This is a genomic window from Bradyrhizobium sp. UFLA05-112, from assembly GCF_053572325.1.
In genome coordinates this window covers 74,955-126,523 of record NZ_JBANBK010000016.1, presented here as the reverse complement: position 1 = coordinate 126,523, position 51,569 = coordinate 74,955, and the positions used below count along the sequence as shown (strand labels likewise).

General features: G+C 64.3%; 45 protein-coding genes (1 of these 45 only partly in view). 13 read left to right on the top strand and 32 right to left on the bottom strand.

Annotated features, from left to right (window positions below; all coding sequences use genetic code 11):
• Window positions 1–216: 216 nt before the first annotated feature.
• The 8 genes from SO180_RS12460 to SO180_RS12425 form a co-directional block, all read right to left on the bottom strand.
• On the bottom strand, window positions 217–666 hold the full coding sequence (locus SO180_RS12460) for a c-type cytochrome (RefSeq protein ID WP_449379111.1): 450 nt from the start codon (window positions 664–666) through the stop codon (window positions 217–219).
• Between the two features lie 180 nt (window positions 667–846).
• Window positions 847–3,156, bottom strand: coding sequence for a xanthine dehydrogenase family protein molybdopterin-binding subunit (locus SO180_RS12455; RefSeq protein ID WP_449379110.1), 2,310 nt, complete (start codon window positions 3,154–3,156; stop codon window positions 847–849).
• A 145-nt stretch (window positions 3,157–3,301) separates the two neighbouring features.
• Window positions 3,302–3,646, bottom strand: a complete 345-nt coding sequence (locus SO180_RS12450) for a DUF1127 domain-containing protein (RefSeq protein WP_449379109.1) — start codon at window positions 3,644–3,646, stop codon at window positions 3,302–3,304.
• A 309-nt stretch (window positions 3,647–3,955) separates the two neighbouring features.
• The gene (murJ, locus tag SO180_RS12445; RefSeq protein ID WP_449379108.1) at window positions 3,956–5,482 is read right to left on the bottom strand and encodes a murein biosynthesis integral membrane protein MurJ; all 1,527 of its coding nucleotides are present in this window, start codon (window positions 5,480–5,482) and stop codon (window positions 3,956–3,958) included.
• Window positions 5,483–5,698: 216 nt separating this feature from the next.
• Window positions 5,699–6,850 (bottom strand): DegT/DnrJ/EryC1/StrS family aminotransferase, encoded by a 1,152-nt coding sequence (locus SO180_RS12440; RefSeq protein WP_449379118.1) that lies wholly within the window; start codon window positions 6,848–6,850, stop codon window positions 5,699–5,701.
• 51 nt (window positions 6,851–6,901) lie between these two features.
• Complete coding sequence (locus tag SO180_RS12435) at window positions 6,902–7,906, bottom strand: Gfo/Idh/MocA family oxidoreductase (protein WP_449379107.1); 1,005 nt, start codon at window positions 7,904–7,906, stop codon at window positions 6,902–6,904.
• Window positions 7,907–8,088: 182 nt separating this feature from the next.
• On the bottom strand, window positions 8,089–9,501 hold the full coding sequence (locus SO180_RS12430) for a mannose-1-phosphate guanylyltransferase/mannose-6-phosphate isomerase (protein WP_449379106.1): 1,413 nt from the start codon (window positions 9,499–9,501) through the stop codon (window positions 8,089–8,091).
• 7 nt (window positions 9,502–9,508) lie between these two features.
• Window positions 9,509–10,498 carry an NAD-dependent epimerase gene (locus tag SO180_RS12425; protein WP_449379117.1) on the bottom strand — a complete coding sequence of 330 codons (990 nt, stop codon included), beginning with the start codon at window positions 10,496–10,498 and terminating at the stop codon, window positions 9,509–9,511.
• A gap of 212 nt (window positions 10,499–10,710) precedes the next feature.
• Between SO180_RS12425 and SO180_RS12420 the strand changes: the two genes are divergently transcribed.
• Window positions 10,711–11,670, top strand: coding sequence for a lysylphosphatidylglycerol synthase transmembrane domain-containing protein (locus tag SO180_RS12420; protein WP_449379105.1), 960 nt, complete (start codon window positions 10,711–10,713; stop codon window positions 11,668–11,670).
• Window positions 11,671–11,705: 35 nt separating this feature from the next.
• The gene (locus SO180_RS12415) at window positions 11,706–12,701 is read left to right on the top strand and encodes an MraY family glycosyltransferase (protein WP_449379116.1); all 996 of its coding nucleotides are present in this window, start codon (window positions 11,706–11,708) and stop codon (window positions 12,699–12,701) included.
• Between the two features lie 18 nt (window positions 12,702–12,719).
• On the opposite strand, the gene SO180_RS12410 is transcribed toward SO180_RS12415, so the two are convergent.
• The 6 genes from SO180_RS12410 to rfaD form a co-directional block, all read right to left on the bottom strand.
• On the bottom strand, window positions 12,720–13,667 hold the full coding sequence (locus SO180_RS12410) for an NAD-dependent epimerase/dehydratase family protein (protein WP_449379104.1): 948 nt from the start codon (window positions 13,665–13,667) through the stop codon (window positions 12,720–12,722).
• Window positions 13,664–14,884, bottom strand: a complete 1,221-nt coding sequence (locus SO180_RS12405; RefSeq protein WP_449379103.1) for a glycosyltransferase family 4 protein — start codon at window positions 14,882–14,884, stop codon at window positions 13,664–13,666. The genes SO180_RS12410 and SO180_RS12405 overlap by 4 nt, the downstream gene beginning before the upstream one ends.
• Before the next feature lie 2 nt (window positions 14,885–14,886).
• Window positions 14,887–16,797, bottom strand: coding sequence for an SDR family NAD(P)-dependent oxidoreductase (locus SO180_RS12400; RefSeq protein WP_449379102.1), 1,911 nt, complete (start codon window positions 16,795–16,797; stop codon window positions 14,887–14,889).
• 84 nt (window positions 16,798–16,881) lie between these two features.
• Window positions 16,882–18,168, bottom strand: coding sequence for an O-antigen ligase family protein (locus SO180_RS12395; RefSeq protein WP_449379101.1), 1,287 nt, complete (start codon window positions 18,166–18,168; stop codon window positions 16,882–16,884).
• Window positions 18,165–19,637: a D-glycero-beta-D-manno-heptose-7-phosphate kinase gene (rfaE1, locus tag SO180_RS12390; RefSeq protein ID WP_449379115.1), complete on the bottom strand. Its 1,473-nt coding sequence runs from the start codon at window positions 19,635–19,637 to the stop codon at window positions 18,165–18,167. The genes SO180_RS12395 and rfaE1 overlap by 4 nt, the downstream gene beginning before the upstream one ends.
• A gap of 25 nt (window positions 19,638–19,662) precedes the next feature.
• Window positions 19,663–20,643, bottom strand: coding sequence for an ADP-glyceromanno-heptose 6-epimerase (gene rfaD / locus SO180_RS12385; protein ID WP_449379100.1), 981 nt, complete (start codon window positions 20,641–20,643; stop codon window positions 19,663–19,665).
• A gap of 210 nt (window positions 20,644–20,853) precedes the next feature.
• Between rfaD and waaF the strand changes: the two genes are divergently transcribed.
• Complete coding sequence (waaF, locus tag SO180_RS12380) at window positions 20,854–21,924, top strand: lipopolysaccharide heptosyltransferase II (RefSeq protein WP_449379099.1); 1,071 nt, start codon at window positions 20,854–20,856, stop codon at window positions 21,922–21,924.
• Window positions 21,925–22,069: 145 nt separating this feature from the next.
• Here waaF and SO180_RS12375 read toward each other — a convergent pair whose 3' ends face one another.
• Together SO180_RS12375 and SO180_RS12370 are read right to left on the bottom strand one after the other, a co-directional pair.
• Window positions 22,070–22,372: a hypothetical protein gene (locus SO180_RS12375; protein WP_449379098.1), complete on the bottom strand. Its 303-nt coding sequence runs from the start codon at window positions 22,370–22,372 to the stop codon at window positions 22,070–22,072.
• A gap of 252 nt (window positions 22,373–22,624) precedes the next feature.
• Complete coding sequence (locus SO180_RS12370; protein ID WP_449379097.1) at window positions 22,625–23,662, bottom strand: glycosyltransferase family 4 protein; 1,038 nt, start codon at window positions 23,660–23,662, stop codon at window positions 22,625–22,627.
• 127 nt (window positions 23,663–23,789) lie between these two features.
• Between SO180_RS12370 and galE the strand changes: the two genes are divergently transcribed.
• From galE to SO180_RS12345, 5 genes are all read left to right on the top strand, one after another.
• Window positions 23,790–24,803 (top strand): UDP-glucose 4-epimerase GalE, encoded by a 1,014-nt coding sequence (gene galE, locus SO180_RS12365; protein WP_449379096.1) that lies wholly within the window; start codon window positions 23,790–23,792, stop codon window positions 24,801–24,803.
• 117 nt (window positions 24,804–24,920) lie between these two features.
• Window positions 24,921–26,729, top strand: a complete 1,809-nt coding sequence (locus SO180_RS12360; RefSeq protein ID WP_449379095.1) for an ABC transporter ATP-binding protein — start codon at window positions 24,921–24,923, stop codon at window positions 26,727–26,729.
• 35 nt (window positions 26,730–26,764) lie between these two features.
• The gene (locus tag SO180_RS12355; RefSeq protein ID WP_449379094.1) at window positions 26,765–27,466 is read left to right on the top strand and encodes a fumarylacetoacetate hydrolase family protein; all 702 of its coding nucleotides are present in this window, start codon (window positions 26,765–26,767) and stop codon (window positions 27,464–27,466) included.
• A 249-nt stretch (window positions 27,467–27,715) separates the two neighbouring features.
• Entirely contained in the window at window positions 27,716–28,528 is an 813-nt protein-coding gene (locus tag SO180_RS12350; RefSeq protein WP_449379093.1) for an amino acid kinase family protein, read from the top strand.
• A gap of 13 nt (window positions 28,529–28,541) precedes the next feature.
• Window positions 28,542–29,369 (top strand): amino acid kinase family protein, encoded by an 828-nt coding sequence (locus tag SO180_RS12345; protein WP_449379092.1) that lies wholly within the window; start codon window positions 28,542–28,544, stop codon window positions 29,367–29,369.
• 99 nt (window positions 29,370–29,468) lie between these two features.
• Here SO180_RS12345 and SO180_RS12340 read toward each other — a convergent pair whose 3' ends face one another.
• The 4 genes from SO180_RS12340 to SO180_RS12325 all read right to left on the bottom strand — a co-directional run bounded on the left by SO180_RS12340 (window position 29,469) and on the right by SO180_RS12325 (window position 32,923).
• Window positions 29,469–30,398, bottom strand: coding sequence for an aspartyl/asparaginyl beta-hydroxylase domain-containing protein (locus tag SO180_RS12340; RefSeq protein WP_449379091.1), 930 nt, complete (start codon window positions 30,396–30,398; stop codon window positions 29,469–29,471).
• 120 nt (window positions 30,399–30,518) lie between these two features.
• The gene (locus SO180_RS12335; protein ID WP_449379090.1) at window positions 30,519–30,674 is read right to left on the bottom strand and encodes a hypothetical protein; all 156 of its coding nucleotides are present in this window, start codon (window positions 30,672–30,674) and stop codon (window positions 30,519–30,521) included.
• 140 nt (window positions 30,675–30,814) lie between these two features.
• Window positions 30,815–31,864, bottom strand: a complete 1,050-nt coding sequence (locus tag SO180_RS12330) for an alpha/beta fold hydrolase (RefSeq protein ID WP_449379089.1) — start codon at window positions 31,862–31,864, stop codon at window positions 30,815–30,817.
• 135 nt (window positions 31,865–31,999) lie between these two features.
• A complete protein-coding gene (locus SO180_RS12325) occupies window positions 32,000–32,923 on the bottom strand; it encodes a LysR family transcriptional regulator (protein ID WP_449379088.1) in 924 nt (307 codons plus the stop codon).
• A 213-nt stretch (window positions 32,924–33,136) separates the two neighbouring features.
• On the opposite strand from SO180_RS12325, the gene SO180_RS12320 reads away from it, so the two are divergent.
• From SO180_RS12320 to SO180_RS12310, 3 genes are all read left to right on the top strand, one after another.
• Entirely contained in the window at window positions 33,137–33,847 is a 711-nt protein-coding gene (locus tag SO180_RS12320) for an SDR family NAD(P)-dependent oxidoreductase (protein WP_449379087.1), read from the top strand.
• A 19-nt stretch (window positions 33,848–33,866) separates the two neighbouring features.
• Complete coding sequence (locus tag SO180_RS12315) at window positions 33,867–34,043, top strand: tautomerase family protein (RefSeq protein ID WP_449379114.1); 177 nt, start codon at window positions 33,867–33,869, stop codon at window positions 34,041–34,043.
• A 92-nt stretch (window positions 34,044–34,135) separates the two neighbouring features.
• Entirely contained in the window at window positions 34,136–35,365 is a 1,230-nt protein-coding gene (locus SO180_RS12310) for a YbfB/YjiJ family MFS transporter (protein ID WP_449379086.1), read from the top strand.
• Window positions 35,366–35,383: 18 nt separating this feature from the next.
• Here SO180_RS12310 and SO180_RS12305 read toward each other — a convergent pair whose 3' ends face one another.
• The 5 genes from SO180_RS12305 to SO180_RS12285 all read right to left on the bottom strand — a co-directional run bounded on the left by SO180_RS12305 (window position 35,384) and on the right by SO180_RS12285 (window position 42,267).
• On the bottom strand, window positions 35,384–36,844 hold the full coding sequence (locus SO180_RS12305; protein ID WP_449379085.1) for a flavin-containing monooxygenase: 1,461 nt from the start codon (window positions 36,842–36,844) through the stop codon (window positions 35,384–35,386).
• A 161-nt stretch (window positions 36,845–37,005) separates the two neighbouring features.
• Entirely contained in the window at window positions 37,006–38,427 is a 1,422-nt protein-coding gene (ahcY, locus tag SO180_RS12300) for an adenosylhomocysteinase (protein ID WP_449379084.1), read from the bottom strand.
• 123 nt (window positions 38,428–38,550) lie between these two features.
• The gene (metK, locus tag SO180_RS12295) at window positions 38,551–39,747 is read right to left on the bottom strand and encodes a methionine adenosyltransferase (protein ID WP_449379083.1); all 1,197 of its coding nucleotides are present in this window, start codon (window positions 39,745–39,747) and stop codon (window positions 38,551–38,553) included.
• Between the two features lie 60 nt (window positions 39,748–39,807).
• A complete protein-coding gene (locus tag SO180_RS12290) occupies window positions 39,808–41,163 on the bottom strand; it encodes a hypothetical protein (RefSeq protein ID WP_449379082.1) in 1,356 nt (451 codons plus the stop codon).
• Window positions 41,164–41,271: 108 nt separating this feature from the next.
• On the bottom strand, window positions 41,272–42,267 hold the full coding sequence (locus SO180_RS12285) for an ABC transporter substrate-binding protein (RefSeq protein WP_449379081.1): 996 nt from the start codon (window positions 42,265–42,267) through the stop codon (window positions 41,272–41,274).
• A gap of 196 nt (window positions 42,268–42,463) precedes the next feature.
• Between SO180_RS12285 and SO180_RS12280 the strand changes: the two genes are divergently transcribed.
• Window positions 42,464–44,173: a caspase family protein gene (locus SO180_RS12280; RefSeq protein ID WP_449379080.1), complete on the top strand. Its 1,710-nt coding sequence runs from the start codon at window positions 42,464–42,466 to the stop codon at window positions 44,171–44,173.
• A gap of 204 nt (window positions 44,174–44,377) precedes the next feature.
• On the opposite strand, the gene SO180_RS12275 is transcribed toward SO180_RS12280, so the two are convergent.
• The 6 genes from SO180_RS12275 to SO180_RS12250 all read right to left on the bottom strand — a co-directional run bounded on the left by SO180_RS12275 (window position 44,378) and on the right by SO180_RS12250 (window position 50,297).
• Complete coding sequence (locus tag SO180_RS12275; protein WP_449379079.1) at window positions 44,378–45,496, bottom strand: cobalamin-independent methionine synthase II family protein; 1,119 nt, start codon at window positions 45,494–45,496, stop codon at window positions 44,378–44,380.
• 78 nt (window positions 45,497–45,574) lie between these two features.
• Window positions 45,575–46,291: an ABC transporter ATP-binding protein gene (locus SO180_RS12270; protein ID WP_449379078.1), complete on the bottom strand. Its 717-nt coding sequence runs from the start codon at window positions 46,289–46,291 to the stop codon at window positions 45,575–45,577.
• Window positions 46,284–47,039 carry an ABC transporter ATP-binding protein gene (locus SO180_RS12265; protein WP_449379077.1) on the bottom strand — a complete coding sequence of 252 codons (756 nt, stop codon included), beginning with the start codon at window positions 47,037–47,039 and terminating at the stop codon, window positions 46,284–46,286. The genes SO180_RS12270 and SO180_RS12265 overlap by 8 nt, the downstream gene beginning before the upstream one ends.
• Window positions 47,036–48,064, bottom strand: a complete 1,029-nt coding sequence (locus tag SO180_RS12260) for a branched-chain amino acid ABC transporter permease (RefSeq protein WP_449379076.1) — start codon at window positions 48,062–48,064, stop codon at window positions 47,036–47,038. Before SO180_RS12260 ends, SO180_RS12265 begins: the two co-directional genes overlap by 4 nt.
• Window positions 48,065–48,073: 9 nt before the next feature.
• A complete protein-coding gene (locus SO180_RS12255; RefSeq protein ID WP_449379075.1) occupies window positions 48,074–48,943 on the bottom strand; it encodes a branched-chain amino acid ABC transporter permease in 870 nt (289 codons plus the stop codon).
• A 175-nt stretch (window positions 48,944–49,118) separates the two neighbouring features.
• Window positions 49,119–50,297 carry an ABC transporter substrate-binding protein gene (locus SO180_RS12250; RefSeq protein WP_449379074.1) on the bottom strand — a complete coding sequence of 393 codons (1,179 nt, stop codon included), beginning with the start codon at window positions 50,295–50,297 and terminating at the stop codon, window positions 49,119–49,121.
• A 531-nt stretch (window positions 50,298–50,828) separates the two neighbouring features.
• On the opposite strand from SO180_RS12250, the gene SO180_RS12245 reads away from it, so the two are divergent.
• Complete coding sequence (locus SO180_RS12245; RefSeq protein WP_449379073.1) at window positions 50,829–51,113, top strand: hypothetical protein; 285 nt, start codon at window positions 50,829–50,831, stop codon at window positions 51,111–51,113.
• 76 nt (window positions 51,114–51,189) lie between these two features.
• Here the strand turns inward: SO180_RS12245 and purU are convergent, their stop codons facing one another.
• Window positions 51,190–51,569, bottom strand: the 3' end of a protein-coding gene (gene purU / locus SO180_RS12240) for a formyltetrahydrofolate deformylase (protein WP_449379072.1). Its footprint extends 484 nt past the window's final position; 380 of the gene's 864 nt are visible here — the last part of the coding sequence; its start codon lies off the right edge, out of view; the stop codon is at window positions 51,190–51,192.

The following is a 51,569-nucleotide window of genomic DNA, read 5'->3' as shown; positions in this document are numbered from 1 at the left end:
TTCGAACAAGGAGATGATCTGAAATGATCTAACAACCACTCATCCTTGACCAAGCCCATACAAGTATTCCAGAGACGCCAGACGTTCCTTACACCGCCGCGGCGTACTGGATCGCCCGCTTTCGCTTTCGCGGGCGATGACAGCGCAGATGTGATGCGCGCATGCCACGATTCGGTGATCGCGAAGAGAGCTGCCGGAGCGGCAACGCCCGCCCCGCTACTTCAACTTCACGCGATAGGTTTCGTGGCAGTCGGTGCAGCGATCATTCATGCTGGTGTAAGCGGCCTTCAGGCTCGCGAGGTCCTTGACCTTGCCCTTGACGTCCGCGATCGCCTTCTGCACCGGCGGAATCTTGGAGTCGAAATCAGCCTTGTTTTGCCAGACTTTTGGCGACGCGCCGTAGGTCGCGTTCACGACGTCCTGCTTGGGATTGACCTCGAAGGTCTTGGCGATCTTGGCGACATCGGTCTCGAGGTTGGCAATCGCCTCGTCGACGGCCTTCTGGTTGTAGGGGATCTCGCCTTTGGTCATCTTCAGGATGACGCCATACATGCTCTTGGCCTGCGAGCGCATCAGATTGTCCTGCTGAACGGCAATCTCCTGCTGCGCCATCACGGCGCCCGCACCCAGCAACAAGGTGCCCACGACAATAATCGTCCGTTTCATCTGGTATTTCTCCGGGCTCGCAGACGTTTCAAGAGCATGATCCGGGAAAAGTGTGACGCGGTTTTCCGAAAAAGATCATGCTCAAACACTCAGAACCACGCTCCGCATTGCGGGAGGCACGGCCCATCCCTGAATAGAACCCCGCCGCGGGGTTTTATTCCCGCATGCGGAGATCACGTATCAAAGGCTGTGACGGCGATGGTGCTCGGTGATCGCGATCCACACCCGCTCCGGCGTTGCCGGCATGTCGATGTGGTCGATCTTGTATTCGCGCCAGAGGCCATCGACGATGGCATTGACGACCGCGGGGCACGAGCCGATCGCACCGGCTTCGCCCGCACCCTTCACCCCCAGCGGATTGGTCTTGCAGGGAACGTTGTGGGTCTCGAACACGAAGGCCGGACCATCGGCCGCGCGCGGCAGCGCGTAGTCCATGTAGGTGCCGGTGACGAGCTGGCCGTCACCCGCGCCATAGACCACCTGCTCCATCAGCGCCTGGCCGATGCCCTGCATGGCGCCGCCATGCACCTGGCCGGCGAGCAGCAGCGGATTGAGCGTCTTGCCGAAATCGTCGACGATCACGTAGTTGACGATCTTGATCACGCCGGTGGCCGGGTCGATCTCGACCTCCGCCAGATGCGTGCCGTTCGGATAAGTGCCGTCGGCGCTGGCAAAGGTCGCGCTGCCGTTCATCTTCGATGGGTCGGCGCCGGGGCGCTTGGCGAGATCGGCAAAGGAGATTGAGCGGTCGGTGCCGGCGATACGGATTGCGCCGCCCGAGATCTCGAGGTCGCCGGCGCTTGCCTCCAGCGCCTGCGCCGCGATCTCCTTCAGCTTGTTGCCGAGCTCCCCCGTGGCACGTTCCACGCAGACGCCGCCTGTCGGGATCGAGGCCGAGCCGCCGGTGCCGAGGCCGGTCGCGATCTCGTCGGTGTCACCCTGGCGGATATGCACGCGCTCCGGCGGCAGGCCGAACTGCTCGGCAACGATCTGGGCGTAAGCCGTCTGGTGCCCCTGCCCGCTCGACTGCGTGCCGATCAGGACGGTGACGTCGCCGTTGGGGTCGAGCCTGACATTGGCGGTCTCCTCCCCCATCACGCCGCAGATCTCGACGTAGCTCGCCAAGCCAATGCCGCGGACCAGGCCCTGCTTCTTGGCCGCCTTGGCGCGCTTTGGAAACTCCTTCCACTCCGCGATCTCCATCGCGCGCTTCAGATGCGCGGCGAAGTCGCCGGAATCGTAGATCTTGCCCGTCGCGGTCTTGTAAGGCAGCGCCTTCGGCTGGATGAAGTTCTTGCGGCGGATGGCGTCCGGCGTCATGTCAAGTTTTCGCGCGCACGCGTCCACAAGGCGCTCGATGACGTAAGCGGCCTCGGGACGGCCCGCGCCGCGATAGGCATCGACCGGCACACTGTGGGTGAACACCGTGCGCACCCGGCAGTGGAAGGCCTGGATGTCGTAGAGGCCCGGCAGCATGCCGGCGCCACCATGCGGGATATAGGGCCCGAAGGTCGACAGATAGGCGCCCATGTCGCCCATCAGGTCGCAATCCATGGCGAGGAATTTGCCGTCCTCGGCCAGCGCCATCTTGGCGGTGGTGACGTTGTCGCGGCCCTGCGCGTCGCCCATGAAATGCTCGGAGCGGTCGGCCGCCCATTTCACGGCCTTCTTCAGCTTTCGCGCCGCGACCGCCATCAACGCGTATTCGCGGTACGGAAACAGCTTCGTGCCGAAGCCGCCGCCCACATCCGGGCAGATCACCCGCATCTTGTCAGTCGGGATGTTGAGCACGTTCTGGCAGAGGATGTCGCGCAGGCGGTGGCTCCCCTGGCTGCCGACCGTCAGCGTCAGATGGTCGCGCTTGGCGTCGTATTCGCAGACCGCTGCACGCGTCTCCATGAAGCTCGCGACCACGCGCGGATTGACGATGGAGATTTCGGCGACCGCATGCGCTTTCGCAAAGGCAGCTTCGGTTGCGGCCTTGTCGCCGATGGAGACGTCGAACAAGACGTTGCCGTGCTTGTCCGGCCAGACCTGCGGTGCGCCCTGCTTCACGGCGTTGACGACGCCCGTCACCGCCGGCAGCGGCGCCCACTTGACCTCAATCGCCTCGATCGCGTCGCGGGCCTGATCGATGGTCTCGGCCACCACGAAGGCGATGGAATCGCCGACATGGCGCACCTCGTCCTTGGCGAGGATCGGGTAAGGCGGGCCGGTGAACGGATCGGTCTCGAGGTTGAACAGGCACGGCAGATTGCCGAGATCCCCGACGTCGTCGGCGGTCAGGATCAACGCGACGCCGGGCAGCGTGCGGGCGCGACTCACATCGATGGTGTATTTGGCATGCGCGTGCGGCGAGCGCAGCATCAGGCAGCGCAAGGCCGCGTGCGGCGCATAGTCGTCGGTGTAGCGGCCCTTGCCGCGGATCAGTACGTCATCCTCCTTGCGCAGCACGCTTTGGCCAACGCCGAACTTGATGGGAGCAGCCATGTTCTCTCCATGCCCTCATGGTTGTTTTGCCGTATATTGCAGCGGAACGGCGGGCAGCGCAAACGGCTTTACCATGCAAGATGGCCGCAGGCCGGGCAAAGCGCCGCGCCCCCGCGCGGATGGCGGGGGCAGGACGATTGATCTGTCACATCCCCCCACGGCTCCATAGATGCCTCGTGCTATCTCTAAGCGTATCGATAGCCCGTTCAGGTGTGAGGTAGTCAATCTCGCCGCGCGTCAAGCCAATATCCATCAGCTCCCTGTCACTCAGGTCCTGCAAGCTGGCTCGCAAGCTCTCGCGCTGGCGTTGCTCCTGAAACGCACGCCAATATCGCTTGAGCAGGCTTAAGACGCGCCCCGTCGCTGCGGCCGCTCCAGCACCGTCCTTTTCCGACAAAGTGTCGTCCAGCGTTGCAATGGAGAGGTCGAGGCGGAGCGCCGCGGCATCGCGCTCGGTCTCGGATGTGATGTTCGTCTGTTGGGGTGGCATCGGATGCTCCTGCTGTTGTGCCGGCAGGGAGCGTGGCCAAACAAAAGGCCCCGTCCGATGCCGGCGGGGCCTTTGTGAAAAGATGTCGTCGTCGAATTCCTAGCGCGCGACTCCTTCCACGGCCCAGCCGAAGCGGGTCATGTCCTTGAAGTTGACGTTGCGCACTACTTTGTTCATGAGGCGCCAATACCACGGGAATCGTGCAAAATCAAGGGATGTGCGGAGGTCCGATGCATCCTAGAGGCGAGAACCTCGAACCGGCGCATTCGTCCCCCGTAAAACGGACACAACGAATCTATTGGAGTTCGCCTAGCCGCGCACCAGCGAGACCAGCCAGCGGCGGCCAAACAGCACGAGGATCGCGAGGGCGTAGACGATCGTGCCCCCGACGGCCAACAGGACCAGCGTCAGTTCGTCGTGGAAGCGCATCGGGGCAAGATAGGCACCGCCGAAGCGCGCGATCAGCCAGAAGGCGGCTGCCAGGACTAATCCGGTCAGCAGGAATTTGACGAGCGACAACAGCCAGGCGCGATCCGGCACGAGAAAGCCTCGTCGCACCGCGAAGAAGAGCACCAGCAGCAGATTGGTCCAGACGCCAACGGCGGTTGCCAGCGCCAGGCCGATCTGGGCGAGCGATCCCATCAAGGCGACCTTCAGGGCGACGTTGACCGCGATGCCGGTCAGCGATGCCCGAACCGGCGTCGCCGTATCCTTGCGCGCGTAGAAAGTCGCGACCGCGCTACGGATCAGCACGAAGGGAATCAGGCCGATCGCATAGGCCGCGAGCGTCGCGCCCGCGGCTGCCGCATCGGCCTTGGAGAAGGCACCACGGGCGAACAGCGCGCGCATGATCGCCTCGGGCACGGTGATGAAGGCCGCGACGAAGGGCACCGAGAACAGCAGCGTGAAGTCGAACGCGCGGCGCTGCGCCTTCATCGCGCCATCATGGTCGTTGGCCGTGATCCGCCGTGACATCTCCGGCAGCAGCACTGTGCCGATGGCGATGCCGATGACGCCGATCGGTAGCTGGTTGAGGCGATCGGCATAGTAGAGCGCCGACAGCGCGCCTGCGGGCAGGAAGGTCGCGATGATGGTGTCGGCGAACAGTGCGACCTGCGTGCCCATCGAGCCCAGCGTCGCCGGGCCCAGCGCCTTGAAGAAGCTGCGGACATCCTCATCGAGCCTCAGCGGCGCAAAGCGCGGCAGGCCGCCATGGCGCGCGAGATCACCCGCGAGCAGGAAGTACTGAAGGAAGCCCGAAATCAGGACGCCCCAGGCGGCAGCGTGCCCTGCGCTCGGAAACCAGGCGGCCAGCGCCAGCGTCATCATCATCGAGACGTTGAGGAAGATCGACGCAGCCGCGGCGCTTGCAAAGCGCTGCATCACGTTGAGCATGCCGCCGTAGAGCGTCACCAGCGTGATCAAAAGCAGATAGGGGAAAGTGATCCGGGTCAGCTCGATCGCGAGCTTGCGCTGCTCGGCGTCCTCACTAAAGCCTGGCGCCAGGATGCTCATGGCCTGCGGCATGAACAGCCAGGCGACAATCAGCAGCATGAGCTGGGATGCGAGCAGCAGCGTGAAGATGCGGTCGGCGAACAGTCTTGCGGCCGCCTCGCCCTTCTCGCCATGGACATGGGCATAGGCCGGCACCCAGGCGGCGTTGAAGGCGCCTTCGGCAAAGATCGCGCGGAAATGATTGGGCAGCCGCAGCGCCACGAAGAAGGCGTCGGCAACGGGGCCGGCGCCCAGGATCGCCGCGAGCATGATGTCGCGGGCAAACCCCGTCAGCCGCGAGAGCAGCGTATAGCCGCCAACTGTGAAGATGCGTCCAAGCATGCGTCCGTTTTAGAGCATGGCCAGATTAGGTCTAGGTGCAAGCCGCGCGGCGAAGTTGCGCCCCCTCCCCCGCTTGCGGGGGAGGGTTGGGGAGAGGGTATCTCCGCAAACGAGAACCCCCAAGAGTATAGAGCCCTCAGTCGGATTGCTTCGCAATCCGACCTCTCCCGCAAGCGGGAGAGGTACCCCCAAGGTGGCACCACAAAATCAGGACAATCAGGTTGAAATCGCGCCGCGCACGGCGGCGATGATTCGCTCCTGGGCCGCTTCGTCGAGATAGGCGTGCATCGGCAGGCTGATGACGTCCTCCGACAGGCTCTCGCAGGCCGGCAGGCCGCCGTCGGCGACCGGATAGTGCCTGTAGGCGGTCTGCTGATGCATGGACTTCGCATAGTAGATCGCGGTCGGCACGCCCTGGGCCTTCAGTGCGGCGGCAAAGCCGTCGCGGTCGGTGCCCTTAGGCAGGCGGATGGTGTACTGCGCCCAGACCGAGGTGCACCCGGGCGCAAGTCGCGGAACGGTGACGACGTTGGACAGGCCACGGGCATAGCGTTCGGCCACCTTGTTGCGCGCCGCGATCTCGTCGTCGAAAATCTTGAGCTTCTCGATCAGGATTGCGGCCTGCATGGTGTCGAGCCGGCCGGTCAGGCCGAGGCGCACGTTGTCGTACTTGTCCGCGCCCTGGCCGTGGACGCGGATGCTGCGCAGCGTGTGCGCGAGCTCGTCATCATCGGTGAAGATGGCGCCGCCGTCGCCGAAACAGCCGAGCGGCTTGGCCGGGAAGAAGCTGGTCGTGGTTGCCAGCGCCAGCGTGCCGAGCTTGCGGTCCTTGTAGCTCGCGCCAAAACTTTGCGCGGCGTCGTCGATCACGAACAGGCCCTCGGCCTCCGCAATCGCGGCAATGGCGTCGTGATCGGCGGGCTGTCCGAACAGATCGACCGGAATGATCGCGACAGGCCTCAAGCCGGCCTTCCGGGCGGTCGCAATGCCGCGCTTCAGGGACTCGGCACTCATGTTGAAGGTCGCCTCATCCACATCGACGTAGACCGGCGTAGCACCGGTCCGCGCCGCCGGCGAAGCGGTTGCAATGAAGGTGAACGACGGACACAGCACGGCATCGCCGGGCCCGACGTTCTTCGCCATCAGCACCATCAGCAGCGCATCGGTGCCGCTGGCGCAGCCCACCACATGCTTGGCGCCGCAATAGGCCGCGAGCTGCTTCTCGAGCTCGGTGACCTCCGGTCCGTTGACGAACTGGCAATGGTCGAGGACGCGCGTGACGGCGGCATCGAGCGAAGCGCCGAGCCGGCGGCGCTGCGCGCCGACATCGATGAAGGGAATGGGATCGGAACGCAGATGCTGGTTCATGGCGCCTTGCGGGTTGTCTGGCAGATTCTGGGTGGTCGACATCGAGACGGATCAGCCGGCGACGCGGCGCGGCCCCTTGCGGGCCGCGGATGCCGCCGCGGGACGGCTCGGCGCCTCCAGGCAGCGCGTCGCGATCTCGAGGCTCGCAACGCCCTCATCGCCGGTCACCGCCGGCGTCTCGCCATGGCGCACCGCGTTGAGGAACGAGATCAGCTCGGCACGCAGCGGCTCGTCATGGCCGACCGGCAGATGCCGCATCGAATAGGCGCCGTCCGGCTTGAAGCCGAAGCATTCGGTGACCTGGCGCGTCAACAGATCGCCCATGACGTATTTGCCGCGCGTCGCGACCGTGACGCTGCGCGCCTTGAACGGCGTCAACCAGTTGGTGTTGATGTGGGCAAGCACACCCGACGCGGTGCGGAACTGCAACAGCGCGATGTCCTCGCGCTCGGCGACCGCGCTCGACAATTGCGGCTGCACCTCGACGATATCGGACTCGGTGAACCAGCGGATCAGGTCGATGTCATGCACGGCGAGGTCGATCACCACGCCGACATTCGACATGCGCGGCGGGAACGGACCGACGCGCGTGATCGCGATCGACAGGATGTCCTCGCCCGCGATCGCCTGCTTGACCGCAGCGACCGCCGGATTGAAGCGCTCGACATGGCCGACCATCAGCGTCACGCCAGCCTCGCGCGCAGCAGTGACGATCTCGCGCCCCTCTTCCACGGAAGACGCGATCGGCTTCTCGACCAGCAGGTGGACCTTCCTGGCGATGCAGGCGAGCGAAATCTCGTGGTGCAGATGGGTCGGCGCCGCAATCGTGACGGCATCGACGCCTTCGGAGACGAGCTGATCGAGCGTCTCGAAGCACTGGCAATTGGCAAGCTCGGTCGCACGCACGCGGTGCGCCGGCGAGGGATCGACCACACCGACCAGGCTGACGCCGGGAAGCCCCGCGAGCACGCGCGCGTGGTTGCTGCCCATCACGCCCGCGCCGATGACACCGACGCGCAAGCCGGCCTTGGCCGGTGCAGATCCTTTGGAACTCATCTGATCGAACCCCGATTCAACCCAAATCCCCGGCGCCACTCCTAGCACGGCGCCACATTTGTGGCGAATGCCGAGATAGTAGACCGGACACGATTTGATTCAAAAAATTACACGTTCCCCGGGCCTTAGGCCACGATCGGAGGCCGGCCTTGAGCCCGGATCACGCGATTCGGAGTTGCTGGTTACGACCTTTGATAGTCGTCTTCAATCCGGATGATATCGTCTTCCCCGAGATAGCTGCCGGTCTGGACCTCGATCAGCTCCAGCATGATTTTACCGGGGTTCTCCATCCGGTGCACCGCGCCCATCGGGATGTAGATCGACTCGTTCTCGTGCACCGTCTTGACGGTCTCGTTCACGGTGACCCGGGCCGCGCCGCGGACCACGATCCAGTGCTCGGCGCGATGATGATGCTTCTGGAGCGACAGCCGCCCGCCCGGCTTCACCACGATGCGCTTGACCTGGTGACGTTCGCCATTGTCGACCGACTGATAGCTGCCCCAGGGGCGATGCACCTTGAGATGCTCCTCAGTGACCTTCGGGGCCACCGTCTTCAGCTTGGTCACGAGGCGCTTGAGGCCGTTGGCATCCTTCTGGCGCGAGACCAGCACGGCATCGGCGGTCGCCACTACGACGAGATCGTCGACACCTTCGAGCGCGACCAGCGCAGAGTCGGTCGTGACGTTGCAATTGCGCGAATCCTCGAACACGGCAGTGCCGTGCGCGGCATTGCCTTGTGCATCCTTCTCCGAGAGCTCCCATACCGCAAGCCAGGAGCCGACATCGGACCAGCCACACGACACCGGGACGACGGCGGCACGCGTGGTCTTTTCCATCACCGCATAGTCGATCGAGATCGCCTTGGCGGAACCAAACGCCTTCGGCTCGAGCGTCACGAAGCCGAGATCGCGGCCAGAATTGGCGACGGCCTCGGAGACCGCCTGCACGCTCGTCGCATCGACCTTGCGATATTCGTCAAGCAGCACGGCGGCCGGGAACATGAAGTTGCCGCTGTTCCAGAGATAGCCCGAATTGACGTAGTCGGCCGCCTTCGCCGCGTCCGGCTTCTCGACGAATTTCGTGACCGCGCGCACCTCGCCCGCGATCACGTCACCGGGGTTGATGTAGCCATATTCGGTCGCCGGCCGTTCCGGCTTGACGCCGAAGGTGACGATGTGCCCTTCGCCCGCGGCAACGAGCCCCTGCCGGCACGCCGCGACGAACGCGGCGTTGTCGCGCACGACATGATCGGCGGCGAGCGCTAGCACGATCGCCGCGTTGTCGCGGCCCTGCGCAAAGGCGGCGCCGGCCGCAATCGCAGGTCCCGAGTCGCGCCGCATCGGCTCCAGCAGCACATCGGCCTCGACGCCAATCTCGACGAGCTGCTCCAGCACCATGAAGCGATAGGCCGCATTGGTGATGACGATCGGGCGATCGAACAGCGCGCCATCAGAGACGCGCAAGAGCGTGTCCTGGAACGTCGAGCGCGTGCCGAACAGCGGCAAAAACTGCTTGGGCCGCACCTCGCGCGAAGCCGGCCACAGCCGCGTGCCCGCGCCGCCGCACATGATCAGTGGAATAATGCGTTTGTCCATCATCATCTCAAACCTTGTAGTAGTCGCGATACCAGCCCACGAAATTCCGGACACCGATCTCGATCGGCGTTGATGGTGCGAACCCCGTGTCACGCATCAGATCCCCGACATCGGCAAAAGTCTCCAGTACGTCTCCCGGCTGCATCGGCAACAGATCCTTGACAGCCGTCCGGCCCAGCTCCCTTTCCAGCAGTCCGACGACGTGCATCAGCTCTTCCGGATGGTGGTTACCGACATTGTAGAGCCGTGACGGCGCATTTGCGGCGGCCGGGTTATCCACCGGAACACGATCAATTAGTTTGGATACTACACGCGTGACGTCGTCAACATAGGTGAAGTCGCGCCGCATCCTGCCATGGTTAAAGAGCCGGATCGGCCTGCCCTCCATGATGGCGTTTACAAACAGAAACATGGCCATGTCGGGCCGGCCCCAGGGGCCGTAAATGGTGAAGAAGCGCAAGCCCGTGACCGGCAGCCGGTACAGATGGCTGTAGGACTGCGCCATCACCTCATTGGCCTTCTTGGTCGCGGCGTAGAAGCTTACGGGATGGTCTGTTCCGTCCCCGATGGCAAATGGCAGTTTTGTGTTGGCGCCGTAAACGGAGGATGACGAAGCATAGACGAGATGACGACAGCCATTGTGCCGGCAGCCCTCGAGCACGTTGAGAAAGCCCTGAAGATTGGAATCGACGTAGGTCTGCGGATGATCGATCGAGTAACGCACGCCGGCCTGAGCGGCCAGATGCACGACGGTCGCGAACCGGTGCTGCGCAAATAGGTTCGCAATCGTGTCGCGATCGGCGAGATCGGCCTGGACGAAGGAAAAGCCGCCATGCCGCTGCAACACCTCCAGCCGCGCCCGCTTCAAGGCCGGATCGTAATAGCTGTTGAGATTATCGAGCCCGACGACCGGCCGGTCTTCGGCCAGAAGCTGCCGGGCGACGTGAAAACCGATGAAGCCGGCCGCGCCCGTGAGCAAAATTGCCTGATCTGCCATCATGTTCCCAAATCGTCCGCCGCCGCCTCTTTAGCCGCCGCGTCAAGGGGGCGGCAATAGCTACCGCGGCCTCTCACGACAGCTTCTCACGACGGCTTCTCACGACAGCTATTGCAAGATCGGCGCCAAGACCATACCAAAGCGGCCGAATTCGGCGCAGGGCGTCGGGTTACGCCAACTCTGAAGAAACCCCCTGTTCAAACGCGGGCGAGATGCGCCGAATCCTGCTTTCTGCGGCCAAGATCATCGTTTCCGGGGCGCTGCTCTATCTGGCGCTGCGCAAGGTGAACCCTTCCGATCTGTTGTCACGTTTCACCGTGAGCAGCCTGTACTGGATCGCGCTCGCGATCGCGGTGACGTTCCTCCAGATCTTCGTCGGTGTGCTGCGCTGGCGTGAGATCAGCGCGGAGTGCGGCGCGCCGCTCGAGCTCGAGCGCGCCATGCGCTACAACGTGATCGGAACCTTCTTCAACCAGACCCTGCCCTCGGCGATCGGCGGCGATGCCGTCCGGCTCTGGCTGGTCGCCCGCGCTGGCGCCGGCTGGCGTGCAGCGACCTATTCGATCTTCGTCGATCGCGCGATCGGCCTGATCGCGCTCGCGATCGTCATCGTCGCCAGCCTGCCGTGGAGCTATCGCCTCATCAACGATGCCCAGGGTCGCTCGGCACTGTTGCTGCTGGACTTTGCCGCGCTCGGGGCCGGTCTCGGCTTCCTGCTGCTCGGTGCCCTGAACTGGCCATGGCTGAAGCGCTGGTGGGGCACCCACCACATTCATGCCTGCGCAGTGATCGCCAACCGCGCCATCTTCAACCGTTCGCGCGGGCCGATCGTCACGATCCTGTCGCTGCTCGTTCACGTGCTCACCGTCGTGATCGCCTGGTGCGTCGTGCAATCGATCACGGCGCCCGTCAGTTTCGGCGAGACCTTCCTGCTCATTCCGCCAGTGATGCTGATCACCATGATGCCGATTTCGATCGCCGGCTGGGGCGTGCGCGAAGCGACCATGGGCCTTGCCTTCGGCTTTGCGGGCCTCGCAGCCAATGAGGGCGTCAACGTCTCGCTGCTGTACGGTGCGGTGTCCTTCATCGTCGGCGCGTTCGGCGGACTGCTCTGGATCTTCAGCGCGGAGAAAGCCCAGCAGGGATCGGCGCCGATAGGGGTTGCGGAGTGAGCACGTTCGCTTCGGGACCTGCAACGGCGGCGGGGATGTTTCTGCTCGTCCTCCTACCTGCCGCCCTGGCCGCGCTGCTCTCGGCCTGCATCACCTGGCGGAGCATGCCCCTGCTGCAACGTTACGCGCTGGCTCGGCCAAATGCGCGCTCCTCGCATCGGATCCCGACGCCGCAGGGTGCCGGCATCGCAATTGTCGCTGCGACCCTGCTGGTCGCCTCGCTTTGGGCCGCCTGGTTGAATGCATCCGTTCCGCTGGTTTTGATCGCGGCCACGGTGGTGATTGCGCTGGTCGGCTTTGCCGATGATGTCAAATCCCTTCCCGTCCTGGTTCGTCTCGTGCTGCAGGCCGCCGCCGCCGGAGCCGTCGTATTCGCGACGCCGGACAACTTGCGGATCATCCCGGCGCTGCCGCTGGATTTCGAGCGCGGCCTGATCCTGCTCGCCGGCGTGTGGTTCGTGAATCTCGTGAACTTCATGGACGGGCTCGATCTGATGACGGTGTCGGAGGTGGTCCCCATCACCGCCGCGCTGGCCCTGCTCGGATGGCTCGGCGAGCTGCCGCTGCCGGCCGCGTTCGTCGCGGCGGCGCTGTGCGGCGCCATGGCCGGATTTGCGCCATTCAACCGACCCGTCGCAAAGGTGTTCTTGGGCGATGTCGGCAGCCTGCCGATCGGGCTCCTGCTCGGCTGGTGCCTGCTGGGGCTTGCCTGGCATCAGCAGATCGCCGCGGCGCTGCTGCTGCCCGCCTACTACCTTGCCGATTCCACCGTCACGCTGTTCCGGCGCATTGCACGGCGGGAGCCGTTCTGGTCGGCGCATCGCTCGCATTTCTATCAGCGTGCCACCGACAATGGCTTCACGGTGTCCCGCGTCGTCAGCGAGGTGTTCGCGCTCAACCTCCTACTCGCGCTGCTCGCGATTCTCACGATCAAGGCCGCCTCGACGACGGTCACGACGCTGGCGCTGCTTGCGGGCGCCGTCGCGGTCGGCTTCGTGCTGCGCAGGTTTTCTCAGGTTCGGGCGGGCTGAGGCGACGCCGGCGGCATGTCAGGTGCCCTGGGGCGACAGCGCCAGTCGCAGTCCCTCGTCGAGCGACACCTCCGGCCGCCAGCCGGTCGCGATCGCCTTCGATACGTTCAGCTCGAGCGAGCCGATCAGGCTGTCATGGGTGTCCTGGCGGCCGATGACCCCGAGCACCGAGCCCAAGAGATCCTGCGGGACCGCGAACAGCCGCGGCCGCTTGCCCGCGGCATTGGCCAGCCTCTCGATGAACTCGGGAGTCGAGACCTGCTCCTTGTCGGCGATCAGGAAGATCTCGAAATTGCTCGCGGGATCGGGATGGGTGAGCCGGCGCAGGATGAACGACGAGAGGTTTTGCACGGCAAGGAAGGCGCGATGATTGCGGATCGCGGCGAACGGAAGCGGCAATCCGAGATTGACCGCCCGGCTCAGCAGCGCAAAATTGCCCTTGGCACCGGCGCCATAGACCAGCGGCGGCCTGATCACCGAAACCTTCATGTCGCTGTCGCGCGCCAGCGTCTTGAGACCTGCCTCGGCAGCCGCCTTGGACATGCCATAGAGCCCCCGCGGGGTCAGGATGTCGTCCTCGCTGAACGGCGCGCGGCCCTCATTGCTGCGGCCGTGAACGAGCACGGTGCTGATGAAGATGAACTGGCGCACGCCGGCCGCAGCCGCCGATCGCGCCAGATGCAGGGTGCCGGCGATGTTGATGTTGCGATAGAGCTGGACCGCGTGCTCCTCGTGCTTGTGGTGAACGCGGGCGGCAAGGTGGACGACGGCATCGACACCGTCGAGCGCGGCCTGCCAGTTGGTTTCGGGACCGATCGTTTCGACGACGACCTCGCCATCCAGCCCCTCAGGGCTGCGCACCGCGCGGCGGACCGACCACCCCTGGTCGACGAGGGCGGGCGCGACGTGGCGCCCAACAAAGCCGCTGGCGCCCGTCACCAGCACAACCGGCTTTCGCTCGCTCATCGTTGCCCTGCCAGTTCCGGATTGCGCAACAATTCGTCCATCACGCCAGCATAGGCATCCATGGCCGTGACGCGATCGAATTTTGTGGCGGCCTTCACCGCCCGGTCCACAATGGCCTTGGCGTCGGCCCCGGCCGCCGCGCGGATCGCATCCGCCAGCTCCTCGGGGCGGCCCGGCGCCACCACCCAGCCCAACCCGTTTTCGACCACTGTCAACGCAGCCTCCGCCTCAGGCTCGGAAACCAGCACTACCGGACGACCGACGGCCAGCAGATTATAGAATCGGCTCGGCACCGACACACCCGCGACGTTCTTCCGATAGGGGATGATCCAGACGTCGGCGGCCGCGAGAAACGCCTCGAGCTCGGCGTCCTCGACGCGCGGCACGAAGGAGACATTCGGCAAGCTCGATTCCGCCTGCAACTGCTTCAGCCGCTCGAACCCGATCCCCCAGCCGGAGAGCAGGAAGTGGATGTCCGTCTGCTGCCGCAACAGGCGCGCGGCCTCGAACACGATCTCCGGATCGTGCGTGAAACCGAGATTGCCCGACAGCCCGACAACGAAGCGGGCCGGCACCGCGCGGCGGAAGGGATTGTCCACCGAGACCGGACGCAGCGCAGGAGCGAGCGTCGCCCAGTTCGGGATGAAGCGAATCTTGTTCGCGGTCATGCCGTGGTAGCGCAGCAGCGGTCCCTCGGCGTCACGGCCAATGGTGATGACGGCATTGAGCGCGCGGAACATCAAAGCGTTGGCGGCACGGATCACGCGGGTCACGATCGAGCGCGGCTTGAGCAGGCCCGCCATCACCAGCACGTCGGGAAACAGATCGTGCATGATCAACGCGGAGCGCGCGCCCTTCAGCCTTGCAGCCGCCGCGACCGCATAGGGCAGCATGAACGGCGCAGTCACGGTGAGCACGACATCGCCGCGCCTCAAAACCTTCGTCAACGCGAGGAAGGTGCGCAGCGCGAACAGGATCTCGGCACGAGCGCGCCGGACCAGCGCCGCCTTTCCGGTCATCCGGTTCTTGACGGCAACGACGCGCGGCTTGCCGGGTCCGGTCTGCGAGGCCGGCAGCTCGCCGGGCATGCCGGACAGCACAACGACCTCATGGTCCACGGCCAGACGGCACGCGATCTCCGCCATGATCGTCGCCGTGGTGCTGGGATCCGGCGGATAATGCTGGCTCGCGACCACGATCTTGCCTTGAGACTGCATGGTCAGGCCGCAGTCGATCCGAATTCCGGAACGGCATCCTTCAGGATGGTCCTGATGGTGGCGCGATCGTCGCGTGCGATCGCCTGCTCCAGCGCGGAGGTCCATTTGCGCAGGGTCTGCATCGGCGGCTCGTTGGGCCGCGCTGCCATAATGCCGGCAATGCCGATCTCGACGGTCGGCTCCTCGGACGCGAACAGGATCTCGTTCAAGCGCTCGCCGGGCCGCATGCCGCTGAACACGATCTCGATGTCGTAGCCGGGCTGCAGGCCGGAGAGGCGGATCATGCGCTCGGCGAGATCGACGATCTTGACCGGCTGGCCCATGTTGAGCACGTAGACCGAAACGTTCGAGCGCTCGGCCCCGAGCGCGTGGGTCGCAGCCGTGATCACGAGGTCGCAGGCCTCGCGGATGGTCATGAAGTAGCGGACCATGTCGGGATGCGTGACCGTGACCGGACCGCCGGCATCGATCTGCGCCTTGAATTTCGGTACCACCGAGCCGTTCGAGGCGAGCACGTTGCCGAAGCGCACCGAGATCAGCCGCATCGGCGACTTGTCTCCGCCCTGCGACCCCAGATCGTGATCGAGCGCCTGGCAGTACATTTCCGCAAAACGCTTGGTCAGGCCGAGCATCGAGACCGGCTCGATCGCCTTGTCGGTCGAGATCATCACCATGGCCTCGGCGCCGGCGGCAAGGGCGGCGTCCGCCACGTTGATCGAGCCGAAGATGTTGGTCTTGACCCCCTCGCTCCAGTCGCGTTCCAGGATCGGCACGTGCTTGAGCGCGGCGGCATGGAACACGATGTCCGGCTTGAACTCGGCCATCAGGCGCATGACGCGTTCGCGATCGCGGATGTCGGCGATCCGGCCTTCGATCGTCGCCGCAGAACCCTGCGCCGCAAGCGCTTCCGTGACCGCGTAGAGCGCCGGCTCGGAATTCTCGATCACCAGCAGGCGCGCAGCACCGAAGGCGACGACGCGCTCGCAGATTTCCGAACCGATCGAGCCGCCGCCGCCGGTGACGATTACGGACTTGTCCCTGATCAGGGTTTCCAGACGCGCATAGTCGATCTTCTCGCTCGGCCGCAGCAGGAGGTCCTCGACCGCGACCGCCGTGAGCCGCGGCGTGTCGCCGCTCTCCAGCGACGGCATGCGGTTGACGATCACGCCGAGCTTGCGCGCCCGCATCAGGATCGATTCCGGATGGGCTTCGGGCTCGAACGCGGACGGCGTCATCACGACACGGGCAATCGGCTTGTTGCGCTTGGCAAAGTCGCCAATGACGTCCTCGATGTCGTCGATGCCGCCCAGCACCGGCACATTGCGGATCAGCTGGCCGCGATCGGAGCTCGACGGCGACAGCACGCCGACCGGCCAAATGCGCTTGATCGCCCCGCTCTCGATGCCGCGCAAGAGCACCTCAGCGTCCGCCGCACGGCCGATCAGCAGCGTCGGCGAGGCATCCTCGATCCGGGCGTGACGCCGCACCCGCGTATAGCGGAAGTAACGATAGGTCAGGCGCAGCGCGCTGAGGAAGGAGATCTCCAGGAACCAGTAGAGGATGATGGTCACCTTGCCGAGGAAGAAGGTGCCGTGGACGTTGGGTGCGAGGAAGATGTAGTCCAGCACGAGCAGTGCGAAGGTGAGCACGGTCGCAACGCGGATGATGTTTAGCGCATCGGGCAGCGAGATGAAGCGCCATTTCGTCGTGGTCAGGTTGAAGACGTAAAACACGACCACGCTGAAGGCGAGGAACCCTGGCAGGATCTTCAGCAGCAGCGGCAAACGGGCGAAGAACAGCTCCCCGCCCTCGAAGCGCAGATAGAAAGCGACGAACAGCGCCGCCGTGGTCGCCAGGAGGTCGTGGAGTGCGATCAGGAAATTGCGCAAGGTAAGATGCGAAAGACGCGTCATCCGCCGACCGATGAATATCCAGTTAGATGCAACCTGACCGCGCTGATAGCCCATCTCGTCGAGACATGCCAGCCGCCCGACCGCTCAGGAACCAGCTTCCCCCACCTTCGGGTCAGCTTGTCGCGCGCGGATCACCATGCCACCGGCAACGCCGACGCCGATGACGTACATCCAGCCCTCGTGGAAGTCGAACAGATGGGAGTTGAATAGCGAAGTGAAGATATTCTGCACCACGACCAACAGGCCGATCCAGTTGGCAAGTCCGTCGCCGCGAAACAGCAGAAGGTGCAGGAGCCAGATCGCATAGAGGACGACGATGCCGATGACGCCCCATTGCACGGCGACATTCAGCGTCTGGTTATGCGGATTGCCGATCACCTCGGCAGAAGCCTGGTAGCGCCCACTGGGCGTGGCGACCTGCTCGAACAATCCGCGCGTCGAGCCGGTGCCGTGCCCCATGACCGGAGCCTCCGCGAAGAAACCGAGGGATTTTCGCCAGAATTCGAGCCGCAGCCCGAGCGAGGTCGGCTCGCCCCTCTCCTTGTAGCCACGATAATCGCTGGCGAAGCTGTCGGCGGTCTTGCGCAATTGCGGCGAGATCTGCCAGGCGAGCGCAGCGCCAGCGAGCAGAGCGGCGGAGATGATCGCGATGCTGCGCCATTTCAGGTGCAAAAATGCGAACACCGCGAACATGATCGGCACGGTGACGAGCGCGGTGCGCGACACCACGACGAAGGCCATGTTGGCGAAGAAGCTCAGCGCGAGCGCCGTGAGCAGGACGGCGAGCCCGTATCGCTTCTCACGCAGCAGCATCACGACCGGATAGGCGAGCGCGACCGCGCACAGCGTGAATTCCTGGCTCTGGTCGATGTAGTTCTTGACGAAGATGCCGCGCTCGACGTTTCCGGGCTTGATCGAGAGTGCGGGATTGAAGGCGACCAGCCAGGACATCACCGACAACAGCGCGCAGGAGACCAGGAAGGCGACGAACACCCACCGTCCGCGCGAGGAGCGTTCGAAATGATAGAGCAGAACCGGCAGCACGAGCAGCTTGACGGTCGGGTTCACGGCGTAGAGCCGCGCGCCCCACGCCGCATCCGACCACAGCGTTCCGACAAGCGCGAGCACGAACAGCGCGATCGGCGCCGCACAGATCGGCCGCTTCAACGATTGCAGGAAATCCCTGACGTCGAGAAATGGCACCATGCAGACGAGCATGAGGGCATTGAAGATCGCGGCCAGCGAGGTCGACCAGGGCAGCGAGGCCGCGGTCAGCACCGCGAACAGGTCCACGGTCTCGCCCCACGCAGCGGGGCTGCGCAAGCGGCGGAGCATCATCGCACCGGTGGTTTCCCGCGCCAGCGTCGTCACGTCGTCCCTCCCCGCGCCCGGTTGACGAGTGCGGTCGTGCTGAATCCCCTGAGGATGTCGACCAGCACCACCGTTCCGCCCGCGGCTTCGACCACCTCATGGCCGACCACCTGCTCGCGGGTGTAGTCGCCGCCTTTCACCAGCACGCTTGGCTTGATATCGGTGATCAGATTGATCGGCGTATCCTCTTCGAAGATGACGACGAGGTCGACGGCTTCGAGTGCGGCCAGCACCTCGGCCCGCGCGCGTTCGTTCTGCACCGGCCGGTCCTCGCCCTTCAGCCGCCGCACCGAGGCGTCGCTGTTGAGGCCGACGACGAGGCGGTCACAGGCCGCGCGCGCCGCGGTCAGCACCTTGACGTGGCCGGGATGCAGGATGTCGAAGCAGCCATTGGTGAAACCGACGCGAAGGCCCTGCTTGCGCCAGTCCGCCAGCTGCTCGGCAAGCGCGCTGGGGGCGAGCACGATCTTTTCCTCGGCCGCGAGATAGGCATGCGGCAGGATTTTTCGCCGCAGCTCGGCCGCACTCACGTTCGCGGTGCCCTGCTTGCCGACCGCGACCGCAGCGGCGGCACTGGCCATGCGCAGCGACGTATCCCAATCGGCGCCTGTCGCGAGCGTCGCGGCAAGCGCGGCAGCGACGGTGTCGCCGGCGCCCGAGACGTCGCGCACCTTCGCCGGATAGGCCGGCACGTGGACCGCCTCGCCCTCGCGCGGCACCAGTGTCATGCCGTGCTCGCTTTGCGTCACCAGGATCGCCTCGCAATCGGCAAGCCGCATCACGTCCTGCGCGGCTTCGGTGATGCTCCCGACTGTGTCGGCGCGGCTGCGGGTCGCCTCGGCAAATTCCCTGCGGTTGGGCGTGAGCAGGGTGGCGCCGCGATAGATCGCCCAGTTGAGGCTCTTGGGATCGACGATCACGCGCTTGCCGAGTTTGCGCGCGGCGTCGATCACGTTACGGATCACGCGCGCGGTCAGCACGCCCTTGGCGTAATCGGAGAGCAGCACGATGTCGGCGCGCGAGATCTGCGGCAGGATCGCCTCGATCAGCTTCAGCTCGATTTCGGGGGAGGCCGGCACCGCCTGCTCCCAGTCGGCGCGCAGCATGTGGGTGGAAAAATGTTCGGAGACGAAACGCACTTTCCGCGTGGTCGGGCGCGAGGGATCGCTGACCAGCACGCTTTCAATGCGGGCGATCTCCGTCAGCGCGCCCTTGAGCCGCGCCCCCGCCTCGTCCTCGCCGACCAGCGCGACGAAGATGCAGCGCGCGCCGAGGGACGCGATGTTGCGCGCCACGTTACCGGCGCCGCCGATATGGGTCTCGCTGCGCTGCGCGACGATGACGGGCGCCGGCGCCTCCGGCGAAATCCGCGAGACCTCGCCATAGACGAATTCGTCGAGCATGAGATCGCCGATGCAGAGCACCGTGCGGCCAGCGACGGCCTCCGCGAGCGTATCGAAATCGAAGATGGGCGTCTGCATGGTCCTCAACGCCTCAGCGGAAACGGTCGGGCCGGTCAAGGTAGCCCCTGACATAGGCCGTCACCGCATCTTCGAGCGCCGTGAAGCCGCCGTTATAGCCGGCGCGGCACAGGCGATCGACCTCGCTCTGGGTGAAATACTGATAACTGTCCCGGATCGTCTCGGGCATATCGATGTATTCGATGTTGGGCCTCGTGCCGAGCGCCGCGTAGGCCGCGAGCATCATGTCCTTGAAGCTGCGCGCCTTGCCGGTTCCTACGTTGAACAGCCCGCAGACCGAGGGCGTTGCAAGGAGCCACATGATGACCCGCACGACGTCGTCGACATAGATGAAATCACGCCGCTGATCGCCGTCGGCAATGCCCTCGCGATGCGACTTGAACAATTGCACGACGCGGCCGGTCCTGATGTCGTCGAAGCGCTTCGCCAGCACGCTCATCATCGTGCCCTTGTGGTATTCGTTCGGGCCGAACACGTTGAAGAACTTGAGCCCCGCCCATTGCGGCGGCAGCTTGTCGCCGCGCGCGACGCGCCCGGCGACAGTGAGATCGAACAGATGCTTGCTCCAGCCGTAGAGATTCATCGGCCGCAACGCCTTCAGCGCGGCGAGCGAGGCGTCATCGCCGAAGCCCTCCGCGCCGTCGCCATAGGTGGCGGCTGATGAGGCATAGATGAACGGCACGGCGTTCGCCGTGCACCAGTCCAGAAGGCGCATCGAGAGACGGAAATTGGTCTCGACGACGAGATCGCCATCCGTCGCGGTTGTCTCGGAAATGGCGCCGAGGTGAATCACGGCATCGAGCTTGTGACCGCTCAGCCAGTCGATCAGTTCCGCGGGCGGCACGATGTCGGCGAGCTGACGCTTGGCGAGATTGCGCCATTTGCCCTCGTGGCCGAGGAGGTCGCAGACCGCCACGTCGCTGCGGCCCGCATCATTGAGCGCCGCCACGACGTTCGATCCGATAAAACCGGCCCCGCCGGTCACCAGCAACATTCAACCGTCCCTGCCCGATTTGCCAAATTCAGTGCGACTGACCAAGAAACTGTCCAAGAAACGACCCAAGAACCCGCCGCAAGCCCTGCCGTAGCGCATGATCCGCCAAAGTGTAAGCGGTTTTGGGGATCGGAACTGTCCCGCCTTGTCCTGCCTGTGCAGAGCGGCTACCGAACGGACCCTGTCGACGTCACCTGGGCCCCTTAACAAATGAACGAACATTCGCAATTTAGTGGATTTGAGGATCCGGCCGACACGCGGCCGATTCTGATCATCCCCTACATGTGGATCGGCGATTTCGTTCGGAACCATACCGTGGTGCGGGTCCTGAAGGAGCGCTGGCCGAATCGGCCGGTCGACCTCCTGACCACCCCGCTCTGCGCTCCGCTGGTCGATTACATGCCGGGCGTGCGAGAGGGGATCGCTTGGGACCTACCGCGCAGCCGGCTCGCCGTGACCAGACAATTCGGCCTCGCAAGGCTGCTGCGCGAGCGGAACTATAGCACCGCCCTGGTGCTGCCCCGGACCTGGAAGGCGGCCATCGCGCCCGCGCTGGCCGGCATCCCCGAACGGGTCGGCTTCGTCGGCGAATTCCGATTCGGCCTGATCAACCGCTGGCGCTGGGGCGAGAAACGGCTACCCCGCTTCATCGACAAGAACGCCTCGCTCGCCCAACCCGACGGCGCGCCGCTGCCGCCGGAATGGCCGGTGCCGCAATTGCGCGTTCCGCCCGAGGAGGTCGCACGCTGGCGCCAGACGAACGGCCTGACCGGGGTCACCGCAGTCGCATTGGGGCCGGGATCGGTCGGCGCCTCCAAGCGCTGGACTTACTATCCGGAAGCGGCCCGCCAGTTCGTGGAGAAGGGCCTGGAAGTCTGGGTGGTCGGCGGCCCCGGCGAGAAGGCCATGGCACAGGAGATCGTCGCTGCCGGTGGGCCGCGCGTGCGCGACCTGACCGGCACGGACTTGCGCAACGGCGTGCTCGCGATGGCGGCAGCCGGCGTTGCCATTTCCAACGACTCCGGACTGATGCACATCGCAGCCGCCCTGGGCACGCCGACCATGGGCATCTTCGGCCCGACCAGCCCTTACCTTTGGGCGCCGCTCAACGGCCTTGCCGCCACCGTCGTGCAGAACAAGTCGATCCTTTCCTGCCAGCCTTGCCAGAGCACGATCTGCCGGATGAACGGCCACCGCTGCATGCGCGACATCGCGGCCTCCGAGGTCGTCGCCATCGCGCAGCGCGTGCTCAGCGAAAGCGGCGCACGCGCCACGACGTGACAAGCGCACTGAAGCGGGATGGTTTTTGGTTGGAATCGGAAGTGAGTCGAGGATCCAGATCACCTCTCCCGAAGGGAGAGGTCGGATCGCATCGAAAGATGCGATCCGGGTGAGGGGTTACAGTCTCACTGAGCGCCGCAGCCCTTCACCCGGATTGCTGCGCAATCCGGCCTCTCCCCGCTCGGGAGAGGTGCCGGGCAACGACCTTCTCCGTCGACCGCCGACGGGGAAGGAAGAAACTATTGACGAGAATGGGATCGGTATCTCCGAGCGCTGTCCGCTCTTGGACCAGCAGGCCCATGACCGAGCGCATCTTCATGATCTCCTGCGCCACGAAGGCGCAGCTCTCATCCCGATTGATCTGATCACGCATGATGGCCTCAGCCTCAAGCATGCTCACGCGTAACGCCCTGATAAGTCTTCGGATTTCGTTGATGCGATTGTCCATAGCCATCTCCACTTCAGGGATGGCAGAATAAGAACAAAACATGAACAATGTGTCAAGGACGTCGAAAACCAACAAAGCCCGCGGCCGATGACACGGTGCGAGCCCGATCATTTCTGCGATGATGCCTGTTTGGCGATTTGCCCGACGCATCAACCAATTTCGCAAAACCCGCAAGTCGTCGCCCCACCCGTCACCGCTACTTTGCATGGGGTTGTTTTCGAGTTTTTTGTCCTGGCCCCCGAAAGCGCCGGTTCAGAGCAGCGGACGATAGACGTCTCCGATCCTCCCCGCCTCGGCATCGAGGCTGAACCTCGCGAGCACCCGTGTCCGCCCGCGCGCGCCCATGGCCAGCGCGGCGGCGGGGTCGCGCATCAGCGGCTCGAGCGCGGCGACCAGCGCATCCGCATCGCCCGGCGGCATCAAGACGCCGGTAACGCCGTCCTCGACCACGAGCTCGGCCGCGCCGGCGCGTGAGGCTGCGAGCGCGCTGCCCGCCGCCATCGCCTCGATCAGCGTCAAGCCAAAGCCTTCGTTGCGCGAGGTGAAGGCGTAGATCGTCAGCCGCTGATACCAGCGCTGTACCTGTTCGATCGGTAGCTCGCCGGTGATGACGATGCGCGATTGCAGGCCGGCGGCCTCGATCCGCTTTTTCAGATCATTCGCGAACGGCATCTGCTCCGGGGTGATCGCACCGACGATGACGGCGGTGAAATCCGGATGGCGCGGCAACAGACGGCACATCGCATCGACGAAGACATCGCTGCCCTTCTGCGCACGCACGCGGCCGAAGCAGCCGATCGCGTAGCGACCCGGCAGCGCGGCTTCCGCAAACGCTGCGCCGCGATCCAAAGGCGGCGCGTAGATGTCGGTGTCGACGCCATGCGGAATCACGATCGCCTTCACTTTCAGGAACGACGCCGAGATGTCAGAGGTTGCGATGATCGCGTCCATTCGCCGGATCAGCCAGCGCGTGATCCAGCTATGATGCCGCTGCGCGGCCGAGGTGAACACCAGCTTCAAGGGCCAGCCGAGCGCGCGCAGCAGCACGCCCGCGATCATCTCGTTGTTGCGGCGCGCGTGCCAGATCAGCGGCGCGCGCCGGCGCCATAGTTTCAGGAAGTCGGCAACGCCAAGGCGCGCGATCCCCTCCGGCGCGTCGGAGCCGAACCAGGCGGCGCGAAACAGCCTTGCCAGGCGCGGCGCGACCATCCGGTTCGTCGCGGTCACGCCGGAATAGCGCCTGTGCAGATTTGGCACGATCAGTTCGAGATCGCCCGGGAAATTGGCCACGTCACGCTCCGTTTCGTGCGGCTCCTATACGCAACATTAAGCATAGTGACCAGTTCAGCCGCGCCGATACCCCCTCTTCACCACGCAAACGTTAGCATCACCGGATGATCGCAAGACGGGTGAGATCATGACTGTGCTTGTCACCGGCGGTGCCGGCTATATCGGAAGTCACACGGTTCTGGCGCTGGCGGAAGCCGGCGAGGACGTCGTCGTGATCGACGATCTCTCCACGGGCTTTTCCGCTTACCTGCCGGAAGGCGTGCCGCTGTTCATTGGGGACGCCGGCGACGAGAACCTTGTCGAAGGTGTGATCGCCCAGCACAACATCGACAGCATCATCCATTTCGCAGGTTCGGTCGTGGTACCGCAGTCGATGCGCGATCCGCTCGGCTACTACCGCAACAACTTCATGACCGCGCGCAACCTGCTCAACGTCGCAGTCAAGCGCGGCATCAACCGCTTCATCTTCTCGTCGACCGCCGCCGTCTACGGCAATCCCGACCAGGTGCCGGTGCCCGAGCAGGCGCCGACGCGGCCGCTCTCGCCTTACGGCTCCTCGAAGCTGATGACCGAGATCATGCTGCACGACGTCGCCTCGGCCTACGGCATGCAATATGTCGTGCTGCGCTATTTCAACGTGGCCGGCGCCGATCCGCAGGCGCGCATCGGGCTCGCCACCGTCGGCGCCACGCACCTGCTCAAGATTGCAGTCGAAGCCGCCACCGGCCAGCGCGCCAAGATCGACGTGTTCGGCACCGACTATCCGACACCGGACGGAAGCTGCATCCGCGACTTCATCCACGTCACCGATCTGTCGCAGGCGCATCACTCGGCATTGGCTTACCTGCGCCGCGGCGGCCCCTCGATAACGCTGAACTGCGGCTATGGCCGCGGCTATTCCGTGCTCGAGACAATCGATGCCGTGCGTCGGGTTGCGGGGCGCAGCTTTGCGGTCCAGTACGCGCCGCGCCGGCCCGGCGACATCATGACCATGGTCGCCGATACCAGCCGCATCCGCAGCGTGCTGGACTGGAAGCCGCAATATGAGAACCTCGAAACGATTGCGGCCCATGCGCTGGCCTGGGAGGAGCAGCTGTTCCGCGAGCGCCACGGCGAGCTTCGCCAGGCGGCGTCGGCCTAGAATCGTTAGGTTTGCAAGTCCTTAATTGGGCTTGAAAAACCCTCCCTGAGCGGGCACAGAGGCCATTCGATCCCTGACGCGCGGGCAGGCTTGCCCCCGGCCGTCAATGGACTACGGATGGCCCAGTTTCCAAAGAAAATCACCGACGATCCCTATGCGGCAGCGATCCTGATTCGCCGCCTCGTCACGGAACAGGGGATCACCTATTGGCGGCGCTATCTGGTCGCCTTCGCGCTGATGGCAACGGCCGCCGGGGCGACCGCGGCCGCGACCTACGTTCTCGGCCAGGTCATCAACCAGGCCTATGTCGACAAGAACGTTCCCGGCATCGCGATGCTGTCCGGCGTGACGGTGATCCTCTTGTTCATCAAGGGCGTGGCGACCTATGGCCACATGGTGATCCTGACCAAGATCAGCAACGCTATCCTCGCCACCAACCAGCGGCAGCTCTTCGCCAAGCTGATGCGCGAAAGCATCGGCTTCTTCTCCGAGCGGCACTCCTCGGAATTCCTGGCGCGCCTCACCGCCGGCGCCAAATCGATCACCGACGTCCTCAACATGCTGGTCAACGCCGTCGGGCGCGACCTGTTGATGCTGCTCGCCATGATCGGCGTGATGGTGTGGCAGGATCCGCTGATGTCGTTCATCGGCCTCGTCGCGGTGCCACCGGCAATGCTGGTGCTGCGCAAGCTGGTCAAGCGCATCAAGGGCCTCGCCTACAACCAGTTCACGGGCACCGCGGACATCCTGGAGACCATGCAGGAATCGCTGCAAGGCATCCGCACGGTCAAGGCGTTCACGCTGGAAGATGCGATGCAAAGCCGCATCGACGAGAACATCGCAGTCGTGGAGCGCAACGCCAACAAGATGGCGCGCGTCGCCAACCGCTCCAATCCGCTGATGGAGATGCTGGGGGGCTTCGCGGTCGCCGGCTGCCTGCTCTATGGCGGCTACAGCGTGGTCGCACTCGGTGCCACCCCGGGGCAGTTCTTCTCCTTCATGACCGCGTTCCTGATGGCAACCGAGCCGGCCAAGCGGCTGGCGCGGCTCAACATCGACCTCAACAGCCAGCTCGTCGGCGCGCGCATGCTTCTCGAAGTCGTCGACAGCCCGGCGAGCGAGCAATCCGATGACGACAAGCCGGCACTGAAACTGTCGGACGCGCGGATCGAGCTCAACGATGTCAGCTTCGCCTACCGCGCGGGCGAGACCGTGCTCAACCGCATGAGCTTCACTGCCGAGCCCGGCAAGGTCACCGCGCTGGTCGGCCCTTCCGGCGGCGGCAAGTCGACCGTGCTGGCGCTGTTGCTGCGCTTTTACGAGGCGACGCAGGGTGACATCCTGATCGACGGCCAGTCGATCGCGTCGGTGTCGCGCAAATCGCTGCGCGCGCAGACCGCCTATGTCGGCCAGGACGTCTATCTCTTCCGCGACACCATCCGCAACAACATCGCCTTCGGCAGGTCTGGCGCCAGCGAAGATGAGATCATCGATGCCGCCAAGGCGGCCTGCGCCCACGATTTCATCATGGGCTTCCCGCTCGGCTACGACACGCCGGTCGGCGAGCATGGCACGCAGCTCTCAGGCGGCCAGCGCCAGCGCATCGCTGTCGCCCGCGCGCTGCTCAAGAACGCCCCGATCATCCTGCTCGACGAGGCCACCGCCGCGCTCGATTCCGAATCCGAGAAGCAGGTGCAGGAGGCGATCGAGCATCTCTGCCGGAACCGCACCACCATCGTGATCGCGCACCGTCTGCACACCATCATGCACGCGGACGCCATCCTGGTGGTCGAGGGCGGCGAGATCGTCGAGCGCGGACGGCATGACGAGCTCTTGCGTCGCTCCGGCCGCTACGCCTCGTTCTTCCGTCTCCAGCATCACGACACCAGCCCGCTGGGGCTGGCGCCAATCAGCGCAACCGCTTAGGAATTCTTATCACCCAAGAGCAGCGAGATCGCTTCATGAACGCCGCCTCCTACGTCATCCCGCTTCCGCCTCAGGCTTCGCTTCCCGTCGTCGGCGAGACCGGCCGTTATCCGGTGCGCCGGATCTGGTGTGTCGGCCGCAACTATCTCGAGCACATCCGCGAAATGGGCAATGACGAGCGCGCCCCGCCGTTCTTCTTCGCCAAGCACGCCGACATGCTGGTGCCCGATGGCGCCACCATCCCCTATCCGCCCCTCACCAAGGACCTGCATCACGAGGTCGAGCTGGTCGTCGCGATGAAGAGCGGCGGCCTCAATATTCCCGCTGAGAAGGCGCTCGACCATGTCTACGGCTATGCCGTCGGCATCGACCTGACCCGCCGCGACCTCCAGATCGCCTCGCGCAAGAAGGAGCGGCCCTGGGAGATCGGCAAGTCGTTCGACGGTTCGGCGCCCTGCTCCGCGGTGCAGCCGGCCTCGAAGATCGGTCATCCGTCGAAGGGCAAGATCTGGCTCACCGTCAACGGCAAGGAAGCCCAGAAAGGCGACCTCACTGAGTTGATCTGGAACGTGCCGGAGATCATCTGGCAGCTCTCGCAGCAGGTGAAGCTCGCTGCCGGCGACATCATCCTGACCGGCACGCCCGCCGGCGTGTCGCAGCTCCAGCCCGGCGACGAGCTCGAATGCGGCGTCGACGGCGTCGGCACGCTGAAGGTCTCGATCGGCCAGCCGGAGTGAAACTCGCACAGCGTCAAGCTCGGAGCGCAGGGCGGATTAGCGAAGCATAATCCGCCACCACGGGCGCGTGGCAACTGAGCACGTCGATTGTTGCTCAAGTCGAAAGGTGGATTACGCTTCGCTAATCCACCTACGCACTGGGAATCAGGACCCCGGAGTGCATTCCGGGGCTTTTCTATATTAGACTGATCCCGGGGCTCGGCCGGCGGGCCAGCATCGCGAATGCACTGAAACGAGAGGATGTCTCGGATGCCGAACACGACCACGGAGCTTGAAGCACTCCTGATGCAGCGCTCACTCACCGATCCCGAGCTCGTGGCGGCGTCGGAAGCAGCTCCGGACTTCCGGATCCTGCCGGATGCCACGGTGATCAAGATCGGCGGGCAGAGCGTCATCGATCGCGGCCGCGCCGCGGTCTATCCGCTGGTCGAGGAGATCATCGCTGCGCGCAAGGTCCACAAGCTCCTGATCGGGACCGGCGCAGGCACCCGCGCGCGGCATCTCTATTCGATCGCGGCGGGGCTTCGCCTGCCGGCTGGCGTGCTTTCGCAGCTCGGCGCCTCCGTTGCCGATCAGAACGCCGCGATGCTCGGGCAACTCCTCGCCAAGCACGGCATCTCCGCGGTCAGCAGCGCCGGGCTCTCGTCCGTGCCGCTGTTCCTCGCCGAGGTGAACGCCGTCATCTTCAGCGGCATGCCGCCCTATAGCCTGTGGATGCGTCCCGCGGCCGAGGGCGTGATTCCGCCCTACCGCACCGACGCCGGCTGCTTCCTCGTGGCCGAGCAGTTCGGCTGCAAGGCGATGATCTATGTGAAGGACGAGAACGGCCTCTACACCGCGAATCCCAAGACCTCAGAGAGCGCCACCTTCATCCCAAAAATCTCGGTGGCTGAAATGAAGGCCAAGGGCTTGCAGGACTCGATCCTGGAATTCCCGGTGCTCGATCTCCTCGCCTCAGCGCGCCATGTCCGCGAGGTGCAGATCGTCAATGGCCTCGTTCCCGGCAATCTGACCCGCGCGCTCGCGGGCGGGCATGTCGGCACCATCATCACTGCGAGCTGAAGAGATTAGCGCCATGACTGTCACCAACCAGATCAAGCACGTCGCCTCGCCGCTCGCACGCCAGACCCTTCTCGACGGCGATCTCACGCGCCCGGTTGCAGGTAGCCGCCCGATCAAGCTTCTGCCCTGGGTGCAGGTCGTCAAGATCGGTGGCCGCCTCATGGATCGCGGTCATGAAGCGATTCTCCCGCTCGTCGACGAGCTGCGCTCGCTGCTATCGGAGCATCGCCTGCTCATCCTGACCGGCGCCGGCGTCCGCGCCCGCCATCTCTACAGCGTCGGCCTCGACCTCGGGCTCCCCGTCGGGTCGCTCGCGCCGCTCGCCGCGAGCGAGGCCGGCCAGAACGGCCATATCCTTGCGAGCCTGCTCGCGCCGGAAGGCGTCTCCTATGTCGAGCACCCCACCATCGCGAGCCAGCTCGCCATTCATCTCTCGGCCGCCCGCGCGGTCGTGGGCAGCGCGTTTCCGCCGTACCACCATCACGAATTCCCGACCTCGCGCATCCCGCTGCATCGGGCCGACACCGGCGCGTTCCTGCTCGCCGACGCACTCGGCGCCGCGGGGCTGACGATCGTCGAGGACGTCGATGGCGTCTATACCGTCGATCCCAATGGCGCCGACGGCAAGAAGGCGGAGCTGCTACGCGAGACCAACGTTGCCGAGCTCGGCAAGCTGAAGGGCACGCTGCCGTTCGATCCCGCGCTGCTCGAAGTGATGGCGAACGCGCGGCATATCGCGCGCGTGCAGGTCGTGAATGGTCTCGTTCCGGGCCGGCTCACGGCGGCGCTGCGCGGCCAGCACGTGGGGACGATCGTTCAGACCGGCGCCCGCCCGGCGTAGCGTCACCGCCAAGTCCACGAAAACAAAGCCCCGGAGCACGCTCCGGGGCTTCTTGCAATCAGTGGATTACGCTGCGCTAATCCACCCTACGCGCTTCGATCACTTCAACGCCGACATCACGATGAGACCGAGGATCAACGCCGTCAGCGAATATTTCAGCGTGTAGTAGACGTTGCGGTTCCATTCCTTGACCTTGCGGCTCGCAAGGTGGATCTCGTAGAGCTTGCCGAACACCTTGTTGAGCACGCCGACGCTCTCGCCATCGACGTTCTGGGTCGCCGACGCCTTGACGATGTGATGGCTAACCCAGCGATTCATCGCGGTCATGAAGCCAAACTTCATCGGGCGCTCGACGTCGCAGAACAGGATGATGCGGTTGACGTCGGTCGCGTTCTCGGCGCTGTGGATGAAGGTCTCGTCGAACATGAAGGCTTCGCCGTCGCGCCAGACGCATTCGACGCCGTCGACGAGAATCCGGCACTTGTTCGAGTTCGGCGTCACGAGGCCGAGGTGATAGCGCAGCGATCCGGCGAAGGGATCGCGGTGCGCGCCGAGCTTGCCGCCGGGCGGCAGCATCGCGAACATCGCGCCATGCACCGATGGAATCGAGTTCAGAAGCTCCACCGTCTTCGGGCACAGCGTGCGCGCCGAGGGCAGGAAGTCATCGTACCATTTCAGGTAAAAGCGCTTCCAGCCGCTCTTGAAGAACGAATAGAAACCCCAGTCGTTGTTCTTGGCGGCGGCGCGGATGAAGCCCTCATCGAACAGGCGCACCGCCTCGTCGCGGATCGTCTCCCAATTCTCGCTGAGCGGCTTCAGCTCGGGAAACTGCTCGACCGAGATCACCGGCTTGTTCGGTACCGCCGAGCCGGCATACATCAGCACGTTGTAGGGTGCGAGATAGGTCGAATGATCGCCAAGCTGGCGCGCAAAGCGGAGCCGCTGCTTGCCCCGGAAGTGGACGTAAATCGTTGATGCCGCAAGCACATAGAGGATGACGAGTTGCGGCGCAAAGAGCTGTTTCAGCATTTCCCCGATCCCAAGTGACCCAGCCGCGTCTCGTGTAGCCCGGCCCGCCGTCAGCGGCAAGGCGCCGCAGGCGGGTTCCGCCGTTCTCGACACAGACAGTTGAGACGGCTGGGACTGCGATCAGGCCCGCGCGAACGCCTGAAGCCCCTTGAAAGTGAGGCGCTTGGGGTCCCTGACGCCTTCGAGATAGAACCGGCGGATGAAGGTGGCGACGGCGTCGCGGTCACAATCGGTCAGCGCGACAACGGCGTCGACCGCGATCTTCTGGGCTTCCATTGGGCTACCCTTAGTTAGCGAGCACCCCGGCCGAGAGAGCCTAGGAGGCGCCGGTTAATCCGGCGTTAACCGTTTGGGCAGCATGGCCGATTCATCTCCGGCCTCGAATACGCAAAACAACGCATGGCGCGGTCGGCCCGTCAGCTCGCGGCGATATCGACGACCGCCTGGGCAAAGGCCTGCGGCGCTTCCTGCGGCAGGTTGTGCCCGATGCCGCCGGTGATCGTCCGGTGCTCGTATCTGCCGGAAAACATCTTCGCGTAGGCGGAGGGCTCCGGGTGCGGTGCCCCATTGGCATCGCCCTCCATGGTAATGGTCGGCACGGTGATCACCGGCAGGCCCGCCAGCCGTTGCTCGACCTCGGCATATTTTGCTTCGCCGTCGGCCAGCCCGAGCCGCCAGCGATAATTATGGATCGCGATGTCGACATGATCGGGATTGTCGAGCGAGGCCGCGCTGCGGTCGTAGGTGGCGTCGTCGAAATGCCATTCGGGCGAGGCGAGCTTCCAGATCAGCTTGGCGAAATCATGCGTGTTCTTCGCGTAGCCTTCGCGGCCGCGCTCGGTGGCGAAATAGAACTGATACCACCATTGCAGCTCGGCAGCCGGCGGCAGCGGCATCTTGCCCGCCGCCTGGCTGGAAATCAGATAGCCACTGACTGAGACCATCGCCTTGACGCGCTCCGGCCAGAGCGCCGCAATGATGTTGGCGGTCCGCCCGCCCCAATCGTAGCCGGCGAGCGTCGCCTGCTTGATGTTGAGCGCGTCCATCAGCGCGACGAGGTCGACGGCGAGCGCCCCGGGCTCGCCGTTGCGCATCGTCTCGCCCGACAGGAAGCGCGTCGTGCCATAGCCGCGCAGATGCGGCACGATGACGCGAAGACCGGCCTCCGCCAGCGCAGGCGCGACATCGACGAAACTGTGGATGTCATAGGGCCAGCCATGCAGCAGGATCACCACGGAACCGTCGGCCGGACCGGCCTCGGCGTATCCCACGTTGAGGACGCCGGCATCGATCTGCTTGATCGCGGCAAAGGACGTGTTCGTACCCGGCTTGATCGCGGGCAAGGTCGAGGGGCTCGCCTTGCCGGACTGCGCGGCGGCAGCGCTGCCGAGAACGAATGGTGCGGCGACACCGATCGCGGCAGTGGTCAGGAAACGACGACGCTCTCTGTTTATCTCTTTTGACATCTTCATCTCCCGCATTTGGAAAGGTGCGCAATGCAGCCGAGGCGCCGCTGAATCGCGACGGATGTACGCGCGATCAAGGCGCGCCAAATGGCCGGTCTGCGATAAACACTCTTCGCGCGGCGAACGAGTCACAATTCAGCGAGTGTCGATGGCTTTCTTGAGAACCGCGAACTGCTTCTTCAACCGCGGCACGGCAAAATCCGTGAAGGCCCGCACCTTCGGGACCGAGAGCCGGCCCTGCGGCGAAATCAGGTGCACGGGCATTTCGGGATCCTCGTCGCCGGCAAGCACGATGACGAGCTCGCCGCGATGCACCTGTTCGGCGACTTGATAGGAATACATCCGCGCGACGCCGCGCCCGGCGACGGCGGAAGCGACCGCTGCATAGGTGCTGTTGATCACGAGCCGCGGCGTGAACTGAACGGTTCGCGGCACCACGGAGCCGGGCTCCGGCGCAAACGTCCAGGAATTCGGCAGGTGAGCCATGGCGACGATCTGATGCTTGGCGAGATCGCCGGGCTCGCTGATTCGTGGATGCTGGTTGAGATATCGCGGAGCAGCCACGACGACACGGCGCACGTCGCCGAGCTTCATCGCGACCATCGCGGAGTCCGAGAGAGGACCGATGCGGAGCGCCACGTCGATGCCCTCCTCGATCAAGTTGACCGCCCGGTCGAACAGCAACAGTTTTGCCGACACCGTCGGGTAGGCATCCAGGAACGTGTCGAGGATTGGCCGTAGCACCATCTCGCCGGAGACCACAGGCGCAGTGATCGCAAGCGTGCCGCGCGGCGCGGCACGCGGCCCCGCCGCGATATCGTCGGCCTCCTCCAGCTCGGTCAGCACGCGGCGGCAGATCTCGACATAACGCTCGCCCTCCTCGCTGAGCTTGATCGACCGCGTCGTGCGGTGCAGGAGCTCGATGCCGACCCGCTCTTCCAGGAAGGCGACGGCGCGGCTCACCGCGGCCGGCGACCGGCCGAGTTTGCGGCCAGCAGCAGCAAGGCTGCCCTCCTCCACCGTAAGGACGAACACCTTCATCGCGTCGAGACGATCCATGCGCCTTCCGTTGCCCCAGCAAGGTCCGGCCGCAAGCTAGGCGCTCACGCGCGGCACGACAACCGCCGCAAGGGCTGATCCGCCATTCGATCGCGCCGCGAAAGAGTGTCTGCCGGACAGCGCGTATTCGCGCAGACCTCACCGCAGCGTACGTATGACGGCGAGCCAGTCCAGCCGATTGGCACCCGTTCACCCCAACAATAGGAGCCTATCATGGGTATCGAGCAGAAAGTCGCCATCATCACCGGTGCATCACAGGGCATCGGCGCCGCCCTCGTCCAAGCCTACCGCGACCGCAATTATCGGGTCGTCGCAACGGCCCGTAGCATCAAGCCGTCGAGCGATGACGAAGTCCTCGCCGTTCCCGGCGACATTGCCGACTGGACCACCGCCGAGCGCGTGGTCTCGCAGGCTGTCGCCCGCTTCGGCCGCGTCGACACGCTGGTGAACAATGCCGGCATCTTCGTCGCAAAGCCGTTCACGCAGTACACGGCCGAGGACTATGCGGCGGTGATGGGCATCAACGTCGCGGGCTTCTTCCGCATCACGCAGCTTGCCATCGCCGAGATGGAAAAGCAGGGCTCGGGTCACGTCGTCCAGATCACGACCACCCTCGTCGATCAGGCCAACTCGAACGTACCATCGGTGCTGGCTTCGCTAAGCAAGGGTGGGCTCGCGGCCGCGACGAAGTCGCTGGCGATCGAATACGCCAAGCGTGGCATTCGCGTGAACGCGGTTTCGCCCGGCATCATCAAGACGCCGATGCATCCCGCCGAGACGCATGCCCAGCTCGGCGCGATGCACCCGCTCGGCCACATGGGCGAGACGTCCGACATCGTCAATGCTGTGCTCTATCTCGAGCAAGCCGGCTTCGTGACCGGCGAGATCCTGCATGTCGACGGCGGCCAGAGCGCCGGCCATTGATCCGACAGGAGAGTTCACCGTGCCCATCGTCACAATTCAAGTGACCCGCGAAGGAACGACGGCCGGCGCGACGTCGCTCACCGCGGAGGAGAAAGCCGCGCTGCTCAAGGGCTCGAGCCAGTTGCTGCTCGATGTCCTCGGCAAGCCGCTGGATTCGACCCTTGTCGTGATCGAAGAGGTCGACACCGACAATTAAGGTTGGGGCGGCGTGCCCGTCCTCGAATTCCGACGCCGCCGCGCGAGGCAACCAGGCTGATCCGTGCGCGATGAAGCGCGCAGGAGGATGACATGACCGAACTGAATGCAGATGCCCGCAAGCCCCACGCCAACGTCCGGCCGCATGAGCGGCCGGGGGCGACCTGGCGGTTTGCGATGGCGGGCTTGTGTGCTTCGCTGGTTGGATTAGGTCTCGCTCGCTTTGCCTACACGCCGCTGATTCCAGCCCTGATCGCGGGCAAATGGTTCAGCGCTTCCGACGCTGTCTATCTTGGCGCTGCGAACCTCGCCGGCTATCTCGCCGGCGCGCTGATCGCGCGGCCCGCTGCCGCGCGCGTTGGCGCTGTCCGCGCGCTGCGCATCATGATGCTGCTCGCCACGCTGTCCTGCTTTGCCTGCGCGGTGCCGGTATCCTTCACCTGGTTCTTCGCCTGGCGTTTCCTGGCGGGCTTCACCGGCGGCATCATCATGGTGCTGGCAGCCTCGGTCGTGCTGCCGCACACCGCGCCCGCCAAGCGCGGCATCGTTGGCGGCGTGATTTTCGCAGGTGTCGGCCTCGGCGTCGCCGCCTCGGGGACGCTGGTGCCGCTGTTGCTGCAACAGGGTTTGCGGCAGAGCTGGTATGGGCTCGGGATTCTCTCCGGACTGTTGACCCTTCTCAGCTGGTGGAACTGGCCTGCGGACGGGCCGGCCGAAGCTGCGTCTTCAGCTTATCATGCCAAGCATGGTCGCACCCCGCTCGCCGCCCGCGCCCTGTTGGTCCAGTATGGCCTCAACGCCGTGGCACTCGTGCCGCACATGGTCTTCATCGTCGATTTCGTGGCGCGCGGCCTTGGCCAGGGTATCGCGGCGGGATCGCGCTACTGGGTGCTCTATGGTCTCGGCGCGATCATGGGGCCGCTGATCACGGGCCATCTCGGCGACCGGAGCGGATTCGGTCCCTCTTTGCGCGCAGCTTTCCTGATCGAGGCCGCCGCAGTCCTGCTTCCGACAGTCAGCACCGCACCGGTCTCCCTGATCGTGTCGAGCGTGGTCGTCGGCGCCTTCACGCCCGGCATCGTTCCGCTTGTGCTCGGGCGCATCCATGAGCTCATCCCGCACAGCTCCGAGCAGCAGCGTGCCACATGGAGCCACGCGACCACCAGCTTTGCGCTATTCCAGGCGGCCGCGGCCTATGGCTTCTCCTGGTTGTATGTGCAGACCGGCGGTGACTATCTGGTCCTGTTCGGTCTCGGCGGAGGCGCCGTGATACTGGCGCTGGCGATCGATCTCGGCCTTGCGCTGACTCTGCGCAAGCAATGAGCGCGAGGTCGGCTGCACTCACGAATACTGCATCACGCCGTCGTCGACCTTGCCGAAGCGGAGCGAGACGATGTCGATTGCATAGTTCTGATACAGTCGCCACGGTCGCTTCGAGCCCTGCTTCGGCAGCTTTGCAATCGAGCGCTGCACATAGCCCGAGGTGAAATCGAGCGAAGGCTGGGCGGCGACCGTCGCATCGTCATTGTGCGGCACGCATTGGCGGAAATTGTGCCGGTCCATGTAGTTGACGATCCGGCAGACATATTCGCAGGTGAGATCGCATTTCAGCGTCCACGACGCGTTGGTGTAGCCGAAGGCCGAGGCGAGATTGGGCACGTCCGCGTACATCATGCCCTTGTAGGTCAGCGTCTTGGCGAAATCGATCACCCGCCCGTCGACGCTGATCTCGAGTCCGCCGACGATCTGAAGCACGAGCCCGGTCGCAGTGACGATGATATCGGCGGCGAGTTCGCTGCCATCCTTGAGGCGAATTCCGTCTTTCGTGAAGGTGTCGATCTCGTTGGTAACGACGCAGGCACGCTTCTCGCGGATCGCCATGAAGAGGTCGCCATCGGGCACCAGGCACAGCCGCTGATCCCAGGGATTGTAGCGCGGCGTGAAATGCGTCGCGACGTCGTAGTCCGGTCCAAGCGCCATCTGGACGCCCTTCAGGATCAAGTCCTTCACCTTGGCGGGCCGACGCCGGCTGAGCTGGAAGAAGAACATGCCCCACATCACGTTGCGCCAGCGGATCAAATGATAGGCGAGCGTCGCCGGCAGGTTGCGGCGCAGCTTGTTGGCGAGCGGATCCTGCGCAGGACGCGACACGACATAGGTCGGCGAACGCTGGAGCATGACGACCTCTGAGGCTTTCTTCGCAAGCTCCGGCACCAGCGTCACGGCAGTGGCGCCCGATCCGATTACCACGACGCGCTTATCGGCGTAGTCGATGTCCTCGGTCCACTTCTGCGGATGCACGATGCGGCCTTTGAAATCCGCAGTGCCCTTGAATTCCGGCGTGTAGCCTTCTTCGTATTTATAGTAGCCGGAGCACATGAACAGGAAATTGCAGGTGAAGCGTACGATCTCGGATGCACCTTCGCCCGTCGGACGCTCGGCTTCGACGGTCCAGCGCGCATCCGGCGTCGACCACGACGCGCGCTTGACGCGATGGCGGAAGCGGATCTTCCTGTCGATACCGTTCTCGGATGCCGTCTCGCGCACGTAGTTGAGAATTTGCGGCCCGTCGGCAATCGCCTTCGGATCGGTCCACGGCTTGAAGGAATAGCCGAGCGTGAACATGTCGCTGTCTGATCGGACGCCGGGATAGCGGAACAGATCCCAGGTACCGCCGATGCAATCGCGCCCTTCGAGGATGACGTAGCTCTTGCCCGGGCATTTCGTCTTGAGATGATAGCCCGCGCCGATGCCGGACAGGCCGGCGCCGACGATGAGGACGTCGAAGTGTTCTTGTTGCATGGTTTCCTCCGCCGCCCAAGATTGTCCGGCCATCATTGCCGCTCGTCAATCGCTAATCGGCGTCCGATGCAACCGGGAGGAGAATCCCGTAGTTTCCGGCCTGCAAAACAAAAAGCCCCGGATTGCTCCGGGGCTTCTGCATGTTGCGAGGCGATCGGACCTCAGTAGCGGTAGTGATCCGACTTGTACGGGCCTTCCTGCTTGACGCCGATGTAGTCGGCCTGGTCCTTGCGCAGCTCGGTCAGCTTGACGCCGATCTTCGCGAGGTGCAGACGCGCGACCTTCTCGTCGAGCGTCTTCGGCAGCACGTAGACCTTCTTCTCGTACTTGCCGTCCTTGTTGTTGGCGAACAGCTCGATCTGCGCCAGCGTCTGGTTGGTGAAGGACGCGGACATCACGAAGCTCGGATGGCCCATGGCGTTGCCGAGGTTCACGAGGCGGCCTTCCGACAGCATGATGATGCGGTGCTTGTCGGGGAATTCGATCTCGTCGACCTGAGGCTTGATGTTGGTCCACTTCAGATTGCGCAGAGCCGCGATCTGGATCTCGTTGTCGAAGTGACCGATGTTGCAGACGATGGCGCGATCCTTCATCGCGCGCATGTGCTCGATGGTGATGATGTCCTTGTTGCCGGTCGCAGTGACGAAGATGTCGGCGCGGGGCGCGGCGTCTTCCATGGTCACGACCTCGTAGCCTTCCATCGCTGCCTGGAGCGCGCAGATCGGATCGACTTCCGACACCATCACGCGGCAGCCGGCCTGGCGCAGCGAGGCGGCCGAGCCCTTGCCGACGTCGCCGAAGCCCGCGACCATCGCCACCTTGCCCGACAGCATCACGTCGGTGCCGCGGCGGATGCCGTCGACGAGCGATTCACGGCAGCCATAGAGGTTATCGAACTTCGACTTGGTGACGCTGTCGTTGACGTTGATGGCGGGGAAGAGCAGCGTGCCCTTGTTGGCCATCTCGTAGAGGCGATGCACGCCCGTGGTGGTCTCTTCCGAGACGCCCTTGATGTTCTTGGCGATCTCGCCGAACCAGCCCTTGGGCTTCTCCTGCAACAGGCGCTTGATCAGCGCATAGAAGATTTCCTCTTCCTCGGAAGCAGGTTTGTCGAGGAAAGCGGTGTCGCCGTTCTCGGCGCGGACGCCGGCGTGCACCAGCATGGTCGCGTCGCCGCCGTCATCGAGGATCATGTTCGGCGTGCCGCCGCCGTGCCAGTCGAACAGCTTTGCGGTGTAGTCCCAGTATTCGGTCAGCGTCTCGCCCTTCACGGCGAAGACGGGAATGCCAGCCGCGGCGATCGCGGCGGCGGCGTGATCCTGCGTCGAATAGATGTTGCAGGAGACCCAGCGGATGTCGGCACCGAGCGCGGCGAGCGTCTCGATCAGCACCGCAGTCTGGATCGTCATGTGCAGCGAGCCGGCGATGCGCGCGCCCTTCAGCGGCTGCTTCGGACCGAACTCCTCACGGGTGGCCATCAGGCCGGGCATCTCGGTCTCTGCGAGCGAGATCTCCTTGCGGCCGAAATCGGCCAGCGAAATGTCCTTGACGATGTAATCGGTGAAGCCAGGCTTCGCGTTCATGTCGAGCTTCCTGTTGTTTGAAAAACTCATTCCGGGGCGCTCGTGAAACGAGCGAACCCGGAATCCAGAGGTTCGAGATCCCGGGTTCACCGCTATCGTGGCGTCCCGGAATGACGGAATTGATCAGACTGCGCGCTTGAGCGGTTCGACGAGGTCGGTCTTCTCCCAGGAGAAGCCGCCTTCGTTGTCGGGCGTGCGCCCGAAATGGCCGTAGGCCGAAGTGCGCGCGTAGATCGGGCGATTGAGGTCGAGATGAGTGCGGATGCCGCGCGGGGTGAGATCCATTGCCTGCGCCGCCGCCTTCTCGAGCTGATCCTCCGGCACCTTACCGGTGCCGTGGGTGTCAATGTAGATCGACAGCGGGCGCGCCACGCCGATGGCATAAGCAAGCTGGAGCGTGCAGCGGTCGGCGAGACCGGCCGCGACGATGTTCTTGGCGACGTAGCGCGCGGCATACGCGGCCGAGCGATCGACCTTGGTCGGATCCTTGCCGGAGAACGCGCCGCCGCCATGCGGGGCCGCGCCGCCATAGGTGTCGACAATGATCTTGCGGCCGGTCAGGCCGGAGTCGCCATCGGGACCGCCGATGTAGAACTTGCCGGTCGGATTGATGTGCCAGATGGTCTTGCCGTTGATCCAATCCTTCGGCAGCGCCTCGCGCACATAGGGCTCGACGATGTCGCGGACCTGGTTCGAGGTGAGATCCTCGACCAGGTGCTGGTGCGAGACCACGATCTCGCGCACGCCGACCGGCTTGCCGTTCTCGTACTGCACGGTGACCTGGCTCTTGGAGTCTGGACCCAGGACCTTCTCGCGGCCGGAATGGCGCGCTTCGGAGATCAGCCGCAGGATCTTGTGGGCGTAGAAGATCGGCGCCGGCATCAGGTCGGGCGTCTCGTTGGTGGCGTAGCCGAACATGATGCCCTGGTCGCCCGCGCCCTCTTCCTTGACCTCGCCCGGCTGAAGCGCATCGACGCCCTGCGCAATGTCGGCCGACTGCGGATGCAGGAGGATCTCGATATCCGCGGTCTTCCAGTGAAAACCTTCCTGCTCGTAGCCGATGTCCTTGATCGCGCCGCGCACGACGCTCTCGATCTGCTCGTTGGTGACCGATGCGGGACCACGGGTCTCGCCCGCGATCACGACCTTGTTGGTGGTCGCGAGCGTTTCGCAGGCCGCGCGGATCTGCCACGGGTCAATGCCGGCTTTAGGTCCTTCGCGGTAGAACAGATCGACGATCTCATCGGAGATCCGGTCGCAGACCTTGTCCGGATGGCCTTCGGACACGGACTCGCTGGTGAAGAGATAGGACGCTCGCATCAGTAACCCCTTGTCCCGCCCCGTTGGGCAGTCGTTTGCAATGTTTACTTTTGGATGATGTCAATCACGCCGGCGCGAGATGACGTAGGATTCGTCGTAAAACCAGAGCCCGTTGTACTTCCGCAGCACGTCCCTGGCAGCATCCAGAGTACGGCCGTTTTGAGTCATTTCCGTCAATCGGTCGTCCTCAATCTGAGCGACATACACCGCCGCATTCCACGCTGCAAAGGCCGTCGAGGTTCCGATGGTACCCGTCACCTCGTTGGGCAGCGCTTCCATATCATACCTGAAGATCGAGCGGTTATCAGCATATGCATTAAAATTTAGATCGCGGCCCAACGATCCGAGCTCATACTTAACTGCGCGCAATAGCTCATGACGGCTCACCGCGAAAGGATTTTCTCCGGGCCAGATCGCCTGGATCATTTCCATGCCCGGATCGTGACCATGAGAGTGAATACCGATCAGGCGCCCCCCTGGCCGCAATGCCCGCGCCAGAGGCGCAATGATCCGCTTTGCGCGAAAATTAACCGAGGACAGGGCGCGGTATGGCTGGGATGCGATAACCAGGTCGAAATTGGCCTCGGTCTGGCCGGGACGCGGAATGGTCGAATCCAGCAGGAATCTGTGATCCTCGCGATAGAGCACGAGGACGACGGGCCGCTCATAGAGCGGCATGGCCGTGCGCGGGCTGATCGCGGCGCGCCAGTTCTGCTCCAGGAACGGCCTCAGCTCGGCGATCTGCTGCTCGAACTCGCCCGAGGAAGCGCCCAGCAGCGGAACCTCGTGCCAGACGGTCGCGGCGGCCGCGGCGGGCGAGGCCGGCGTCAACCAGGGCGCCTCCGAGTAGAACATGTTGGTAAAGACGAAAACCGACGCGGGATGCTCAAAAATGCGGTCCGGCACCTTCTCCAACGTCAGGCGCAGGTCCTCGAGACTAAGCTCCTTGCCGGCGACATAGAACGGCATGTGCGGAAAGCGCTGGTGGGTGGCGCGCAGCACCCGCGCCAGCACGGTGCCGTCACCGACGCCCGCGTCGAATATGCGCAGAGCCGGTGGGCGCGGATGGATGCTGGTGAGCTCGAGCGCCACGCGCTCGGCGATCACGCGTTTCTCGCTGCAGGTATGGACGAACAGCAGGTATTTCTGCCGGTTCTCGAAGAAGCGGAAATTACCGCGCGGATCGCGCTTCTCCGGCGGCACCTGAAGCCCTCGCGGCGGCGGCAGGCCTCCGGTCATCGATGCGGCCATATAGGCCTGGATCCGCTCCAGCGTATCGATGGTGATGCGCTTACCCTCGCGCAGGCGCTGCACCAGCTTCCCATCGTTCACCGCGCGCCGGCCAAACGTCGATTCCGCCATGTCCGCCTTGCGGCAGAACTCGGTGATCTGGCTGAGAATTTCGTCGTTCTTCATGAGTGGGACGGAGGTGGGCAGCGGGTTGGGATAAGCAGTTCCTACCACGGTCTGCCCAATGGGGGAAGCTTGGGCTTTGGATTGATGGCTAGTGCCCTGCCTGACGGTTCAGTCGATCATCTCGTCGGCATTCGACAGCAGCGCGGGCGGCAGGACGAGGCCGAGCGCTTTGGCCGTCTTCAGGTTGATCAGGAGCTCGAACTTGGTCGGCTGATAAATCGGGATGTCGCCGGGTCTGGCTCCCTTCAGGATTTGGTGCACGTCCTGGGCCATGCGCCTGAGCAATTCCGCGAGGTCGACCGTATAGGCCATCAGTCCGCCGGCATCGACGTAATCGCGGTACGGACACATCGTCGGCAAGCGGTATTTCAGGGCGAGTTCGGCAATCAGCTGCCGGTGAGCGTAGAGGTCGCCTTCGCCCGTGATCAAGACTGCGTCCGGCCGTTGCTCGGCCATATCAGTGAAGACACGCTCGATCTCCGTGGTCGTCCCGATGTTCGGGACCATCGAGACCAGTGAAATTCCCAACCGGCTGCTGACATCGCGCAAGGCCTGCCCAAATGAGCCTTCCCACCCGTCACGCATCCCGAGGAAGGCGACGCTCGCAGCCTGAGAGACGGCCTCCTTCAGCAACGCGAGGCGCTTCCCCCAGATCTCGATGCCTGCATCGAGCGTGATACCGGTCAGGTTGCCGCCGGGTCGGGCCAGGCTGGCGATCAGCCCCGCCTTCAGCGGATCCAGCATAAACGCCACAAGCGGTATCGTGCTGGTCGTGGCCTTGAAGGCGACCACGACCGGATTGGTCCCGGTGACGATCAAATCCGGATTGCGCGCCACGATATCCCGGGCGAAATCAGCATAGCGCTCGTGATGCCCCTCGGCGGAATAGCGCTCGACGATCAGATTTTGTCCTTCGACGTAACCCAGCCGACGGAGCTCTCCGAAAAACGCGCGCCACGCCGTCCCCCCGCCCGTTTCGGTCAGGAGGCCAACGGGGATGGCCGGATGGAAGATCGCAATCCGCGGTGGCGTCCCCCGCTGCGCCCGCGCGGGTTGGATCGCCGTGGCAAGCAAGAGACCCGCTGTGAAATCCCGCCGCCTCATTGCACAACGCCTCTGGACGTCTGAGCAATGCCCGGATCGTATCAGGTTACGACGGCGTGACGCAGAGGAAATAGCAGGAGCCGGCCTTGCCGCACTGGCCCAACTCGATCTTCGTGTTGGGTCATTGTTTCTGCCCTTGAACCATCGTTCCCGCCCCGGCAACAAACAAGGGACGCTCACCCCCGGATTCCGCCAAATGCGCCGTCTGCTTGTCGCGCTCTCTCTGCTTGTCTCAGCGTTCTGGAGCGCACCCGTCCTTGCGCAGTCGCGCAGCCAGCTCGGGCCGCTCTGCACCACCGACACCACGCCGGCCGACCAGCAGATCGATGCCTGCAACAAGATCATCGCGCTGAAGGTGTTCAAGGGCGGACAGCTCGCAACCGTCTATTTCTGGCGCGCAGTGGGCTGGAACAAGAAGGGCGACTACGCGAAGGTCATCGCGGATGCGACCGAAGCGATCCGCCTGGAGCCGAGCCAGGCGGTCCACAACCTGCGCGGCTCGGCCTATTTCGACAAAGGCGAGTACGACATCGCGATCGCCGATTTCGACGACGCGCTGAAGCTCGGGCCACCGAGCGGAATCATCTTCCACAACCGCGGCAACGCCTATCAAGGCAGGAAGGACTACGCCAAGGCGATTGCAGATTTCGACGCGGCGATAAAGGCCGACCCGAAATCGGCCTTCTCCTACCAGAACCGCGGCGCCTGCAAGGAAGCGCTCGGCGACCTCGACGCTGCGCTTGCCGACATCAACCAGGCCATCCGCATCGACCCGAGCCTGTCGCAGCCGCTGGTGCACCGAACCACGATCTGGCGCGCCAAGGGCGAGCTCGACCGCGCCATTGCCGACGGCAGCGAGGCGATCCGGCTCGCCAAGGACAAGCCACCTGTCAACATCATGACGCCGCCGAACAGCGTGCTGATCTCGGCCTACACGTTCCGCGGGCTCGCCTTTGAGGCCAAGGGCGATTACGCGCACGCCAGGGAGGACTACAAGGGCGCGCTCGGCGTCACCGCGTCGGACGCCGGCAGCAAGTCCAACCAGGCGACCGCCAAGGTGCGGCTGTCGCTGCTATCAGATGCAACCGTGCCGGTGCCGCGCGATGCGCCAACCTCGACGGCGCAGCAGACGGCAGCCCCCGCGCAGCAAGCAAGCACGGCATCCTCGCCCGCTCCGGCAGGCCGCGGCAAGCGCATGGCGCTGATCATCGGCAACGGCGCCTATGCCCACGTCAAGGCGCTGCCCAATCCGCCCAACGATGCGCGCGCGGTCGCAAAGAGCCTGCGCGACATCGGCTTCACGGTGTCGGAGGGCATCGACCTCGACCGCGCCGCGATGCAGAAGATGACGCGCGACTTCCTGCGCGATGCGGCGCGGGCGCAGGTCGCGGTGGTCTACTACGCCGGCCACGGCGTGCAGATCGACGGCCGCAACTATCTCATCCCGATCGATGTGGAGCTGAAGGCAGGCGCCCACCTGACGGAGGCGATGATCGACATGGATACGATCATGGCCGGCCTCGACGATCAGGTCCGCACCAACCTCCTGATCTTCGATGCCTGCCGTAACAACCCGATGGCGCCGCAGATCGCGAGCGCAGGCGCCAATCGAGGCATCGAGGCCGCCTCAGGTCTCGCGGCTCCGACCAGTCTCGGCGCGGGCGCGACGCTGGGGGCCGGCACGCTGATCGCATTCGCCACCGCGCCCGGCCAGGTTGCGCTCGACGGCGAAGGCGCCAATTCACCATTCTCGTCGGCCCTTTCCCGCCATATCGGCACGCCTGGGCTCGAGGTGCAGCAGATGCTGACGCGCGTGCGCGCCGAGGTGGTCTCATCCACCAGGAACCAGCAGGTGCCGTGGTCGAACTCGTCGCTGCTGGGCGAGGTTTATCTGGCGGAGAAGTGAGGGCGCTGGCGCGCTGCCCAACAGGAGCGCGGCGCTGCTCGCATCACGCTCAAGTGTCATCGCCCGGCTCGACCGGGCGATCCAGTATTCCAGAGACAGTGCAAGGTACGGAAAAGCCGCGGCGTACTGGATTCCCCGCCTTCGCGGGGAATGACAGCGGTAGGGCCCCTCCCCGTCACTCACGTGACGGATTACGTGGTGCTCTTAGTTGCCCCACACTTCCTTCGCGATCTCAACCGCCAGGCTGAGCTTGGCCCACTGCTCCTCCTCGGAGAGGATGTTGCCTTCCTCGGTCGAGGCGAAGCCGCACTGCGGGGAGAGCGCGAGCTGCTCCACCGGCGCGAACTTGGCGGCTTCCTCGAGACGGCGCTTGATGTCGTCCTTCTTCTCGAGCTCGCCGAACTTCGAGGTGATGACGCCGACCACGACGACCTTGTTGCCCTTGGGCAGGAAGCGCAGCGGCTCGAAGCCGCCGGCGCGGTCTGAGTCATATTCCAGGAAGTAGCCGTCGTAGTTGGTGCCGGCGAGCAGGGTTTCGGCGACCGGCTCGTAGCCACCCGAGGAGATCCAGGTCGAGCGGAAATTGCCGCGGCAGACATGGGTCGAGATCACCATGTCCGCGGGCTTCTCGGCGAGCGCATAGTTGATGATGCGCGAATAGATCTGCTGCAGACCATCGGGATTGTCGCCGCGCTCGCGCGCCTTCTTCAATTCGTCCTGCGAGCAGAGATAGGCCCACACGGTGTCGTCGAACTGGAGATAGCGGCAGCCGGCGTCGTAGAAGGCCTTGACGGCCTTGCGATAGGTCTTGCCGAGGTCCTCGTAGAAAGCATCGAGATCGGGATAGACGTCCTTGGAGATCGCCTTGCGGCCGCCGCGGAAATGCAGCACCGCGGGCGAAGGAATCGTCATCTTGGCGGTGACGTGGGCCTGATCGGCATACTTCTTCAGGAACTTGAAGTGGTCGAGCATCGGGTGGTGGTCGGGGAAGTCGAGCTTGCCGATCACCCGCACCGCGTCATGCCGTGTCTCGACGCCCGCGAACTGGATGCCGGTGTCCGGGTGGAACATTTCGCACCCGGTGAGCTTCGCCAGGAAGTCGAAATGCCACCAGGAGCGGCGGAATTCGCCGTCAGTTGCGAGCTTCAGGCCGATCGAGGCCTGCTTGTGCACGACCTTCTCGATCTCCACGTCCTCGATCTTGCGCAGATCATCGGCCGAGATCTCGCCCTTCTCCAGCTTCGCGCGAGCTTCCTTGATCTTCGCCGGACGCAGGAGGCTGCCGACCTCGTCGGCGCGGAAGGGGGCTTTGGTTCGCTGCATTGGTTCACTCCCAAATTTTCAATAGCGTTTTCAAGCGAAGTGGGTACCGGTTCGCGTGAAGAAGACGCGTCAGACAGACTAGTGGGCGGCCGCCCCGGCGACGCCCAGATGGCGCTCGAGGACCGATGGGTCGGCCTTCAGCGCGGCGCTCGGGGCGTCGTGGACGATCGTTCCGCGCTCCAATATCACAACGCGGTCGGCAAGCCCCAGAATCTTTTGGGCGTTCTGCTCGACGATGATCGAGCAGATGCCGCCGGCCCGGGTGATAGTCCCGATCGCCTTCAGAAGCTCCTCGACGATGATCGGCGCAAGACCCTCGGTCGGCTCGTCCAGCAACAGGACCTTGGGATTGAGGGTCAGCGCGCGGCCGATCGCCAGCATCTGCTGCTCGCCGCCGGAGAGCTGGTTGCCAAAATTGCTCCGCCGCTCCTTCAGCCGCGGGAACATCTCGTAGACCTTCTCGACCGTCCAGAGGCCGGGCTGAGCCACGGCGGTCATGTTCTCCTCCACCGTCAGCGAGCGGAAGATGTTGCGCTCCTGCGGCACCCAGCCGATGCCGGCGCGCGCGCGCTGGTCGGGCCGCAGCGAGGTGACATCGGCGCCGGCGAGCGCGACCCAGCCGGAAAAGCGCCGGGTGACGCCGACGATGGAGTTGATCAGCGTGGTCTTGCCGGTACCGTTGCGGCCCAGCAGCGCCAGCACCTGCCCCTCGGCGAGGCGCAAGGACATGTTGGGCAGCACCACCGCCTCGCCGTAGCCGACGCGAAGTGAGTCGATTGCGAGCAGGTCAGACATTGACCGCCTCCTCGCCGAGATAGACGGCCTTGACTTGCGGGTCGCGCGCCACTTGATCCGGCGGACCCTCCGTGAGCAGCGCGCCGGCAACCAGTACCGAGATGCGGTCGGCGAACGAGAAGACGAGATCCATGTCATGCTCGATCAGGAGCACGGTGACGTCACGGGGCAGCGCTGCGACCACGGCCAGGATGTCGTGGCGCTCGCTCTCGGGCACGCCGGCGGCGGGTTCATCTAACAGCAGCACGCGCGGCTTGGCCGCGATTGCGACCGCGATCTCGAGCAAGCGCTGCTTGCCATACGGCAGCGTCACGGTCTGCTCGTTCATGACGTCGAGCAAATGGAAGTGCTTGAGGAGCTCGGCAATCTCGCCATTGACGTCGTCGCGGGTGCCCATGCGCCGCCACCAGTCGCCGCCATGGCCGAGGCGTTCGGAGACCGCTAGCCCAATGGTTTCGAGCGGCGTCAGGTCGGGATAGAGCTGGTTGATCTGGAAGGTGCGCGACAGGCCGCGCAGCACGCGCTTGTGCACGGGCAGATCGGTGATGTCCTGGCCTTCGAGCAGGATGCGTCCCGAGTTCGGCTTGAGCACGCCGGTAAGCTGGTTGATCACCGTGGTCTTGCCGGCGCCGTTCGGGCCGATCAGGGCGTGACGGGCGCCCTGCTCGATCTTGAGCGACAGGTCGCGCGTGACGCGCAGGCCTCCGAACGTCTTTTCGAGATTCTGGGTTTCGAGCGCGATGGTCATGCGTCGCCCTCCGGCACGGCGACGACCGCCTTGCGACCGGCTACCTGCTTGATGATCAGGTTCGGCACGAACAGCACCCAGCGATGCAGGCGCTGGCGGCCGACCAGCACGATCACGACCAGCACGAGGCCGATCCAGAACTGCCAATATTGCGGGGTGATCGTCGAGAACCATTCCTGCAGCATGCGGAACACGACCGCGCCGATCAGCCCGCCATAGAGATAACCGGTGCCGCCGATCACGAGCACCAGCATCAGATCGGCCGAGCGCTCGAAGGCGAACACGTCGAGCGAGGCGATCGCGGTAGTCTGGGTGAACAGCGCGCCCGCAATCCCCGCATAGAACGCGGCGAGCGTATAGATCGCGATCAGGCGGCGGTTGACGGGAATGCCGATGGCGGCGGCTCGGAGCGGATTGTTCTTGATGGCGCGCAGCGACAGGCCGAACGGCGAATGCACGATGCGGCGCGCGAGCAGAAACAGCACGAACAGGACGGCGACGGAATAGAAGAACCCGGTCTTGCCGAACATGTCGAAGGCAAGCACCCCAAAAATCGGCTGCATCTCGATGCCTTGCAGACCATCAGTGCCGCCTGTGATGTTGGAGAAGCGCTCGGCCAGTGCCTCCAGCAGCAGCGCGATGCCGAGCGTGACCATCAGCCGGGTCAGGTCGACACCACGGATCACCAAGAAGCTCGTGGCGAAGCCGAGCACCATCGCGGCGAGGCCCGCGACGATCAGCGCAAGCACCGGCTCGTTGATGATGCCGTGCAGCGCAAGAAGCCCAGCGGCATAGGCGCCGACGCCGAAGAAGGCGGCATGTCCGAGCGAGACGATACCGGCATAGCCAAGGATCAGGTCGAGCGACATCGCAAACAGCGCGAGCCGCACGATGTCGGTCATGATCAGGTAGCGCGAGGGAAACACGAAGCCGCAGGCCAGCACGATCAGCCAGAATGCGACTTCGCCATAGTGCCAGCGCGCATGTCGCTGGGCGTGATAACCGACGTCGGATGCAGCGCTCATCGGCTCAACTCAACGTGCGGCCGTGCGGCCGAACAGGCCGTTCGGGCGCCAGATCAGGATCACGATCATCATGGTGTAGATCACGAACGGACCCATCTTGGGCACGTAGTACTTGCCGGCGACGTCGCCGATGCCGAGCAGCAGCGACGCCAGAAATGGACCGGTAATTGAGGAGGAGCCGCCCACGGTGACCACGATCAGGAAGTAGATCATGAATTTCAGCGGGAAATACGGATCGAGCCCAAGGATCTCCGCGCTCAGCGCGCCGCCGAGGCCCGCGAGGCCGCAGCCGAAAGCAAAGGTGAAGGCGAACACCTGTGGCACGTTGATGCCGAGGCCACTCGCGGCGCGCGGATCGTCGACGGCGGCACGCAGACGGCTGCCAAAGCGGGTCTTCGCCAGCACGAGCTGGAGCGCGATGGTGAGGAGCCCGCAGATGATGACGATCATCAGGCGGTAGCGGCCGATACCGACGCCGAACAGGTCGAACTGGCCTTGGAGCGCCGCCGGCAGATTGATGAACACCCGCGACGATCCCATGACGTAGTCGACCGCGGCGACCGACATGAACGTCAAGCCAATCGTGAACAGCACCTGGTCGAGATGGCTGCGCGCATAGAGGTGGCGGTAGAGCGTTCGCTCCAGCGCGATGCCGATCACGGCGGCGGAGACGAAGGCGAGCGGTAGTGCGGCGAAAAACGGCCAGCCCTGCTGGTTGACCAGCACGGCGCAGATATAGCCGCCGGACATCGCAAAGGCGCCGTGCGCGAGATTGACGAAGTTCATCAGGCCGAGCGTGACCGCGAGCCCGCAAGCGAGCACGAACAGCAGCATGCCGTAGGCAACGCCATCGAACAGGTTGGTGAGGATTGCGGTCATCGAGGGCAGATCGTTGTCGAAAAGATATGAGGTCTGCTGTGCTCCCTCTCCCGCTTGCGGGAGAGGGCTGGGGAGAGGGTCTCTCCGCAACGGGACAATCCCCGTATTGAGGGAGCCCTCACCCGTCGCTTCGCGCCGACCTCTCTCGCAAGCGGGAGAGGTTTAGAAAAGCGCGTCACTTCTTGGTCTTGCCGAGATCCTTGACGGCTTCGAACGTCTGGAATTCGACATTGTAGAGCTCGCCGTCGACCTTCTCGACCTTGCGGATGTAGATGTTCTGCACGATGTCGCGGGTCTCGGGATCGATCGAGATCGGGCCGCGCGGGCTCTCCCACTTCTGCCCCTTCATAGCCTCGATCAGCTTGGTGCCGTCGGTGTCGCCATTCGTCTTCTTGAGCGCCTCGTAGATCAAATGGATGCCATCATAGCCGCTCACGGCCATGAAGCCCGGACGGTTGCCGAACGCCTTCTTGTAGGCAGCGACGAAGTCCTTGTTCATCTGCGAGGGATGCGCCGCGGAGTAGAGATGCGCGGTCACGGTGCCCAGCACGGCATCGCCCATGTTGTTGAGGAGATCGTCGTCGGTGACGTCGCCCGGCCCGATCACCTTGATGCCTGCCTTGTCGAGGCCACGTTCGGCATACTGCTTCATGAAGTTGCCGCCCTGGCCGGCCGGCACGAACACGAAGATCGCGTCGGGTTTTGCGTCCTTCATGCGCTGGAGAAACGGCGCAAAGTCGGGATTGGCGAGCGGCGTCTTGACCTCTTCGACCACCTCACCGCCGCCGGCGACAAAATGCTCCTTGAAGAAGTTGAGCGCGTCATTGCCCGGCGCATAGTCCGAGGTCAGCGTCGCGACCTTCTTGATGCCGTTCTTCACCGCCCAATCGCCGATAATGGTCGAGGACTGCGCCAGCGTGAAGCTAGTGCGCACGATGTAGGGCGAGCGCTCGGTGATGATCGAGGTGCCGGCCGCCATCACGACTTCCGGAATCTTGGCTTGGGTGGCGAGCGGCGCAGCGGCGAGTGCCGCCGGCGTCACGCCGAAACCGGCGATGAAATTGACCTTGTCGTTGACGATCAGCTCCTGCGCGGCCGTCTTGGTCTTATCGGGAATCGCGGCATCGTCCTTGACGATGATCTCGACCTTCTTGCCGGCGACGGTGTCGCCCTTCTGCTGCATGTAGAGCTTGATCGCGTTCTCGATCTGCTTGCCGGTCGAGGCCTGGCCGCCGGTCATTGGCAGAATCAGGCCGACCTTCACGGTATCTTCCGCCCTGGCAGGCGCGACGGCCGCAAGGCCCGCGATAGCGGCCACCGCGGCGGCCCGAGAAAACACGTTGCGTTCGAACATCAGATGTCCCTCCCCTTCATTCCTGACCTCTCGTGTGCCGGACCGAGCGCCTGGTCCTTGCCTCACCCTGGCTCGCGCGCGAGCGTTGTCGCGCGCCACATGGCGTCTTTCGCGCCCCCATTGTCAATCGGACGTTTGGCGACCATTCGGCGCAAGCCGCGTTCCGGTTGCCAGCAGCGGGAGCCGTATTGCGGTTACGTCGAGGTAACCTGAGCATCCCGACGCTAGCCATACTATTTGTACGCTTGTACAAATAAAATGGACTTGTCAACGAAAAACCCCGTCGCCGAACAGGGCACTTTGTCGCGAAGCCGCCGCGGCAGTCCACAGATGGGACGAGCGGCGTGGATGGAGGATTTCGGCTTCCCCTTGCAGAATCTGTATATCCGGAAATTCTCGAGACCGCCGCAAAAATGGTATGATGTAACCTATCTCGAATAAGTCTATTTTACCTTGTTGATGGCTAGTCTCCTCGGCGCCGGCTCCAGCCGGCCTCCGGCTAACCCGTTCCGATTCCCTACGCTACTTACAATGTCGAAACGTTTCCGCTTCCTCCTCATCCTCCTCGCGCTCACGGCGGGGCTGTCCGGCTGCGGCACGGTGAACGAGAAACTGTCGGCCGGCATGGGCGACTACATTCCGCAATGGGCTGGCGGCCTGCCGGCGGACGCACCGCCGCGACCGGGCACGCCGCAATACGACGCCTACATGAAAGAGCGCGAGCGCAAGCGGCTGATGCCGGCGGCCGACCGCGAGAAGGAAGAGCAGGCGCAGAAGGGCGCCACGGGCTCGACGTCAGGCGGCGCGGTTCATTGAAGAGGCGAATGGCGAATAGGGAATAGCGAATAGGAAGCTCCGCTTCTTCCACCCACTATTCGCCACTCGTCATCCACTAATCCACGAACACCACGGTCTTGCGCCCGTTGAGGATGACGCGGTCGTCGAGATGGTAGCGCATCGCGCGCGCCAGCACGCGGCGTTCGATGTCGCGGCCCTTGCGGACGAGATCCGCCGGCGTGTCGCGATGGCTGATCCGCTCGACGTCCTGGTCGATGATCGGACCTTCGTCCAGATCGCGCGTGACGTAATGCGCGGTCGCTCCAATCAGCTTCACACCGCGCTCATGAGCCTGGTGATAGGGCTTTGCGCCCTTGAAGCCCGGCAGGAACGAGTGGTGGATGTTGATGCAGCGTCCCGACAGCTTTGCGGATAGATCGTCCGACAGGATCTGCATGTAGCGGGCGAGCACCACGAGATCGGTCTTCGTCCTGG

Excerpts from the sequence above, each read along its gene's own strand:
- SO180_RS12460 (WP_449379111.1), bottom strand. The coding sequence starts at position 666 with ATGAAACGGACGATTATTGTCGTGGGCACCTTGTTGCTGGGTGCGGGC.
- SO180_RS12455 (WP_449379110.1), bottom strand. The coding sequence starts at position 3,156 with ATGGCTGCTCCCATCAAGTTCGGCGTTGGCCAAAGCGTGCTGCGCAAG.
- SO180_RS12450 (WP_449379109.1), bottom strand. The coding sequence starts at position 3,646 with ATGCCACCCCAACAGACGAACATCACATCCGAGACCGAGCGCGATGCC.
- murJ (WP_449379108.1), bottom strand. The coding sequence starts at position 5,482 with ATGCTTGGACGCATCTTCACAGTTGGCGGCTATACGCTGCTCTCGCGG.
- SO180_RS12440 (WP_449379118.1), bottom strand. The coding sequence starts at position 6,850 with ATGAACCAGCATCTGCGTTCCGATCCCATTCCCTTCATCGATGTCGGC.
- SO180_RS12435 (WP_449379107.1), bottom strand. The coding sequence starts at position 7,906 with ATGAGTTCCAAAGGATCTGCACCGGCCAAGGCCGGCTTGCGCGTCGGT.
- SO180_RS12430 (WP_449379106.1), bottom strand. The coding sequence starts at position 9,501 with ATGGACAAACGCATTATTCCACTGATCATGTGCGGCGGCGCGGGCACG.
- SO180_RS12425 (WP_449379117.1), bottom strand. The coding sequence starts at position 10,498 with ATGGCAGATCAGGCAATTTTGCTCACGGGCGCGGCCGGCTTCATCGGT.
- SO180_RS12420 (WP_449379105.1), top strand. The coding sequence starts at position 10,711 with ATGCGCCGAATCCTGCTTTCTGCGGCCAAGATCATCGTTTCCGGGGCG.
- SO180_RS12415 (WP_449379116.1), top strand. The coding sequence starts at position 11,706 with ATGTTTCTGCTCGTCCTCCTACCTGCCGCCCTGGCCGCGCTGCTCTCG.
- SO180_RS12410 (WP_449379104.1), bottom strand. The coding sequence starts at position 13,667 with ATGAGCGAGCGAAAGCCGGTTGTGCTGGTGACGGGCGCCAGCGGCTTT.
- SO180_RS12405 (WP_449379103.1), bottom strand. The coding sequence starts at position 14,884 with ATGCAGTCTCAAGGCAAGATCGTGGTCGCGAGCCAGCATTATCCGCCG.
- SO180_RS12400 (WP_449379102.1), bottom strand. The coding sequence starts at position 16,797 with ATGACGCGTCTTTCGCATCTTACCTTGCGCAATTTCCTGATCGCACTC.
- rfaD (WP_449379100.1), bottom strand. The coding sequence starts at position 20,643 with ATGTTGCTGGTGACCGGCGGGGCCGGTTTTATCGGATCGAACGTCGTG.
- waaF (WP_449379099.1), top strand. The coding sequence starts at position 20,854 with ATGAACGAACATTCGCAATTTAGTGGATTTGAGGATCCGGCCGACACG.
- SO180_RS12375 (WP_449379098.1), bottom strand. The coding sequence starts at position 22,372 with ATGGACAATCGCATCAACGAAATCCGAAGACTTATCAGGGCGTTACGC.
- galE (WP_449379096.1), top strand. The coding sequence starts at position 23,790 with ATGACTGTGCTTGTCACCGGCGGTGCCGGCTATATCGGAAGTCACACG.
- SO180_RS12360 (WP_449379095.1), top strand. The coding sequence starts at position 24,921 with ATGGCCCAGTTTCCAAAGAAAATCACCGACGATCCCTATGCGGCAGCG.
- SO180_RS12355 (WP_449379094.1), top strand. The coding sequence starts at position 26,765 with ATGAACGCCGCCTCCTACGTCATCCCGCTTCCGCCTCAGGCTTCGCTT.
- SO180_RS12350 (WP_449379093.1), top strand. The coding sequence starts at position 27,716 with ATGCCGAACACGACCACGGAGCTTGAAGCACTCCTGATGCAGCGCTCA.
- SO180_RS12345 (WP_449379092.1), top strand. The coding sequence starts at position 28,542 with ATGACTGTCACCAACCAGATCAAGCACGTCGCCTCGCCGCTCGCACGC.
- SO180_RS12340 (WP_449379091.1), bottom strand. The coding sequence starts at position 30,398 with ATGCTGAAACAGCTCTTTGCGCCGCAACTCGTCATCCTCTATGTGCTT.
- SO180_RS12335 (WP_449379090.1), bottom strand. The coding sequence starts at position 30,674 with ATGGAAGCCCAGAAGATCGCGGTCGACGCCGTTGTCGCGCTGACCGAT.
- SO180_RS12330 (WP_449379089.1), bottom strand. The coding sequence starts at position 31,864 with ATGTCAAAAGAGATAAACAGAGAGCGTCGTCGTTTCCTGACCACTGCC.
- SO180_RS12325 (WP_449379088.1), bottom strand. The coding sequence starts at position 32,923 with ATGGATCGTCTCGACGCGATGAAGGTGTTCGTCCTTACGGTGGAGGAG.
- SO180_RS12320 (WP_449379087.1), top strand. The coding sequence starts at position 33,137 with ATGGGTATCGAGCAGAAAGTCGCCATCATCACCGGTGCATCACAGGGC.
- SO180_RS12310 (WP_449379086.1), top strand. The coding sequence starts at position 34,136 with ATGACCGAACTGAATGCAGATGCCCGCAAGCCCCACGCCAACGTCCGG.
- SO180_RS12305 (WP_449379085.1), bottom strand. The coding sequence starts at position 36,844 with ATGCAACAAGAACACTTCGACGTCCTCATCGTCGGCGCCGGCCTGTCC.
- ahcY (WP_449379084.1), bottom strand. The coding sequence starts at position 38,427 with ATGAACGCGAAGCCTGGCTTCACCGATTACATCGTCAAGGACATTTCG.
- metK (WP_449379083.1), bottom strand. The coding sequence starts at position 39,747 with ATGCGAGCGTCCTATCTCTTCACCAGCGAGTCCGTGTCCGAAGGCCAT.
- SO180_RS12290 (WP_449379082.1), bottom strand. The coding sequence starts at position 41,163 with ATGAAGAACGACGAAATTCTCAGCCAGATCACCGAGTTCTGCCGCAAG.
- SO180_RS12285 (WP_449379081.1), bottom strand. The coding sequence starts at position 42,267 with ATGAGGCGGCGGGATTTCACAGCGGGTCTCTTGCTTGCCACGGCGATC.
- SO180_RS12280 (WP_449379080.1), top strand. The coding sequence starts at position 42,464 with ATGCGCCGTCTGCTTGTCGCGCTCTCTCTGCTTGTCTCAGCGTTCTGG.
- SO180_RS12275 (WP_449379079.1), bottom strand. The coding sequence starts at position 45,496 with ATGCAGCGAACCAAAGCCCCCTTCCGCGCCGACGAGGTCGGCAGCCTC.
- SO180_RS12270 (WP_449379078.1), bottom strand. The coding sequence starts at position 46,291 with ATGTCTGACCTGCTCGCAATCGACTCACTTCGCGTCGGCTACGGCGAG.
- SO180_RS12265 (WP_449379077.1), bottom strand. The coding sequence starts at position 47,039 with ATGACCATCGCGCTCGAAACCCAGAATCTCGAAAAGACGTTCGGAGGC.
- SO180_RS12260 (WP_449379076.1), bottom strand. The coding sequence starts at position 48,064 with ATGAGCGCTGCATCCGACGTCGGTTATCACGCCCAGCGACATGCGCGC.
- SO180_RS12255 (WP_449379075.1), bottom strand. The coding sequence starts at position 48,943 with ATGACCGCAATCCTCACCAACCTGTTCGATGGCGTTGCCTACGGCATG.
- SO180_RS12250 (WP_449379074.1), bottom strand. The coding sequence starts at position 50,297 with ATGTTCGAACGCAACGTGTTTTCTCGGGCCGCCGCGGTGGCCGCTATC.
- SO180_RS12245 (WP_449379073.1), top strand. The coding sequence starts at position 50,829 with ATGTCGAAACGTTTCCGCTTCCTCCTCATCCTCCTCGCGCTCACGGCG.